A 56,501-nucleotide genomic window follows, 5' to 3' on the forward strand; every position below is an offset into this window, starting at 1 on the left:
TCCTTTTGCCGAGGTGGGTGGGAGTGGCCGGGGGCCCCTCATCTTCCCTTCTTCTTCTCTTTGTTTGTTGCCCTCCGGTCCGCACACCCGTCGGGGTGTGCGGAGTCCGGGGGCGCACCGTCCCTGGGCGCTCCCGGAGTCAGGGGTGGGCGTCAGAGCGGCCGGGCCGCCAGTTCGCGGGCGGCGCGGGCGCAGTCGCGCGCGATCCGGTCCTCGTCGACGGTGGCCAGGCGCCCCTTCTCGACCACCGCGTTGCCGTTGACGAACAGCACCGACAGCGGCGGGAGCGCCCCGAAGGTGAGCGCGGCGACCGGGTCGGCGATGGACGAGTGCATGATCCCGTCGATCTTCCACAGCGCCAGGTCGGCGAGCTTGCCGGCCTCGATCGAGCCGATCTCGTGCTGTCGGCCGAGCACCCGGGCGCCGCCCATGGTGCCCAGGCGCAGCGCCTGCCGCCCGGTCAGTGCGGTGGGGGAGCCGTGCAGGCGGTTGATCAGCAGCGCGTTGCGCAGCTCCGTGCCCAGCTCGCCGGATTCGTTGGAGGCGGTGCCGTCGACGCCGAGCCCGACCGGGACGCCGGCCCGGAGCATGTCGGGCACCCGGGCGATGCCGGCCGCCAGGCGGGCGTTGGAGGACGGGCAGTGGGCGACGCCGGTGCCGGTCTCGGCGAACTTGGCGATGTCGGAGTCGTTCATGTGCACGCAGTGCGCCATCCAGACGTCCTCGCCGAGCCAGCCCACCGACTCGAAGTAGTCGGTCGGCCCCATGCCGAACAGCTCCTTGCAGAACTGTTCCTCCTCGGCCGTCTCCGAGCCGTGGGTGTGCAGCCGGACGCCCTTGCGGCGGGCGAGTTCGGCGGACCGGCGGAGCAGGTCGGTGGAGACGGAGAAGGGGGAGCAGGGCGCGATGGCGATGTGCAGCATCGAGCCGAAGGAGGGGTCGTGGTACCGGTCCACGGCGGCCTCGGAGGCGGTCAGGATGTCGTCCAGCTCCTCGACCGCGTGGTCCGGCGGCAGCCCGCCGTCCTTCTGGGAGCGGTCCATCGAGCCGCGCAGCGCGGTGAAGCGCAGGCCGAGTTCCCGGACGGCCTCGATGGAGGCGCCGAGGACGTCGCCGCCACCCTTCGGGAAGACGTAGTGGTGGTCGGAGGCCGTGGTGCAGCCGGACTTGAGCAGTGCGGCGGCGGAGCCCTGGGCGGCGGCGTGCACGAGCTTCTCGTCGATCCGGGCCCAGGTCGGATAGAGGGCGACCAGCCAGTCGAACAGGATGTGGTCCTGGGCCAGGCCGCGGGTGATCCACTGGTAGAAGTGGTGGTGGGTGTTGACCAGGCCGGGGGTGATCAGGTGGCCCTCGCCGTTGATCCGGCGCACCACGTTGTCCAGCCACGCGGGGGCGGGGCCGTCGCCCACCGTCTCGATGGTGTTGCCGAGGACGACCACGTGGCCGCGGGCGTACTCGGTGTCGTTCGCGTCCACGGTGGCGATCGCGGCGTTCTCGATCACGATCCGCTGGTCGGCGGGCGGGGGCTGGACTGCCATGGTGTGACTCCTTGGGGGAGGGCCGGGGAAGGGCCGGGGGAGGGCGCGCACCGCACGGTGCACGCCCCGCCCGGGCCGGTCAGGACGGTGTCGCCGTCGGTGCCGTCGGTGCCGTCGGTACCGTCGCGCCGGGGGCCTGGCCGGACCCGGACCGGCGGGCGGCTCCGACGTGGTGGAAGAGCAGGTTGAGCAGGACGGCCATCACGCAGCCGGCCGAGATCCCCGAGTGCATCAGGGTCCGGACGGCCTCCGGGAAGGAGTCGTAGAACGTCGGTACGGCGATCGGGATGATGCCGACACCGAGCGAGACCGACACCAGGATGGTGTGCGAGCCGGACTCCATGCCGGCCTCCGCGAGGGTGCGGATGCCGCTGGCCGCGACCGTGCCGAAGAGCACGATCCCGGCGCCGCCGAGGACGGGCTGCGGAACCAGGGAGACGACCGAGCCCAGCACGGGGAACAGCCCCAGCAGGACCAGGATGCCTCCGCCGGCCGCGACCACGAAGCGGCTGCGGATCTTCGTCAGCGCCACCAGCCCGATGTTCTGGGCGAAGGCGCTGGCGGCGAAGCCGTTGAGGACGGGACTGAGCGCTGTGGCCAGCCCGTCGGCCCGCAGGCCGGCGGCGAGGGTGGGTTCGTCCGCCTCGCGGTCGACGATCCTGCCGAGGGCGAGCATGTCGGCGGTGGACTCGGTCATCGCGACCACCATGACGATGCACATCGAGACGATCGCGGCGGCGTCGAACACGGGCGCGCCGAAGTGGAACGGCGAGGGGAGCGCGAAGACCTTCGCGTCCCGGACCGCGCCGAAGTCGGCCAGCCCCAGCGGGAAGGCGATCAGGGTGCCGAGCGCCAGACCGATGAGCAGGGACAGCTGCTGCCAGAAACCGCGCAGCAGCCGGTTGCAGAGCACCACCGCGACGAGGGTGATCGCGGCGAGGCCGACGGCCCGCGTGGAGCCGTACCCGGGGGCGCCCGGCGAGCCGCCGCGCGCCCAGTTGACCGCCACCGGAAGCAGGGACACCCCGATGAGGGTGATCACGGTGCCCTGGACGACCGGGGGGAAGAACCGGATGAGCTTGCAGAAGTACGGTGCCGCGAGGAAGCACAGCAGCCCCGCGACGATCACCGCTCCGAAGATCACCGGGAGGGCGTCCTTCGGTCCCCCCGTCTTCTCGATGGAGCCCTTCGCTATGGCGATCATGGGCGCGACCCCGGCGAAGGAGACGCCGTTCACGAACGGCAGCCGCGCGCCGATCCGCCAGATGCCGAGCGTCTGGAGGAGGGTGGCCAGTCCGGCGGTGAACAGGCTGGCCGAGATGAGCAGGGCGAGTTCGGCGGGGGAGAGCCCGACGCCGGCGCCGACGATGAGCGGGGGTGCGACGACTCCCGCGTACATCGCGGCGACGTGCTGCAGTCCGGTGGAGAACAGCTTCACCGGGGGCAGCAACTCGTCCACGGGGTGGGTCCCGGGTCGGGGCGGCCCGCCGGGGAGGTGGTCCGCCGCGCCGTCCGGGCCGTGCGTTCCCGCCGAGGTGGAACCGCCGTCTGTACTGCTGGTGCTGCTGGGTGCCATGTCGAGCCCCTCTTGTGCCCGTGGCTCCCGGCGCGCCCGTGGCGCTGGAGTGCGGCTGGTGCTGATGTGACCGAGGACGGGACGGCGGTGCGAGGATCCCTCGGCCGGCCTCTCCAGTGCCCCGGGCCGGCCGCCGCGAGGCAGGCACGAACTCCGGTGGGTGGGGGGTGGGGGTGGAGAAACCGCTGGTGCGGACGGAACCGCTGGAGCGGATGGAACGGCTGGTGCGGGTCGAACGGCTGGTGCGGGTGGCACCGCGGGAGCGGTTGCCGTGGATGGAGCGGTCCGCCCGCACCCGACCGGTCCGTGGGGGCCGGAGGGTGCGGCGATTTCCGGGCGGCGTCCACCGGGTGGGGGAGGTCAGGCGACCGGGATGACCGGGACGACGCCCTCGCGGTGCACGGTGCCCTCGATCAGGCCGTACATGCGGTCCGCGGCGAAGTAGACCTCGTTGTCGTTCTTGAGGCCGAACGGTTCCAGGTCGACCAGGAAGTGGTGCTTGTTCGGCAGTTCGAGGCGGACCTCGTCCACCTCGGCGCGGTTGTCGAGGACCCGGGTGCCCATCGCGTGCAGGGTCTGCTGCAGCGAGTAGGAGTAGGTCTCGGCGAAAGCCTCCAGCAGGTGCCGCCTCACCCGGGTGTAGGAGCGGTTCCAGTGGGGCTGGGCCTCGCCGTCCTTCCCGCTGTAGCCGAACTTCCAGCGGGCGGTGACCTGGGTGGCGAGGATGCGGTCGTACGCCTCCTGGAGGGTGGTGTAGCCGTCCTTGATGTAGCCCCAGAACTCCGAGTTGGTGGAGTTCATGACGACGAGGTCCTTCAGGCCGGAGACGACCTGGACGGACTCCCCGTCGTAGACGATCTCGCTGGTGCGGACCTCCTGGCCGCTGCGGACGAAGGAGTGGCCCACCTCCTCCGAGCCGATGAAGCGGGCCGAGCTGTCCGGCGTCCTGATCCGGTCCCAGGCGTACTCCTCGATCCGGATCCGGGCGCTGTGCACGACGCCGCGCTCGGTGTCGTCGACGAAGTGGCGTGCCAGGAGGATGCCGAACGCCTCGGCCGACTCGATGCCGTGCTCCTTGGCGAAGGCGTAGACGGTGTTCTTGGTGGTGTCGGTGGGGAGGCAGTTGGCGTTGGACCCGGTGAGGTGGACGTCCTCGAACTCGCCGCGGAGCGAGACCGAGACGTTCAGGTCCTTGATCTCGTGCCGGGAGGAGTCGCGGTGGATCCGGACGATGCGGTTCTCCGCCTTGCCGTACTGGTTCTGACCGAGCACGTGGGCCATGACGTGGCTCCTAAGCTTTTCAAGGTCGGTCCACTAGCTTCCGCGGTAGACCGAGTATCCGAACGGGTTGAGCAGCAGCGGCACGTGGTAGTGGTGCTGTTCGGGCGCGACCGTGAAGACGATCGAGACCTCGGGGAAGAACGGCGGTTCGGCGGACTTGAGCGCGTGGTACGCGCCGGTGCCGAAGAGCAGCCGGACGACCGAGCCCGCCTCCACGGCCGGCAGGTCCGCGACCCGGCCGTCGGAGTCCGTGGCGGAGGTGCCGAGCACCTGCCAGCCACCCTCGGTGTGCAGTGCGAGCTCGACCGGGACGCCTTCGGCCGGTCGGCCGAGGCTGGTGTCGAGCACGTGGGTGGAGATGCCAGTCATGGGTGAAGTGGCCTTACTGATGGCAGAGGTGATGATGTGTCAGATTTTCGGTGGGATTCCCGGGAGGGTTCGGTGTGACGGCGTGTGACGGTACGTCAGAAAGTGTCGAGCAGACGGTCGAGCCGGATGTCGTTGATCTTGCGCAGCTCCTCGCGGACGGTCTCCGCCTCGGCGGCGGCGTCGTTGGGGAGGCGCTCGCGCAGGGCGGCGAGCATGCCGACCGCGGTGCGGCCGGTCGCGCAGACCAGGAACACGTGGCCGAACTCGGCCTCGTAGGCGGCGTTGGCCTCGCGCAGTTCGTCGAGGACCGCTTGGTCCGCGCCCCGGATCCCGGCCTGTTCGCGCTCGGAGGTGGCGTCGCCCGCCACGGGCGTGCCGATCCGGGCGTGTCCGGCCATCGCGTCGCGCAGGTCCTCGGTCGTCAGCGACGCCATGGCCGCCGCGTTGGCGGCGAGCAGGGCCTCGCGGTCGGACCACGGCCCGGCCGCGGCGACCGCGGCGGCCCAGCGGGGGCTGGAGCACACCTCCAGCAGGATCTCTTCCAGCTCCGCGGCGTCGGCCGCGGCCAGGGCGTCAAGGGCGTGGGGGTGGTTGGTCACGGGTGGACCTCCTGAAGAGTGGTGCCACCCGGAAAAGCTAGATCGGCCCCACCCGGCCGTCAACACTTTGTTGAACTGTTGGTGGTTACGTTTTGAACCGGGCCGCGATGCCGGGCCCTTTCGTGTGCGATTCGCCAAGTGTGCCCCGCCGCAGGCCGATCCACTCCTGCCGTGCCGGCGGGGTCACCCGTTCGGAAGCCCCCGGGGCGGGGGCCCGCACGTGCCCCGGAGGGCGTCGAACCGGGGCGTCAGGACGGCTTCGCGCCGTCCTGGCGGTTCAGGTAGTTGTACACGGTGAAGCGGCTGACGCCCAGGGCGGAGGCGACGGTCTCCACGCCGTGGCGGACGGTGAAGGCGCCGCGCTCCTCCAGCAGGGCGACGACCCGCTGCTTCTCCAGCCGGTCGAGCTCGGCCAGCGGGCGGCCGTCGAACTGGCGGGTCATCTCGGTGAGCAGCCGGTCCAGTGCGCTGCCCAGGTGGGGCAGTCGGACGGCCAGGGCCGGGACGCCCTCCCACTCCAGGACCACGTCGTCGGGCTTCGCCTCGTCCAGGGGGACGGGCGTCGCGCCGACCGCGGCCAGCAGCGGCTTCACCGCCGCGGCGAGCGGGTGTTCCACGTTCTCGGTCACGGCGTACCGTCCTCCTCGCCCAGCACGCTGACCTGGACCGAGATCCGGGTCGCCCCGGCGTCCAGGGTCTCCCTGAGCAGCTTGGTCACCGCCGCGAGGACCTGCTCGGCCCCGCCCTCGGCGCCGGTGCCGAAGGGGCCGACCGACACGGCCAGGCCGGCCTCGTCGACGACCTTGCGGGCCGCCGCGGCGTGCTCCGGGAACGTGTCCAGTTCGAACGGTTCTGTCGTGAACTCCACCATCAATCGCACGGGGTCACTGTAGCGAGCGGGGGTGCGGGCGGGCAGGGCCCGGGTGATCGAACAGTCCGGCCCCGGGGGCGGCATGGCCATGAGGCGGCTTCAACAAATTGTTGCGACTCTCTTGACACTCGCTCGGCGGGCCGGAGATGCTTCCACCACACAGAATCCCTCTTCCGGATCGTGGAAGTTTCGGATGAAGGAAGAGAGAAGAGAGGTGAGCGACGTGACGGCGGCAGCCCAGCACGGCTTCACGGTCAACCTGTCGATCCTGTTCGGCGAACTGCCGCTCCTGGAGCGCCCCGCCGCGGCCGCCGCGGCCGGCTTCACGGCCGCCGAACTGTGGTGGCCCTTCGGGGCGGAACACGACCCCTCGCAGGCCGAACTGGACGCGCTGCGCAAGGCGTTCACCGACGCCGGCGTACGGCTCACCGGCCTGAACCTCCTGGACGACCTGAGCCTGGGCGCCCGCGGCACCGTCTCGGTGCCGTCCGAGCGGGACCGCTTCCGCGCCAACCTCCCGGTCGCCGCGGAGCTCGCCGCCTCGCTCGGCGCCACCGCGCTCAACGCGCTGTACGGCAACCGGGCCGAGGGCGTCGACCCGGCCGAGCAGGACGCGCTCGCGCTGGAGCACCTGGTGCTCGCCGCGCGGGCCGCGCACGGGATCGGCGCGATCCTGCTCGTCGAGGCCCTGAACAAGGACGAGTCGCCGCACTACCCGCTGGTCTCGGCCGCCGCCGCCGTCGAGGTCGTCGACAAGGTCAACGCCGCCACCGGCCTCGGGAACGCCAGGTTCCTCTGCGACCTGTACCACCTGGCCAGGAACGGCGAGGACCTGCCGGCGGTCATCGACGCGTACGCCGACCGGATCGGCCACGTGCAGATCGCCGACCATCCGGGCCGCAACGAGCCCGGCACCGGCGACCTGGACTTCGAGGACCTCTTCGCCAGGCTCACGGCCGCGGGCTACAGCGGTTCGATCGGCCTGGAGTACCGCCCCTCCACCGGCGTCAGCGCCGACGGCTTCGGGTGGCTGCCGCGCGAGCTGCGCGCCGTCAGGTAGCCGGCCGCGCGGCGGAGCCGATGAGCGCCGCCGAGCCGCATGCCGCCGACGTGCGCGTCACCGAGCCGTGTGCCGCCGACTCGCGCGGCGCCGCCGGGCCTCGCCGCCGACCCACCCGACCTCCCACCCGCACACGTAAGGAACTCGACGCGATGAGCCGCAAGATCGCCTTCATCGGCCTCGGCATCATGGGCAGCCCGATGGCCGCCAACCTGGTCGGGGCCGGCCACCACGTCACCGGCTTCAACCTCACCCGGCCGCCGATCGACGCCCTGGTCGCGGCCGGCGGCCACGGTGCCACCAGCATCGCGGAGGCGGTGAAGGACGCCGAGGTGGTCATCACCATGGTCCCGGCCGACCCGCAGGTCGAGCAGGTCGTCCTGGGCGAGGGCGGGGTGCTGGAGATCGCCGCGCCCGGCACCCTGGTGATCGACATGTCCTCGATCACCCCGCAGACCTCGATCAAGGTCGAGGCCGCCGCCAGGGAGAAGGGCGTCCGCACCCTGGACGCCCCCGTCTCCGGCGGCGAGGCCGGTGCCGTCGAGGCCGTCCTGTCGATCATGGTCGGCGGTGCCGCCGAGGACTTCGCCGAGGCCCGGCCGCTGTTCGACGCGCTGGGCACCACGGTCGTCCACGTCGGCCCGGCCGGCGCCGGCCAGACCGTCAAGGCCGCCAACCAGCTGATCGTCGCGGTCAACATCCAGGTGCTCGCCGAGGCCGTCGTGTTCCTGGAGAACGCCGGCGTCGACCTGGCGGCCGCGCTGGACGTGCTCGGCGGCGGCCTGGCCGGCTCCACGGTGCTCAACCGCAAGAAGGCGAACATGCTGAACCGCGAGTTCGCCCCCGGTTTCCGGATCGACCTGCACCACAAGGACATGGGCATCGTCACCGACGCCGCCCGCGCCGTGGGCGCCGCGCTGCCGGTCGGCGCCGTGGTGGCCCAGCTGGTCGCCTCCGCCCGGGCCAACGGCGACGGCTCGCTCGACCACTCGGCGCTCCTGCGCGGCGTCGAGCGGCTCTCCGGGCGCGGGGCCGCACGGGGCGGGTCCGACCGGCCCTGATCCCCGGGGGCTCCCGCGCGGAGCCCCCGGTCCGAGCTCCTCCTGGCGGCGTGTACCCATTCCGGTCGTGCCCGCGCCGCCAGGAGGCCAGGCCCGGCCGGCGTGCGGGCCGGGGCTCATCCGCCCGCCCGCCGGTCGCTCCGAGCCGGTGACGCGTACGTCCCCCCTGGGGGCACTTCGGTCGTGCCCGGTACGCGTCGCCGGGCCTCCTCCCCGCCGAGGGGAGCCCCCCGAGCGTCGGAAGCGGGACGGGGGAGACGGCGGGGAGGGGGCGCACCCCTCCGACCGGTCCCCTCCGGACGGCCCCCTCCGACCGGTCCCCTCCGGACGGCCCCCTCCGACCGGTCCCCTCCGACCGGTCCCCTCCGGACCGCCCCTCCGGACGGCCTCTCCGGGCCGATGCCCCCGGATCGCCCCGGCCGGACCCCCGCCGAGCGGCCCGCCGGCCGCCCCGGCCCGGGCACTGGCCCCCCGGGACACCCGGGCCCATGCTGGACGCACACCGCAGAGCCACCGCCAGACCCGTACGGAAGCGAGGACCGCGCCATGCCCGCCATCCCCCACCAGGGCCATGTGGTCGTCGCCCCCGACAAGTTCAAGGGCAGCCTGGAGGGCGCCGAGGCGGCGGCCCGGATCGCCGCCGGCATCCGGCGTGCCGCGCCCGGCACCGAGGTGCGCGAACTGCCCGTCGCCGACGGCGGCGAGGGCACCCTGGCCGCCGCGCTCGCGGCCGGGTTCAGCCGGGTCCCGGCCAAGGTGGCCGGCCCGACCGGCCTGCCGGTGGACGCCGCGCTGGCCGTCCGGGACGACACCGCCGTGGTCGAGCTGGCGCAGGCCTCCGGCCTCGCCCGGCTGCCCGGCGGCCGCGCCGCCCCGCTCGCGGCCGGGTCCTACGGGGTCGGCCAGCTGATCGCCAGGGCGGTCTCGCTCGGCGTGAAGCGGATCGTGCTGGGCCTGGGCGGCAGCGCCGGTACGGACGGCGGCGCCGGCATGGTGCAGGCGCTCGGGGTACGGCTGCTCGACGCCGCCGGCGTCGAACTGCCGCCCGGCGGCGCCGCGTTGCGCCGGCTCGCGGAGATCGACCTCGGCCCGCTGGCCGAGGCCCTGGGCGGGGTCGAGGTCGTGGTGGCCTGCGACGTGGACAACCCGCTGCTCGGCCCGCGCGGCGCCCCGGCCGTCTACGGCCCGCAGAAGGGCGCCGACGGCGAGGACCTGGTGGTGCTGGAGGAGGGGCTGACCCGGTTCGCCGACCTGGTGGCCGAGGCCACCGGGCGGGACCTCCGGGAGGCGCCCGGCGCCGGCGCCGCGGGCGGGGTGGGCTTCGCGGCCCTGGCCCTGCTCGGCGCCACCATGCGCCCGGGCATCGAGCTGCTGCTCGACCTGCTGGGCTTCGACGGGGCCGTGCGTGGGGCACGCCTCGTCGTGACCGGCGAGGGCTGCCTGGACGCGCAGACGCTCCACGGCAAGGCCCCCGCCGGAGTCGCCGCCGCGGCCGCCCGGGCGGGGGTTCGGGTGGCCGCCGTGGCGGGCCGGCTGGAGCTCTCCGAGCCTGAGTGGCGGGCCGCCGGTTTCACCGCCGCGATCGCCCTGACCGACCTGGCCGAGCGGCCGGGGGAGAGCATGACCAGGGCCGGTGAGCTGGCCGAACTCGCGGGGGAGAGGCTGGCCGGCGAGCTGCTGCCGGGCTGAACCCCGGCGCGTACCGGACCGTCCCGCGGGCCCGGGCCCCGCGCGTCCAACCATTGACGTTTTGTTGAAGGCGGGCCTAGGCTCCCGGCAATCCTTCGCCTCCACCCTGCTCCACCACCCTCGACTCCCAGGTTTCGGAGGTCCCCCATGCCTTTCGGCCAGCCCACGGTGATCCGCTCCCGCCGGGCGGTCCTGCCCGACGGCGAGCGCCCCGCGGACGTGCTGATCCAGGGCGGGACGATCGCCCGCACGGCCCCGCACGGCTCGCTGGCGGTCGCCGGGGGCGAGCTCGTCGACCTCGGTGACACCGCCCTGCTGCCCGGCCTGGTCGACACCCACGTGCACGTCAACGAGCCCGGCCGCACCGAGTGGGAGGGCTTCGCCACCGCCACCCGGGCCGCCGCGGCCGGCGGCGTCACCACGATCATCGACATGCCGCTCAACTCGATCCCGCCCACCACCACGGTGGCGGGGCTGGCGCTCAAGCGGAAGGCAGCCGAGGGCCAGGCCTGGGTCGACCTCGGCTTCTGGGGCGGCGCCGTCCCCGGCAACGTCGCCGACCTCGAACCGCTGTACCGGGAGGGCGTGTTCGGCTTCAAGAGCTTCCTCGCCCCCTCCGGGGTGGACGAGTTCCCGCACGTCGAGGCCGCGGACCTGGAGGCGGCGCTGGCGGAGCAGGCCCGGATCGGGGCGCTGGCGATCATCCACGCCGAGGACCCGGCCGTGCTCGCCGCCGCCCCGCAGCAACCCGGTGTCCACTACCGGGACTTCCTGGCCTCCCGGCCCGCCGACGCGGAGACCGCGGCGGTCGCCCGGCTGCTCGACGCGGCCCGGCGCACCGGCGCCCGGGTGCACGTCCTGCACGTCTCCTCCGCCGCCGTCCTGCCGCTGCTGCGGCAGGCCCGCGAGGACGGCGTACGGGTGACCGCCGAGACCTGTCCGCACTACCTGACGCTCGCGGCCGAGCAGGTGCCGGACGGCGACACCGCCTTCAAGTGCTGTCCGCCGATCCGCGACGAGTCCAACCGGGACGCGCTCTGGGAGGCCCTGGCGAACGGCGAGTTCATCGCCGTCGTGTCCGACCACTCGCCGTCCACCCCCGACCTCAAGCTGCTGCCCGAGTACGGCGGCAGCGGCGACTTCGCGGCCGCCTGGGGCGGCATCGCCTCGCTCCAGCTCGGCCTGCCGGCCGTCTGGACCGAGGCCCGCCGCCGCGGCCGCACCCTGTCCGACGTGGTGCGCTGGATGTCCGCCGGACCGGCCGAACTGGTCGGCCTCACCGGCACCAAGGGCGCCATCGCCGCCGGTCACGACGCGGACCTGGTCGCCTTCGACCCCGAGGGCGGCTTCGCCGTCCGGGCGAGCGGGCTGCACCACCGCAACCCCGTGACCCCCTACGCCGGCCGGACCCTCACCGGCGCGGTGCGCACCACCTGGCTGCGCGGCCGCGAGGTGGACCCCGCGGCCCGCCCCTTCGGCCGGCAGCTCGCCCGGTCCCGATCCCGTCCCGCCACCACCCCGCCCGTACGCGCCTAAAGGAGAGTCAGTGACCACTGCCGACACCCCGAGTGCTCCCTTCACCGAGCTGGTCAACCTGGCCTCCCGACTGCTCGGCGCGGGCGTCGTCGCCACCAACGAGGACACCTTCGCGGACGCCGAGAACCTGCTGGTCGCCAAGCCGGCCGAGTTCCGCCCGCACACCTTCGGCCACAAGGGCCAGATCATGGACGGCTGGGAGTCCAAGCGCCGTCGCGGGGTCTCCGCCGAGCAGCCGCACCCCACCGACGAGGACCACGACTGGACGATCGTGCGGCTCGGCGTCGCCGGGGTGGTCCACGGCGTGATCGTGGACACCGCCCACTTCACCGGCAACTACCCGGAGTCCGCCTCGGTCGAGGCCGCGTCCGTCCCCGGCCACCCCTCGCCCGAGGAGCTCCGGGGCGCCGAGTGGACCACGATCGTGCCGCGCACCGCGCTGAGCGGCGACACCGCCCACGAGTTCGCCGTCGCGGACGGCACCCGCTGCACCCATGTGCGGCTGAACATCTTCCCGGACGGCGGCGTCGCCCGGCTGCGGGTGCACGGCGAGGTGCTGCCCGACCCGCGCGAACTGGACGGCCTCACCTTCGACCTGGCCGCGCAGGAGTACGGCGGCGTGGCCGAGGCGGCGTCCGACCGCTACTTCTCCTCCCCGCACAACCTGAACGCTCCCGGCCGTGCCTCCGTCATGGGCGACGGCTGGGAGACCCGGCGTCGGCGCGACAAGGCCAACGACTGGGTGCAGATCGCCCTGGCCGGGGGCGGTGAGGTCCTGGCCGCCGAAGTGGACACCTCCTGCTTCGTCGCCAATGCCCCCGGCTGGGCCGACCTGATCGGCTTCGACGCCTCGACCGGGGCGGACCCGGCCGACGGCGAGTGGTTCGAACTCCTGCCCCGCACTAGGCTCCAGCCCGACACCCGGCACCGCTTCCGGCTCGACGCCGGCCGCCCGGTGACCCACGTGCGCATCAACGTCCACCCGGACGGCGGCCTGGCCCGCCTCCGGCTCACCGGCCGCCTCACCGGGGCCGGCCGCGCGGCCCTCGCGCTGCGCTGGTTCAACGCCCTCCCGGCCGCGGAGGCCGTCGCGGCCCTCACCGGGGCCGGTGTCGCCGCGCAGGAGGCCGCCGCGCTGACCGCCGCCCGTCCCGCGGCCGACCCGGTGACGGCCGCGGCCGTCGTCCGGAGCCTGTTCGGCGGCTGACGATCCGTCGGATCCCTCGCCCGGAGCCCGTGGAACCCGTCCGGGCGGGGATCTGACGATGCGTCACCCATTTCTCCGCGCACCGCCCTTATCGACACCCGAAGGACCCTCCATGCCCAAGATCCTGACCACGGAGTCCGGTGCCCCGGTCGCCGACAACCAGAACTCGGCCTCGGCCGGCGCGTACGGCCCGCTGCTGGTCCAGGACCAGCAACTGCTGGAGAAGCTGGCCCGGTTCAACCGCGAGCGGATCCCGGAGCGCGTCGTGCACGCCCGAGGCTCCGGCGCGTACGGCTACTTCGAGGTCACCGACGAGGTCGCGCGGTACACCCGGGCGGGCTTCCTCTCCGAGGTCGGCAGGCGCACCGAGGTCTTCCTGCGCTTCTCCACCGTGGCCGGCAACCTGGGCTCCGGCGACGCGGTGCGCGACCCGCGCGGCTTCGCCGTGAAGTTCTACACCGAGGACGGCAATTACGACCTCGTCGGCAACAACACGCCGGTGTTCTTCATCAAGGACCCGGTCAAGTTCCCGGACTTCATCCACTCGCAGAAGCGCGACCCGTACACCGGCGTGCAGGAGGCGGACAACGTCTGGGACTTCTGGGCCCACTCGCCGGCCTCGACCCACCAGATCACCTGGCTGTTCGGCGACCGCGGCATCCCGGCCTCGTACCGCCACATGAACGGCTACGGCTCCCACACCTACCAGTGGGTCAACGCCGACGGCGACGCCTACTGGGTGAAGTACCACTTCAGGACCAACCAGGGCATCCGCTGCCTGGACGGCGGCCAGGCAGCCGAGGTCGTCGGCGGCGACGCCGACTCGCACCAGCGCGACCTCCACCAGGCCATCGAGCGCGGGGTGTTCCCGTCCTGGACCCTCCACGTCCAGCTGATGCCGGTCGCCGACGCCGCGGACTACCGCTTCAACCCCTTCGACCTCACCAAGGTCTGGCCGCACGCCGACTACCCGCTGGTCAAGGTCGGCCGTCTGGTCCTCAACAGGAACCCGGAGAACGTCTTCGCCGAGGTCGAGCAGGCCGCGTTCTCGCCGAACAACTTCGTGCCCGGCATCGGCCCGTCCCCGGACAAGATGCTCCAGGGGCGCCTGTTCGCCTACGCGGACGCCCAGCGCTACCGCCTCGGCGTCAACCACACCCAACTGCCGGTGAACGCCCCGCGCGCCACCGAGGCCGCCAACTACGGCCGGGACGGCCTGATGGCGGTCAACGGCGCCGGCCGCGGCAGGAACTACGAGCCCAACTCGTACGGCGGGCCGGCCCAGACCGGCGAAGCGCTGTCCGCGCCGGTCGAGGTGGCGGGCCGCACCGGCACGTACACCACCCCGGCGCACACCAAGGACGACGACTTCTTCCAGGCCGGCGAGCTGTACCGGCTGATGTCGGCCGGCGAGAGGTCCCGTCTGATCGACAACCTCGCGGGCTCCCTGGCGCAGGTCTCGCGGGACGACGTGGTGGAGCGCAACCTCGCCCACTTCCGCGCCGCGGACGAGGAGTTCGGCGCCCGGCTGGCCGCCGCCGTCACCACCCTGCGGGCGGGCGACGAGGGCTGAGCGCCGACGGCGGGCCGGCCCACCATCCGCACCACCGTCCCCACGGCCGCCGGGCCCGCACCCGGCGGCCCCGCGGGCGGGCCCCTCCCCCCTGGGCAGTGGGGGAGGGGCCCGTCGCGTCGTCCCAGGTCGGGCGGTGGGGCGCCACGGATTGTCCACGGATATGCACGGACGGCAGCCGTCGGAGCCGCCGGGTCGATAGGCTGGTGGGTGCCCGCGGTCGCTCCGTGGGGGGACATCGGAAGGGGACGACATGTCGACACCAGCCCCGGGTCGTCACGCCGCTTTGGACCAGGGCCCGACGGGCTCGTTCACCTCCCTCCAGCACGCCCTCAGACTGCTGGAGGCGGTCGACCGCCACCCCGACGGTGCCACCCTGGTGGCCCTCGCCCGGGAGACCTCGCTCGGGCTGCCCACCGTGCGCCGGCTCGCCGAGATCCTGGAGGTCGAGGGCTATCTCCAGTGCCAGGACGGCGGTTGGCTGCTGGGCGGCACCTTCGCCCTGCTCGGCCAGCACAACCGGGAGCAGCTGGTGAAGGCCCGGCTCAACCGCAAGCTCGCCGAACTCCGGGACGAGCTCGGCGCCGCCGTGTACTTCAGCCGGTACCACGACGGCGAGTTGTCGGTGGAGGCGGTCTCGGCCGCCGACTACGCGCCGGCCGTGCAGGAGTGGGTGGACTTCCGGGCCACCGCGCACGCCAGCGCGATCGGCAAGTGCCTGCTCGGTCAGCTGGACGCGGACGCCCGGCGGGACCACCTCTCCCGGCACCCGGTCGCCCGGCTCACCTCCCGCACCGTCACCGACGCCGACCAGCTGATGCACCGGTTGGAGCGGCAGCCGGCCACGGTGCCGGTGCTGGACATCCAGGAGTACGCGCTGGGCACGGTGTGCGCGGCGGTGCCGATCACGGCGGGCAGTACGGTCGGCTGCCTGGCCACCTCGATGCCGGCGGACAGCGTGCACAGGCTGAAGGCGGCCGCCGAGCTGCTGGCGGCCCGGGCGGCGCCGCTGATGCTGGCGATGGCGGTCTGACGCCAAGCCGGCGGTCGCGCAGACGAGTTCGAGGAGGCCCTGCCGGGAGACCGGTGGGGCCTCCCGCGTTTCCCGTGGTGGCCGCCGGTGCGCGTCACTTATTAGACTCGATGTCGATAAGGGTCGCCGAACCCCTTGTCCTGACGGCTACCCGCGAGTACGTTTCCCTGGAGCCGAGCCGCCGCCCCCAGGTCAGGAGGGCCTGCCATGCCCCGTTCCACCCCCGTCCCCGCCCTCGCCGCCCCCGCCGCGCGCGTGCACGACAGCCTCGTGCTGGAACCCCGGGACGTCCGCTTCGACTGGGCCCAGCTGCCGCTGCACTGGATCCCGGACGAGCCGATGGCCACCCACGTCATCAACGTGCTGCACCTGCTGCTGCCCGAAGGGGAGCGGTGGTTCGTCAAGGTGTTCAAGGAGGCGCTGCCGCTCGTCCGGGACGAGCAACTGCGCGAGGAGGTCCTCGGGTTCATCGGACAGGAGGCCATCCACGCCGAGGCGCACCAGGAGGTCCTGGACCACCTGCTCGGCCAGGGGCTCGACCCGCGGCCGTACGTCCGGCAGATCTCCTGGCTGTTCCGGCGCGTCCTCGGCGACAAGCCGGGCCTGACGCCGGACCGGCAGCGGGAGAACGTCATCGAGCGGGTCGCCTTCATCGCGGCGATCGAGCACTTCACCGCCTTCCTCGGCAACTGGGCGCTCAACTCCCCGGGCCTGGACCGGGCCAAGGCCGACCCGACGATGCTCGACCTGCTGCGCTGGCACGGCGCGGAGGAGGTCGAGCACCGCAGCGTCGCCTACGACCTGATGGTCCACCTGGACCCGGGCTACCTGCGCCGGGTGCGCGGAATGGCGGTCTCCGGGCCGCTGCTCGTCCACCTCTGGGTGCGCGGCGCCCGCTTCCTGCTCGCCGCCGACCCCTCCCTCGAAGGCCGGCTCAAGCCCACCTGGCGGGAGGCGGGCCGGATCGCCAGGCGCGGACTGCTGCCGGACCCGGTCAAGTCGATCCGCTCCGGACTGCGCTACCTGCGACCGGGCTACCACCCCACCCAGGAGGGCTCGTCCAGCCAGGCGCTGGGCTACCTCGCCACCTCCCCGGCCGCCCGCGCGGCCGCCGGGCGCTGAGCCCGGTCCCTCTCCCACCCACCCCGAGGACCCCGCCGGATGGACCAGCTCACCCCGCCCCCCGACCTCTACGGCCGCCCCCGCCCCGACGGCTTCATGCGCCGGCTCACCGCCTTCGGCGACCGCTACTCCCCGGCCCTCGGCGGCCCGCTGCTGCGCCGCAACCCCCGCCGGCCGCTCAGCCGCCCCACCCCGCCGCTCCAACTGGTCGTCGCCGAGCGCCGCCGACCGGCCGCCGACGTCGTGGAGCTGCTCCTCGCCGACCCCTCCGGCGGCCCGCTGCCCGGCTGGCAGCCCGGCGCCCACCTGCGCCTCGTCCTGCCCTCCGGCCGCGAACGCCACTACTCCCTCAGCGGCGACCCGGCCGACCGCACCCACTACCGCGTCGCCGTCCGGCGGCTGCCCGAGGGCGGCGGCGGATCCGTCGAGGTCCACGACGCCCTGCACCCCGGCACCCGGCTCACCGCCCGCCGCCCGCGCAACGGCTTCGCCTTCTGCGCCGAGCCCGCCGTCCTCCTGCTGGCCGGCGGCATCGGCATCACCCCGCTGCTCCCGATGGCCCGCGAGGCGCGGCGGCACGGCCTGGACTGGCGCCTGGTGCACGTCGGCCGCAGCGCCGACACCCTCCCGTACACGGACGAGCTGCGCGCCCTCGACCCGCGCCGGGTGGTGCTGCGCACCGACGACGAGCACGGCGGCGTCCCCACCGGAGCCGAACTGCTCGCCCACGCCCCGCGCGGCGCCGCCGTCTACTGCTGCGGCCCGGCGCCGATGCTCACCGCCGTGCAGCGCGCCCTGGACGCCTCCCCGGCCGCCTCCCTGCACTTCGAGCTCTTCGGCGCCGCCCCGGTCACCGACGGCGAGCCGTTCGCCGTCCGCCTCGGCACCGACGGTCCGGACCTCGACGTCCCCGCCGACCGCTCCGCCCTCGACGTGCTGCGCGAGGCCCGCCCGGACCTCCCGTACTCCTGCCACCAGGGCTTCTGCGGCACCTGCGAGGTCCGGGTGCTGGCCGGCACGCCCGACCACCGGGACCGCCGCCTCACCCCCGAGCAGCGTGCCGCCGGCGCCCTGCTGCCCTGCGTCTCCCGGGCCGCCGAGGGCGAAACCCTCGTGCTCGACCTCTAGCTCGACCTCGAGAAGGAGCACCGCCATGGCGAAAGCGACCCCCGCCTTCCGCTACACCGAGCGCGACCTCGCCCGCTTCCGCGAGACCCAGCAACTCGCCTACGCCTGCGCCGAACAGGTCGCCGCCTGGATCGAGCCCGGCGTCACCGAGCGGCAGGCCACCGCCGAGCTGCGCCGCCGTCTGGTCGCCGCCGGGGTGCAGGACTTCTTCCACGTCCCCTTCGCCTGGTTCGGCGACCGGACGGCGTTCCGGCACTTCCGCACCCCACTGCAGTTCTTCGCCGGCAACCGCCGTCTGGAGGAGGGCATGCCGTACGTGCTGGACTGCGCGCCCGTGGTGGACGGCTACACCGCCGACATCGGCTACGGCGGCAAGGTCGGCGAGAACCGGGTCTGGGACCGCCTGGCCGCCGACCTGAAGGTGTACCGCGAGCTGATCCTCGACGAGGTGCGGGCCCGCAGGCCGCTCGCCGAGGTGTACGCGGCGGTGGACGCCCAGATCGCCGCGCACGGCTACGACAACCGCCACCAGGTCTACCCGGGCCGGGTGATCGGTCACCAGGTCACCCGCAACACCGCGCGCGGCCCGGCCGGGGTGAACGTCCTCGGCTTCGGCGTGCGCACCCTCCAGACCCTCGGCCGCGAGCTGATCTCCGAGCGGCTGCACGGCCGTTCACCGCTCTGGGCGGACGGCCGGTCGTCCCGGCACGCGCCCACCCCGGGCCTGTGGGCGGTGGAGCCGCACATCGGCTTCCGGGGCGTGGGCATCAAGTTCGAGGAACTGCTGGTGGTCACCGAGGACGACGCCTACTGGCTCGACGACGACCTGCCGCACGTCCGACGCTGGACCGCCGGGACCGGGCAGACTGCCACCGGGCAGGCGTCCCTCCCGGCCGCCGAGCCGACCACGGCCGCCCCGACCGCCGCCGCCCCGACCACCCTGGAGGCCACCCGATGACGAGCCCGACGAAGCGTCCGGCGCAGCCCCCGGCGGCGCCCCCGGTCCGCCGCCGGACCGTCCGCTCCGGCGGCCTCCCGCTCGCCGTCTTCGAGCAGGGCGACCCGGACGCCCCCACCGTCCTGCTCGTGCACGGCTACCCCGACACCCACGCCGTCTGGGACGACATCGCCGCCGACCTCGCCCGCGACCACCACGTGGTCCGCTACGACGTGCGCGGCGCTGGGGAGTCCGCCGCCCCCGCCGACCGGTCCGGCTACCGCCTGGAGCACCTCGCCGAGGACCTGCTCGCCGTCGCCGACGCCGTCAGCCCGGACCGCCCGGTGCACCTGGTCGCCCACGACTGGGGCTCGATCCAGTCCTGGGAGGCCGTCACCGAACCCGGCGCCGGGCGCCGGATCGCCTCGTACACCACCCTGTCCGGCCCCAGCCTGGACCACATGGGCCACTGGCTGCGCCACCGGGTGCGCCGCCCCACCCCCCGCCACCTCGGGCAACTGCTGCACCAGGGCCTGCACTCCTGGTACATCACCGCCTTCCACCTGCCCTACCTCGCCCCCGGCATCTGGCGGCTCGGCCTGGCCCGGGCCTGGCCGCGGGTGCTGCGCGACCTGGAGCACGTCACCCCGCGCGCCGACCACCCGCAGCCCACCCTGCGCCGCGACGCGGTCCGCGGCATCGAGCTGTACCGGGCCAACTTCCGCCCCACCCTGGGCAGTCCGCGCGAGCGGCCGACCGAGGTGCCGGTCCAGCTGATCACCCTCACCCGGGACCGGTACGTCGGCACCTACCTCTCCGAGGGGCTGGAGCGCTGGGTGCCCGACCTGACCCGCAGGACGCTGCACGCCGGCCACTGGTCGGCGCTGCTGGAGAAGGGAGCCGTCGTGGCCGGAATGGTCCGCGAGTTCACCGCCCGCATCGACGCGGGGCAGGCCCGACCGGCCGGGGACGACGGCCGGCTGGTCGTGGTGACCGGCGGCGGCAGCGGCATCGGCCGGGCCACCGCGCTCGCCTTCGCCGAGGACGGCGCCCGGGTGGTGGTCTGCGACCTCGACCTCGCGGCCGCCGAGCGCACCGCCGAACTCGCCTCGCTGATCGGCCCGAAGGCGCACGCCTACCGGGTGGACGTCTCCGACGGCGCCGCGATGGACGCCTTCGCGCAGACCGTCGCCGCCGAGCACGGGGTGCCCGACGTCATGGTCAACAACGCCGGCATCGGCCACTCCGGGACGTTCCTGCAGACCACCGAGAAGGAGTGGCAGCGGGTCCTGGACGTCAACCTCTGGGGCGTGATCCACGGCTGCCGCGCCTTCGGCACCCTGATGGCCGACCGCGGCCAGGGCGGCCACATCGTCAACGTCTCCTCCGCCGCCGCCTACCTGCCGTCCAAGGCGCTCACCGCCTACGCCACCAGCAAGGCCGCGGTGTTCATGCTCTCCGACTGCCTGCGCGCCGAGTTCGTCGGCCACGGCATCGGCGTCTCTACCATCTGCCCGGGCATCGTCAACACCAACATCACCCGCACCTCCACCTTCTCCGCGACCACCTCCACCGAGCAGGCCGCCAAGCAGGCCCGCGCCGCGAAGCTCTACGCCCGCCGCGGCTTCCCCCCGGAGAAGGTCGCGAGCGCCATCCTCACCGCCGTCCGCACCGGCAGGCCCGTCGTCCCCGTCACCCCGGAGGCCAAGGCCGCCCGTTTCCTCTCCCGCCTCAGCCCCGGCCTGCTGCGCCTCGCCGCCCGCCTCAACATCACCTGAGCGGGTGAACATCGGCTGATCAGGGCATATGGGTTTGCGATATCAAGTATCTTCGATATTGATATCGCAGGCCCGCTCCGCTTGGGAGGCCGACCATGGCCCGTACCGTGATAGACGTCAACGACCAACTGCTGGCCGAGGCTGCCGAGATCCTTGGTACGACGACCAAGGTGGCCACCGTCAACGCCGCCCTTGAAGATCTCGTGAAGCGCCGCAAGCGTGAGACTTTCATGGACTGGCTCGCCGAGGGCGGACTGCCTGACCTCACCGGACCGGTGGAAAAGGGATGAGTGAGCGCTTCCTGATCGACAAGTCGGCTTTCGCTCGCTTCTCCAAGCCGACCGTCAGGTCGGTCCTCAGGCCGAGGATCGTCAGAGGGCTCGTCGCCATCTGCGGCGCTGTCGAACTGGAGATCATGCACAGCGCCCGTTCCAAGGCCGACGCCCTTCGGATCCGGGAGGGCCTGAGCGGCTTCGACTGGTTGCCCACGCCCGACGAGGTGTGGGACCGGGCCATCGAGGTGCAGGCCCTCCTGACCTCGTCGGGCAACTGGCGGGCGCTGTCGGTGCCGGACCTCGTCGTCGCGGCCACCGCCGAGCGTCACGGGGCCACGGTGCTCCACTACGACGGTGACTTCGACATGATCGCCGCCGTCACCGGCCAGCCCACCGAGTGGGTCGTGCCCCCGGGGTCGGCGGACTGACGGATCGGGCGGCCCGGTGGCCCCCGCCCCGGCGGGCGGCGGCCGGCCGGGGCTGTGAGAGCATCGAGGTCCATGGAGATGACAACGGCTCTGTGGTCCTTCGCCCTCGTCGTGGGGCTGCTCACCCTCACCCCCGGTCTCGACACCGCGCTGATCCTGCGGACCTCCGCCCTGGGGCGGCGCCGGCAGGCGTGGGGGGTCGTGCTGGGGATCCAGACCGGGACGCTGCTCTGGGGGACGCTGACCTCGGCCGGGGTGACGGCGCTGCTGACCGCCTCGCAGGTCGGGTACGAGATCCTGCGCTGGGCGGGCGCGGCGTACCTGGTGTGGATGGGCATCGGGATGCTGCGCAACCGGGGCGGCGAGGCGGCGGCCGAGGAGGAGCCGGAGGACGGCGGGTTCGCGCACGGCTGGCGGCGGGGCACGCTGACCAATCTGCTGAACCCCAAGGTCGGGGTCTTCTACGTGGCCGTGCTGCCGCAGTTCATCCCGGCCGGGGCCCCGCACTTCGCCGCCGGTGTGGCGCTGACCTGCGTGCACGTCGTGGAGGGCCTGCTCTGGTCGACGGTCCTGGTGGGCTTCGCCCAGGTGCTGCGCGGCTGGCTGCGCCGCCCGGCCGCCCGGCGGCTGATGGACCGGGTGACCGGCGCGGTCGTGGTGGGCTTCGGCGTGAAGCTGGCGCTGAGCGACTGACCTCCGTCCGTGCCCTGCCGCTCAGCCGCCGAGCCGCTTGAGCCCCTCCATGAGTTCCTCGGCGTTCATGCAGGGGCGGATGTCGACGGTGGCGTTGAGCTGCAGCCAGAACGGCTCGGCGAGGGACGGGATCGAGGCCTCGTCCGCGATGTCGACGACGAAGATCATGGCCCGGTGCCCGTTGCGGCTGAGGAAGTAGGCCGCCTCCGGCTTGAGTTGGGCGAGGGTCTGCTGGATTCCCTCGCCGATCGTTCCATCGGTGATGAGCTTGTTCGAGGTCGCGGTGTCGAGTTCGACCTCCAGCAGGGCACGCATGATCCCTGCTCCTTCCCCGGGCTCGGGGTGAGTCCGCAACTCCAGCCTCCCGCCGTGCCGGTGGCCACGCAACGTGAGTGGTACCGGAGTCGATCCCGGTTCAGGCCGCGTGGGGGCGGGGTGCCGGGCCGTCGGCCGTGCGACCCTCGTCACCCTCCGTTCCCGTCCGCGACAGGTCGTGGTGGATCGGCCCGTCCGAGGCGCTCAGCGGCAGGCAGCTGCCGCCGCGCCGGTGGGCGACGATCTCGGCGGCGACCGAGACGGCCGTCTCCTCCGGGGTGCGCGAGCCGAGGTCGAGGCCGATCGGGGAGCGCAGCCGGGCGAGTTCGGCCTCGGTGATCCCGGTCTCGCGCAGCTTGGCCACGCGGTCCCGGTGGGTACGGCGCGAGCCCATCGCGCCGACGTAGCCGACCGGCAGTCGCAGGGCGCGCTCCAGCAGCGGGATGTCGAACTTGGCGTCGTGGGTGAGTACGCAGAGCACGGTGCGCCCGTCGATCCGGCCGAGCTGGGAGTCCAGGTAGCGGTGCGGCCAGTCGACCACCACCTCGTCGGCGTCGGGGAAGCGACGGGCGGTGGCGAAGACCGGCCGGGCGTCGCAGACGGTCACGTGGTAGCCGAGGAACTTGCCGATCCGCACGACCGCGGCCGCGAAGTCGATCGCCCCGAACACCAGCATCCGCGGCGCCGGTACGTACGACTCGACGAAGCAGGTGACGGTGCCCCGCCCGTGTTCGTCGCAGGGGCGTCCGTCGAGGCCGAGCACGAGCCGGCCGGTGCGCCCGGCCTCCAGCATCGCCCGGGCCCGGGCGACGATCGCCCGCTCCAGCCCGCCGACCGTGGAGGGCGTCGGGGAGAGCGCGCCGGTGACGCCGTCGGCGGTGACCGCCAGGGTGGCCCCGACCAGGCCGCCCGGTCCGGCGATCACCCGGACCAGCGCCACCGGGGTGCCGGCCACGATGCGGGCGATCCCGGCGTCCAGCCCGGCGTCGGCCCCCGGCACCACCGGCTGGACGAACACGTCCAGGACGCCGCCGCAGGTCAGACCCACCGCGAAGGCGTCCTCGTCGCTGTACCCGAAGCGTTCCAGCACCGGCTCGCCGCTCGCGATCGCGGCCTGGCACAGCTCGTACACCGCGCCCTCGACGCATCCGCCGGAGACGCTGCCGACCGCCTCGCCGTCCGCGTCCACGGCCAGCGCCGCCCCGGGGTCGCGCGGTGCGCTGCCGGAGACGCCGACGACGGTGGCCACGGCGAAGGAGCGGCCGGCCGCGTGCCAGGCCCGCAACTGCTCGGCGATGTCCTGCATGGGGGCTCCTTACACGGTTTCGACAGTAGCGGGAGACGCCGCCGTACGGGAAACGATCCCGGACGGCGGCGGTGGTGCCCAAGGGGGTGGGCGCCCGAGCAGCGGCGGGATGCGGCCGACTAGTGCACGCCCAGCCAGGACTTGACCGGGGTGATCGCGAAGTACACCACGAACACCGCGGTGAGGATCCACATCAGCGGCCCGGGCTCGCGCCACCGTCCCAGCCCGGCCTTGATGACGGTGTACGAGATGACGCCGGCCGCGACGCCCGCGGTGATGCTGTACGTGAACGGCATCAGCACGCAGGTGAGGAAGGCCGGGATCGCCACCTCGCGGTCGGACCAGTCGATGTGCCGGGCCTGGCTCATCATCATCGAGCCGATCACGACCAGGGCGGCCGAGGCCACCTCGACCGGGACGATCCCGGCGATCGGCGAGAAGAACAGCATCAGCGCGAACAGGGCGCCGGTGACGGTGGAGGCGAGTCCGGTGCGGGCGCCGTCGCCGACGCCGGTGGCGGACTCGACGAAGACGGTCTGCCCGGAGGCGCCCGCCAGGCCGCCGACCGCGCCGCCCGCGCCGTCGATGAACAGCGCCTTGGACAGCCCGGGCATCCGGCCCTGCCGGTCGGCCAGTCCGGCCTCGGTGCCGACGCCGATGATGGTGGCCATCGCGTCGAAGAAGCCGGCCAGCACCAGGGTGAACACCGCGACCGAGGCGCTGATGGCGCCCATGCCGTGACCGCCGAAGGCGCCGAACAGGTCGACGTGGCCGAACAGGCCGAAGTCGGGTGCCGAGACCGGGCTGCCGGGCCAGACCGGCACCGAGTTCTTCCAGGCCTCGGCCGGTACGTGCGCGGCCCGGTTGACGATCATCGCGAGCACGGTGCCGCCGGCGACGCCGATCAGGATCGCGCCGCGGACGCCGCGCGCCATCAGCACGAAGATCGCCAGCAGGGTGACGCAGAAGACGAGCACCGGCCAGCCGGCCAGCTCGCCGGTGGGGCCGAGCGAGAGCGGAGTGGGGCCGCCGGTGTGCATGAACCCGGCCTTGTAGAGGCCGATCACGGTGACGAACAGGCCGATGCCGATGGTGATGGCGTGCTTGAGCGGCAGCGGGATGCCGTTCATGATCCTCTCGCGCAGCCCGGAGACGACCAGCAGCACGATCAGCAGGCCGTAGATCACGCACAGGCCCATGGCCTGGGCCCAGGTGGTGTGCGGGACGACCAGCGCGGAGACCGCGCCGGAGACGGAGAGGCCCGCGGCGAGGGCGAGCGGGACGTTGCCGACCAGGCCCATCAGGACGGTGGTGACGGCGGCGGCCAGCGCGGTGGCGGTGGTCAGCGCGGCGTGGTCCAGCTTGACGCCGGTGGCGTCCGCGCCGCTCAGGATGAGCGGGTTGAGGAGGATGATGTAGGCCATCGCCATGAAGGTGGTGAGTCCACCGCGCAGTTCGTTGGCGAGGGTCGATCCCCGGGCCGAGATCTTGAAGTAGGCGTCCAGCGCGCCGGTGGGGCGCGGTGCCGGGGACGACGGGTGGGGGCCGTCCGCGGCGGGTCCGCCGTCGGCGGGTCTGTCTTCGGTGGTGCCGGGTTCCGTGGGGATCCTGGTCATGTCCACTCCCAAGTGTCAAAGGGGGTTGGGGTGGGCGAGCCGACCTGACTGCCGGTCAACGAGGCGGCACAGGGGGACGTATCGACTCACGGGGGCACTCGCGGGCAGGGTGGAGTGCTGGCGGTGCGGGCAGGGGTGGTGCTGGTGCGCACCGCTGCGGACCCCGGCGTGGGCAGGGCAGCGGGTGTGGGGGCGTCCCCGGGGCCCCGGGGCGGCGGGGATGACGGTCACCGCCCCGGGGACGGGCGTCAGCCGGGCTGTTCGGTGGTCAGGTGCTCCGGCCGGACCGGGATCCGGTTGAGCGCGAGCCCGGTGGCGTTGCGGATGGCGGCCACGATGGACGGCGTCGCGGAGACGGTCGGCGCCTCGCCGACCCCGCGCAGCCCGTACGGCGCGTTGGGGTCGGGCAGTTCGAGCATCTCCACCGGGATCGGCGGGGTGTCCAGGATGGTCGGGATCAGGTAGTCGGTGAAGGAGGCGTTGCGCACCTTGCCGTCCCGCACGATGATCTCCTCCATCACCGCGAGGCCCAGCGCCTGGGTGCAGCCGCCCTGGATCTGGCCGACCACGGAGAGCGGGTTGAGCGCCTTGCCGACGTCCTGGACGGCGGTGAGCTCGACCACCTTGACCAGGCCCAGTTCCACGTCCACGTCCACCACCGCGCGGTTGGCGCAGAAGGTGTACTGGACGTGGCCGAAGCCCTGGCCGGTCTCCTTGTCGAAGGGCTGGGTGGGCCGGTGGTGGTGCTCGCGGGTCTGCTCGATGACGTCGTCGCCGAGCAGGTCGACGATGGAGACCAGCGTGCCGGCCCCGGCCGAGACCACCTTGCCGCCGGTCAGCACCAGGTCGTCGTGGGTCCAGCCGTAACGCCGGCGTCCCCGGTCGAGCAGTTCCCGGCGCACCGCCTCGGCGGCCAGCTTCACCGCGCCGCCCGTCATGTACGTCTGGCGCGAGGCGGAGGTCGAACCGGCCGACCCCACCTCGGTGTTGGCCGGGTGGATGGTGACCTGCTCGACGCCCAGCTCGGTGCGGGCGATCTGGGCGTGCACGGTGACGCCGCCCTGGCCGACCTCGGCCATCGCGGTGTGCACCATGGCGACCGGCTCGCCGCCGATCACCTCCAGCCGCACCCGGGCGGTGGAGTAGTCGTCGAAGCCCTCGGAGAAGCCGACGTTCTTGATGCCGACCGAGTAGCCGACGCCGCGCACGATCCCCTCGCCGTGCGAGGTGTTGGACAGGGCCCCGGGCAGCCGGCGGATGTCCGGGTGCTCGGTGTCCAGCGGCGGCGGCAGCGGCATCTCCTTGGCCCGCCGGAGCAGCTCGGCCACCGGCGCGGGCGCGTCGATCTCCTGCCCGGTGGGCATGACGTCGCCCTGCGAGACGGCGTTGAGCTGCCGCAACTCCACCGGGTCCATGCCCAGTTCGACGGCCAGCTTGTCCATCTGCGACTCGTAGCCGAACGCCGCCTGCACCGCGCCGAAGCCGCGCATCGCCCCGCAGGACGGGTTGTTGCTGTACAGGGCGATGGCGTGCATCCGCACGTTCGGGATGACGTACGGGCCGTGCCCGAGCGAGGCCGCGTTGCCGACCACGGCGGGGGAGGCGGAGGCGTAGGCGCCGCCGTCCAGCACGATCCGGCAGTCGGCGAAGACCAGCCTGCCGTCCCGGGTGGCGCCGTGCTCGTAGTGCATCCGCGCCGGGTGGCGGTGGACGTGGCCGAAGAAGGACTCGTCCCGCGAGTAGACGATCTTGACCGGCTTGCCGGTGTGCTGGGCCAGCAGACAGGCGTGGATCTGCATCGACAGGTCCTCGCGGCCGCCGAACGCGCCGCCGACGCCGGCCAGCGTGAGCCGGACCTTCTCCTCCGGGAGGTCGAGCACCGGGGCCATCTGCTGGCGGTCGACGTGCAGCCACTGGGTGGCGATGTAGAGGTCGATGCCGCCGTCCTCGGCGGGCACCGCGAGGCCGGACTCCGGGCCGAGGAAGGCCTGGTCCTGCATGCCGACCTCGTAGTCGCCGCTGACGATCACGTCCGCCAGCGCCCGCACCTCGTCGGTCACGCCGCGGCCGGAGACCAGCCGCTGCTCGTGGCAGATGTTGCCGTACGCATGGGACTTGTACTCGTGCGGCTCGTGCACGTACCCGTGGGTCTCCGGGTCGAGGCACTGCTCCTCGGTGACGATCGGGGTGAGCACCTCGTACTCGACCGCGATCCTCTTCACCGCGCGGCGGGCCGTCTCCGGGTGGTCGGCGGCGACCAGGGCGATCGCCTCGCCGTGGTACCGGATCCTGTCGATGGCCAGGGCCGGCTGGTCCTGGATCTCCAGGCCGTAGTACTTCGAGCCGGGGATGTCCTCGTGCGTCAGCACCGCGTACACCCCGGGCACCTTGAGCGCCTCGGAGATGTCCACCGAGAGGATGTTCGCCCGGGGGTGCGGCGAGCGCAGCGCCGTGCCCCAGAGCATGTCCTCGTGCCACAGGTCGGAGGAGTAGGCGAACTCGCCCCGGACCTTCAGGTTGCCGTCCGGGCGCAGCGGGGAGCCGCCGATGCCGTCCTTGGAGGCCTGGTTGATGTTCTGGAGGTTCTTCTGTCCCCGGATCGTCCGCCGGACCGTCCGCCCGCTCATTCCGAGGCCCCCGCTCCCGCGCAGGTGCGGGCCGAGGCCAGCCGCACCGCGTCCATGATCTTCTCGTAGCCGGTGCAGCGGCACAGGTTGCCGGACAGCGCCTCGCGGATGTCGTCGTCGCTCGGCTGCGGATCGGCGGCCAGCAGCGCGTCGGTCTGCACCAGCAGGCCGGGCGTGCAGAAGCCGCACTGGACGGCGCCGGCGTCGACGAACGCCTGCTGGACCAGGCCCAGTTCGCCGTCCTCCCCGCCCAGGCCCTCGACCGTGCGCACCTCGCGGTCCTGCACCTGGCCGGCCGCGACCAGGCAGGAGCAGACCGGGACGCCGTCCAGGTAGACCGTGCAGGAGCCGCACTCGCCCTGCTCGCAGGCGTTCTTCGAGCCCGGCAGGCCGACCCGCTCGCGCAGCACGTACAGCAGGCTCTCGCCCTCCCACACGTCGTCGGCCTCGACCGGCTTGCCGTTGGCGGTGAAAGTGACCCTCATGCCGCGCTCCTGATCTGCTTGCCGTAGTCGTTCCAGGTCCAGGTGAGGGTGCGGCGGGCCATCACGGCGAGCGCGTGCCGGCGGTAGTCGGCGGTGCCCCGCACGTCGTCGATCGGCGAGGCCGCGGCCTTGACCAGCTCGCCGAAGCGCTGGACCACCTCGGTGCCCAGCAGTTCCCCGGACTCCCACAGGCCGCGCTCGGCGAGCACGCCCCGGAGGTACTCCTCGGCCTCGACGGCGCGCCGCGGCGTGGGGGCGGCCGAACCGATGCCGGTGCCGACGGTTCCGTTCCTCGGGTGCAGGGCGAAGCCGAACGCGCAGACCGCGATCACCATGGCGTTGCGGGTGCCGATCTTCGAGAACTGCTGCGGCCCGTCCGCCACCGGGATCCGCACGGCCCGGATCAGCTCGTCGGCCTCCAGGCAGTTGCGCTTCACCCCGACGTAGAAGTCGTCGATCGGGATCAGCCGGGTGCCGCGCACCGAGGCCGCCTCGACGAACACGTCCCGTCCGGCCGCCAGCAGCGCCGGGTGCGCGTCGCCGGCCGGGGAGGCCGCGCCGAGGTTGCCGCCGACGCTGCCCCGGTTGCGGATCTGGGGGGATCCGACGGTGCGGGCCGCCAGCGCCAGCCCGGGCAGCGGACCGGACAGCTCCGCGATGATCCGGGCGTACGGGACCGCGGCGCCGAGCCGCACGACGCCGTCGTCGTTCGACCATTCGGTGAGCTCGGTGATGCGGTTCAGGTCGAGAATCGCGGATGGCCGGTGCACGTCGAAGTTCAGCTCGACCATGACGTCCGTGCCGCCCGAAAGGGGCAGCGCGGTCGGGTACTCGGCCTTCGCCGCGAGTGCCTCGTCCCAGGTGGCGGGCCGAAGGAACTCCATGCGGGTGTCTCCTCAAGTCTTCGCCCGCCGGGTGTCCGGCGGCGTGTCGCCCAGTGAACCGCTGTGACGCGGCCCACTGGCAGTCACCGATGGCATGAAGCCCCGGCTGTGAGCCCGCCCGGCATCCTGTACGTTCCTCTAAGGAGGGGAATCTCGCAGCCCGGGTGTTCGCCGGGTGCTACCTACGACCGTAGTCCGGCCGGGATGCGCGGGCTACGGACCCGCGCGCACGCCCGCTCGGTCAGGCCCTATCGTTACCCCTTCGCCCCTCCCCCCAAGCCCCGTTAAGGAGTCCGCGGATGCGCGTCCGTGACCTGCTCGCCCCCGGCGCCCCGCGACTGCGCCTGCTCGCGGCCGAGGAAGAGCTGGACCGGCAGGTCAGCGGCGTGATGACGACGGACCTCCAGGACCCGGGCCGCTACCTGCACGGCGGCGAACTGGTGCTCACCGGCATGCTCTGGCGCACCGTCCCGGCCGACTCCGAGCGTTTCGTCCGCACCCTGGCGGCCGGCGGCGCGGTGGCCCTGGCGGCCGGCGAGGCCGAGGTCGGCCCGGTGCCCGAGGACCTGGTCGAGGCCTGCCGGCGGCACCGGATGCCGCTGCTCGCCGTCCCCGACGACATCGCCTTCGGCACCGTCACCGAGTTCATCGGCCGCCAGGTCTCCGCGGACCGCGCGGCCGACCTCGCCGCCCTGGTCGACCGGCACCGCCTGCTGGTCTCGGCGGCCGGCGGCGGCGGACTGGACGCGGTGCTGGACCTGCTCGGCGGTGACCTCGACCTGGACTGCTGGGTGCTCACCCCGACCGGCGCGGTGATCGCCGGCCCCGCCGAACGGCTCTCCGCCCAGGACCGCGACCAGCTGGTCCGCGCCCACCTCGCCGCCCAGCGCCAGCGCCGCCGCCCCCCGCACCGGGCCCGGCTGGCGGCCGGTTCCTACTCGCTGCTGCCCGCCCCGGTCTCCGCCGAGCACGACGCGCCGCTGGTGGACTGGGTGCTCGCGGTGGCCGGCGACGTCACCGAGTGGACCCCCAAGCGCCAGCAGCTCGCCGAGAACCTGGCCCGGCTGGTGGCCGCCGAGCGCCACCGCCGCGACGAGGGCCGCCGGCTGCGCCGCCGCCTCGCCGACGAGGTGCTCGCCCTGCTGCGCCGCGACGCCGACCCGGCCGAGATCAGCCGCACCCTGTACGCCTCCTCGGCGATGGCCGTCGGCTACGAGATCCCCGATCCCAAGTCCCGGGCGCAGGAAGGCTCCTGGCTGGTGCTCAGTGCCGAGGGCACCGGCCTGCCGGAGGGCACCGTACGGGCGGTGCTGGAGGAGGCGCTCGGCGGCGGCGCCGACCGGGCCCTGGTCGCCGGGACGGGCACCGGCGCCGTGGTGGTGCTGCCCGCCCCGGAGGGCCCGGTGCCCGCCGACGCCCTGCGCGAGCTGCTCGCCCCGCTGGAGGCCGGGCTCGGCTCGGAGGGCCGGATCACCCTCGGGGTCTCCGCCCCCGCCTCCGGGGCCGGCGGTCTGCGCGGCGCCCTGGAGGAGGCCCGGCACGCCCGCCGGATCGCCGCCTCCCGGGTCGGCCGGGTCTGCGTCGCGGGCCCCGAGGAGCTCGCCTCGCACGTGCTGCTGCTGGCCGCCGTCCCGGACGAGGTGCGTCGCGCCTTCCGCGGCCGGCTGCTGGACAAGGTGATCGCGTACGACATCGAGCACCAGGCGGACCTGGTCCGCACCCTGGAGGCCTTCCTGCGCTCGGACGGTTCCTGGACCCGTTGCGCCGCGCAGCTGCACGTCCACGTGAACACCCTGCGGTACCGGATCGGCCGGATCGAGGAGCTGACGGGGCGTGACCTCTCCCGGCTGGAGGACCGGGTGGACTTCTACCTGGCGCTGGAGCTGGCCTGACGCCGCGCCCTGCCCGTACGGTTCGCTGCTGCCGGCCGGCCTACTGGACCGGGATGACCGAGGTCAGCCACTGGAAGGCGGCCGGGACCATCTTCTTCCACTGCTCGGTGGTGTGCGGGCCGGTGCCCTCCTCGACCTGGACGGTGGTCGGGGCCTTGGCGGCGGCGCGGATCGCCTCGCCGTCCTCGTAGCCGTCGCCCTTGGAACCGCTGACCAGCAGGGCGACCTTCGGCGGCTGCGGGGCGGTCTTCAGGATGTTGACCGGGTTGTTGGCCTCGCGCAGCTTGGCGTCCTTGCCGACCAGGGAGTCCGGCTCCTGGGCCGGGTCGTTGTAGCCGGACATCGCGATGGCGGCCCGGTACCGGTTGGGGTGGGACAGCGACAGCTTGGCGGCGCAGTGCGCGCCGGCCGAGTAGCCGGCGATCGCCCAGCGGTCCGCGGACGGGTCCGCCCGGAAGTTGTCCAGCACCATCTGCGGGACGTCGCGGGTGACCCAGGCGTCGGCGTTGATCTTGCCGGGGATGTCGGTGCAGCCCGCGTCCTGGTTGTTCAGCAGCTTCGTGCGGGGCGAGACCAGGATGAACGGGGCGACCTTGCCCTGCTGCATCAGCGGCTTGAGCTGCTCGGAGACCTTGAGGGTGCCGTACCAGGTGGAGGAGGAGCCGGGGTAGCCCGGGATCAGCTCGACCACGGGGAACTTCTTGTCCTTGAACGCCGGGTCGTTGTACTGCGGCGGCAGCCAGACCAGCACCTCGCCGTCGACCCCGGACACCTGGCCCTTGAGCTCGGTCCGCTGCACGTCGTTCGGGACGAGCGGGTCGTTCACGCCGCCGAAGCTCTGCTTGACCTTCGGCGGCTCCTTGGCGGCCTCACCGCCCTGGCCCGCCGTGGCGGCCGGGTCGACCGGCGCCAGGACGGGCACCGCGCGGACGTGGTTCCCGGTGCCGAGCAGGTCGTCCCAGTTGCCGTAGATCAGGTTGGCGTTGTTGACCATCACGAAGACCATCAGGACGGCCGTGACCTGGCAGAACATGATCATGACGATCCGGGTGAGGTAGCGCACCGGCTGCGGGCCGCCGACCTTCCCCCAGAACAGCAGCGCCACTGTGATGGACACCGGCACCAGGATGACGGTGAGGAGGAAGAATGGCGTACCTGTCAGTTCCATCGAGTTCTCGTATCGGGTCGCACGCCGCCCGGGCCCCACTCGCCCGAACGCACGTCAATGGCATCAGACGGTGATGGACCGATGATCGGTTGCCGTCCGAATCTGTGCGGAACCTGAGAGGAACATCACGTTCTCGCGATGAACCCGTTCGGATCGGCGCCTAAGTCTGCCACCCGGACAGACGTCGTCCGGACCAGATGTTCAGCGAACTACCAGGAAAGGTCCCCCGGGGCACCTTACCTCCCAGGCCATTGGGCCTGCCGGGCGAGGCGGTGCGATCCCGCGCGACCAGGGAAGGGAGACTATGGGGATGAGCATCACCCGCTTTCGCCCGTCCCGCCGCTTCTGGCCCGTGTGCGCCGTCCTGGCACTCGCGGTCACCGCGGCCGGTTGCAGCAGTACCGGAGGCAGACGCGCCGAGGAGGCCCGCGCCAAGGCCGCGGCCACCGGCGGCAGCGCCGTCACCACCCCGCGTTGGAAGGTCGCCATGGTGACCCACGCCGGAGCCGGCGACGCCTTCTGGGACACTGTGCGCAAGGGCGCCGAGCAGGCCGCCGCCAAGGACAACATCACCTTCCTGTACTCCAACGACGCGCAGACCCAGAACCAGGTCCAGCTCGTCCAGGCCGCCATCGACCAGAAGGTCGACGGCCTGCTGGTCACCCTCGCCAAGGGCGACGCCATGGCCGACGTCCTCGGCAAGGCCGAGGCCGCGGGCATCCCCGTGATCACCATCAACTCCGGCCAGGAGTTCTCGCAGAAGTTCGGCGCGCTGACCCACATCGGCCAGGACGAGTCCACCGCCGGCCAGGCGGCCGGTGCCGAGCTGGCCTCGCGCGGCCGCAAGAACGTGCTCTGCGTGATCCACGAGCAGGGCAACGTCGGTCAGGAGCAGCGCTGCTCCGGAGCCCGGTCCAAGGCCGGCGGCGCCTTCCAGGTGCTCTACGTCAACGGCGTCGACATGCCCGACGCCCGCGCCGCGATCTCCGCCAAGCTCCAGGCCGACCCGGCCATCGACACCGTGCTCACCCTCTCCGGCCCGATGGCCGCCACCGGTCTCCAGGCCGTCCAGGACGCCCGCCGCAGCGTCGAGCTGGACACCTTCGACCTGGGCACCCAGGTGGTGTCCGGGCTCAAGTCCGGCAGCGTCGGCTTCGCCGTCGACCAGCAGCCCTACCTCCAGGGCTACACGGGCGTCGACCTGATCTGGCTGTACAAGTACAACCTGAACATGCTCGGGGGCGGCAAGCCCGTCGAGACCGGTCCGCAGATCCTGACCAAGGACAACGCCGACGCGCTCGCCGAGTACGTCGCGAGGGGGACCAGGTGAGCAGCCCCGACCTCCTCGCCCACGACGGCCTGGTCGACGGCCGCCCGGCGGCCCTGCGGCGGCTCCTCGCCCGCCCCGAGCTGGGCGCGCTGATCGCCGCCGTCGCGGTCTTCGCGGTCTTCGCCGCCGTCGCCGAACCCTTCCTGCGGGTCTCCTCGCTGGGCACCGTGCTGTACGCGGCCTCCACCATCGGGATCATGGCGGTGCCGGTCTCGCTGCTGATGATCGGCGGCGAGTTCGACCTCTCGGCCGGCGTACTGGTCACCACCGCGGCGCTGACCTCCTCGATGGTCTCGTACCAGTTCACCGCGGTGACCTGGGTCGGCGTGCTGGTCTCGCTGGCGACCACGCTGGCCGTCGGCTGGTTCAACGGGTGGATGCTCGGCCGCACCAGGCTGCCCAGCTTCATCGTCACGCTCGGCACCTTCCTGATGCTGACCGGCGCCAACCTGGGCGTCACCAAGGCGATCTCCGGCACCGTCTCCACCAAGTCGATCTCCGACATGGAGGGCTTCGCCTCCTGCCGCTGGCTGTTCGCCTCCGAGGTGACCGTCGGCGGGCTGACGATCAAGGCCACCGTCTGGTGGTGGCTCGGCCTGCTCGCGGTCGGCAGCTGGGTGCTGCTGCGCACCCGCTTCGGCAACTGGATCTTCGCGGTCGGCGGCGACGCGGAGGCGGCCCGCGCGGTCGGCGTGCCGGTCGCCCGGACGAAGACCCTGCTCTACCTGGGCGTCGGCTTCGGCGCCTGGGTGCTCGGCCAGCACCTGCTGTTCTCCTTCGACACCGTGCAGTCCGGCGAGGGCGTCGGCAACGAGCTGATCTACATCGTCGCGGCCGTCATCGGCGGCTGCCTGATCACCGGCGGCTACGGCTCGGTGGTCGGCTCCGCGCTCGGCGCGCTGATCTTCGGCATGGTCAGCAAGGGGATCATCTACGCCCAGTGGAACCCGGACTGGTTCAAGTTCTTCCTCGGTGCGATGCTGCTGCTGGCCGCGCTGCTGAACGCCTACGTCAAGCGCCGGGCCGAGCGGGGGCCGCGATGAGCACGGACATGACGAGCGCGGCCGCGGCGGGCACCGAACTGCTCTCCCTGGAGGGCGTCGGCAAGAGCTACGGCACCGTCCGCGCGCTGCAGGACGTCTCGCTGACCCTGCGGGCCGGCGAGATCAGCTGCGTGCTCGGCGACAACGGGGCCGGCAAGTCCACCCTGATCAAGATCATCGCGGGGCTGCACCAGCACGACGAGGGCACCTTCACCGTCGGCGGCGAGGAGGTCCGCCTGGACTCCCCGCGCCAGGCCCTGGAGCGCGGCATCGCCACCGTCTACCAGGACCTCGCGGTCGTCCCGCTGATGCCGGTCTGGCGCAACTTCTTCCTCGGCTCCGAGCGGGGCACGCGCCGCTGGGGCGGCCTGCGGCTGGACGCCGACGGGATGCGCGCCACCACCCGCGAGGCGCTCGCCAGGATGGGCATCGACCTGTACGACGTCGACCGGCCGATCGGCACCCTCTCCGGCGGGCAGCGCCAGTGCGTGGCCATCGCCCGCGCGGTGCACTTCGGCGCCAGGGTGCTGATCCTGGACGAGCCCACCGCCGCGCTCGGCGTCAAGCAGTCCGGAGTGGTGCTCAAGTACGTCACCGCCGCCCGCGACGCCGGGCTCGGGGTCGTGCTGATCACCCACAACCCGCACCACGCGTACCTGGTCGGCGACCACTTCACCCTGCTCAAGCGGGGCCGGATGGCGGGCAGCCACCCGCGGGCCGAGATCGGCCTCGAACAGCTCACCACCGAGATGGCCGGGGGCTCCGACCTCGCCGAGCTCTCGCACGAGCTGGCCCGGCCCTCCGTTTCCGACCCCCGCGACCCCGACCCCCGTGACCCCGACCCAGGCGAGGAGCGTCCGCAGCCGTGACCGGCTCCCAAGGCAGCACCCGGCCACCCGTCCTGCCCACCCTGCTCGGCCTCGGCCCGCGCGCCGAGCGCCGCCGCCGCGCCCTGCCCGCCGGGATACTGCGGCTGCCCACCATCGGCGTCGACATCGGCGGCACCAAGGTGGTCGCCGGGGTGGTGGACGGCGAGGGCAAGGTGCTGGAGAAGCTGCGCACGGACACGCCGCACAAGAGCAAGAGCCCCAAGGTGGTCGAGGACGTCATCGTCGAGCTGGTGCTCCAGCTCGCCGACCGGCACGACGTCCACGCCGTCGGCATCGGCGCGGCCGGCTGGGTCGACGCCGACCGCTCCAAGGTGCTGTTCGCCCCGCACCTCAACTGGCGCAACGAGCCGCTCCGGGAGGCGCTCAGCGAGCGGCTGCGCTTCCCGGTGATCGTGGAGAACGACGCCAACGCGGCCGCCTGGGCCGAGTGGCGCTTCGGCGCCGGGCGCGGCGAGGACCACATGGTGATGCTCACCCTGGGCACCGGCATCGGCGGCGCGGTGGTCCGGGACGGCTACGTGGACCGCGGCAAGTACGGCCTGGCGGGCGAGTTCGGGCACATGCAGGTGCTGCCCGGCGGCCACCGCTGCCCGTGCGGCAACCGGGGCTGCTGGGAGCAGTACTCCTCCGGCAACGCGCTGGTGCGCGACGCGCGCGAGCTGGTCGCCGAGGAGTCGCCGGTGGTGCAGCCGCTGCTGGCCCGGGCGGGCGGCACGGTCGAGGGCATCACCGGCCCGCTGGTCACCGAGGCCGCCCAGGACGGCGACCCGACCGCGACCGAGCTGCTCTACGAGGTCGGCACCTGGCTCGGCGTCGGCATCGCCAACCTGGCCGCCGCGCTGGACCCCGGTCGCTTCGTCATCGGCGGCGGGGTCTCCGAGGCGGGCGACCTGCTGCTCGGCCCGGCCCGGGACACCTTCCGCCGCACCCTCACCGGGCGCGGGTTCCGCCCGGAGGCCGCCATCGTGCACGCCGCCCTCGGCAACGAGGCGGGCCTGGTCGGCGCGGCCGACCTGGCCCGGCAGGTGGCGCGGCGCTTCCGCACGATCAAGCGGCGGCGGGTGGAGCGCAGCGCGCTGTAGGCGGGGGCGGGGCGGTGCGGTTGTCGGATCATTCCTCCTGTGGAACAACTGATGAGTTGACGTCGACTCAGGAGGACTCGTATGAGAGCTCTGCCCCGCCTCGCGCCGTCTCTGTTACTCACCACCGCACTGGTCTGGTCCGGCGTCGGGCCGGCCGGCGCCGCGGCCCCGCCGTCGAAGGCGCCGGAGGCGGTGGGCTGGGGCGGTGCGGTGGCCACCGTCGACGCCGACGCCACCGCCGCCGGCATCGAGGTGCTGCGCAAGGGCGGCAACGCGGTCGACGCGGCCGTCGCCGCCGCCGCGGCCCTCGGGGTCACCGAGCCGTACTCCTCCGGCGTCGGCGGCGGCGGGTACTTCGTCTACTACGACCACGCCACCGGACGGGTGCACACCATCGACGGCCGCGAGACGGCCGGCCGCACCGCCGACAGCGGCCTGTTCCTGGAGGACGGCAAACCGCTGGCCTTCGCCGACGCCGTCACCAGCGGACTGTCCGTCGGAGTGCCCGGCACCCCCGCCACCTGGGACGCCGCGCTGCGCCACTGGGGCACCCGCTCGCTCGCCCAGAACCTCGAACCGGCCGAGCGGATCGCCGACAACGGCTTCGTCGTCGACGACACCTTCCGCAGCCAGACCGCCGACAACTACGCCCGGTTCAAGGACTTCCCGGCCACCGCCAAGCTCTACCTGCCGAACGGCAAACCCCCCGAGACCGGCAGCCTGCTGCGCAACCCCGACCTCGCCGCCACCTACCGGCTGCTCGCCAAGGACGGCGTCAAGGCCTTCTACCAGGGTGAGTTGGCCGGGGACATCGTCAACACCGTGCAGCACCCGCCGGTCGACCCGGCCTCCGGCCGCAACGCCCGCCCCGGCCGGGTCGACACCACCGACCTCGCCGACTACCGGGTCCGCGACCAGGCGCCCACCCACGTCTCCCACGGCGCCTACGACGTCTACGCGATGGCCCCCTCCAGCTCCGGCGGCACCACCGTCGGCGAGGCGCTCAACATCCTGGAGGACGGCGGCGACGTCTCCGCGTACAGCAGCACCCAGTACTACCACCACTTCCTGGAGGCCTCCCGGATCGCCTTCGCCGACCGCAACCGCTGGGTCGGCGACCCGGCCTTCAACGACGTCCCCACCAAGCAGCTGCTCTCCGAGCGCTACGCCGCCTCCCGGGCCTGCCTGATCAGCCCGGACCACGCGCTCACCAGCCCGCTCGCCCCCGGCGACCCGCGCCACCCGGCCCCCTGCGCCGACACCGGCCAGGCCGTCGCCGAGCCGTACGAGGGCCCCAACACCACCCACCTGACGGTCGCCGACCGCTGGGGCGACATCGTCTCCTACACGCTCACCATCGAGCAGACCGGCGGCAGCGGCATCACCGTCCCCGGCCGGGGCTTCCTGCTCAACAACGAGCTGACCGACTTCGACTTCACCCCGCTCGCGCCCGGCGTCCCCGACCCCAACCTGCCGGGCCCGGGCAAGCGGCCGCGCTCCTCGATGTCCCCGACGATCGTGCTGCGCGACGGCGAGCCGGTGCTCGCGACCGGCAGCCCCGGCGGCGCGACCATCATCACCACCACCCTCCAGGTGCTGCTCGGGCGGCTCGACCGCGGCCTGAGCCTGGAGCAGGCCATCGCCGCGCCGCGCGCCAGCCAGCGCAACGGCGCCACGACCCAGGCCGAGCCCGGCTTCCTGGCGCTGCCCGAGCGGGCAGCGCTGGAGGGCCTCGGACAGAGCTTCGTCAACGGCGGCGAGATCGGCGCCGCCACCGGCGTGGAACGGCTGCCGGACGGCCGCTGGGTGGCCGCCGCCGAACCCGTGCGGCGCGGCGGCGGCTCGGCCGCGGTGGTCCGGCCCGCGCGCTGATCGGGCCGGACTGTCGGTGCCGGACGGTATGTTCGGGGTGGGCCTCCCGCGCGAGGGCGGCCCACCCCGTCCGCATGCCCGTCCGCACCGAACCACCGGGAAGGCCGCCCGCCGTGACCGTCCGCATCGCCACCTGGAACATCAACTCCGTCACCGCGCGGCTGCCCAAGCTCCTGGAGTGGCTGGAGAGCGCCAAGCCCGACGTGCTCTGCCTCCAGGAGCTCAAGTGCGCGGCCGACGCCTTCCCGTACGAGGCGGTCCGCGAGCTCGGCTACGAGACGGCCGCGCACGGCAACGGCCGCTGGAACGGCGTCGCGATCGTCTCCCGGATCGGCCTGGACGACGTCGTGCGCGGCCTGCCCGACCAGCCCGGCTACCTCGCCGACGGCGCCCTGCTGCCCGAGGTCGAGCCGCGCGCCGTCGCCGCCACCTGCGGCCCGGTCCGGGTCTGGTCGGTCTACGTGCCCAACGGCCGCGAGGTCGGCCACCCGCACTACGAGTACAAGCTGGAGTGGCTGGAGGCGCTGCGCAAGGCCGCCACCGAGGACGCCGCGGGCTCCCGCCCGTTCGCCGTCCTCGGGGACTTCAACATCGCCCCCACCGACGAGGACGTCTTCGACGCCGCCGCCTTCGAGGGCCTCACCCACGTCACCCCGGTCGAGCGCGCCGCGCTGACGTCCCTCGGCGAGATCGGCCTCCAGGACGTGCTGCCCCGCCCGCTCAAGTACGACCGCCCCTACACCTACTGGGACTACCGCCAGCTGGCCTTCCCGAAGAACCGGGGCATGCGGATCGACCTCACCTACGCCAACAAGCCCTTCGCCGACGCCGTCACCGACAGCTACGTGGACCGCGAGGCCCGCAAGGGCAAGGGAACCTCGGACCACGCGCCGGTCGTGGTGGACCTGGACCTCGACGTCTGAGCCGCGCCGCGGACGTCACGCCGGGTCACGGGCCGTAACCCGAACGGTCGTGAGCGCTGGCCGAGCGCGGGGCGGGTGCCTACCGTCGGTGAATGACCGGGTGCAGTCGCTCGACCAGGTGGACATGGGAGTCCCCGGCTGCGCCCGAGAATCCCGGAGGTTCCGGCATGCGCCCCACGTGTACGGCCGCCGCCGTCCTGATCGGCGCGACGGCGCTGACCGGCCTGACGGCCCCCCTCGCATCCGCCAGGGACGGCTCGGCCTCGGTCAGCCCGTCCCGGGCCGCACCGGGCCAGACCGTGACGGTCACGGTCTCCTGCGAGAAGTCGGACAAGCCCGACGCCAGGACCATCACCGCCCGCTCCGCCGCCTTCGAGGGCGGTCCCGCGACCCTCACCCTGGGCCCCGACGGCAAGCACAGCGGCTCCGCCCGACTGGCCGGCCAGCACGCCGGGGACAGCAAGGTCGACGGCACCTGCCCGGACGGCGGCGCCTTCGCGACCACCGTCACGGTCGCCACCGCGGCCTCCACCACCCCGGACAGGAGCACCGACAAGGACGCCCGGACGGACCCCGACAAGAGCCTCGGCGAATGGGGCGAGGCCGCGGGGGAGTGGGCCGGTTCGCTCGGGCAGTCCGGCGCCGGCAGCCAGCAGGTCGCCCCGCACGGCGCGGTGCAGACCGGCCTCGGCGGCTCGGTCGCGGCGAACCCGGCGGAGCTGGCCGGCGGCCTCGCGGTGCAGCCGGTCCTGGTGCCGGAGGGTGCCGTCGGCCAGCAGGTACTGGGCCAGCACATAGGTCGCCATGATCCAGAACTGATGGCCCGGCAGCTCCCGCCACTTCGCCAGCTGGGTGGCGATCAACGTGTCGGAGAGCAGGAACAGCGCCCCGCCCAGCCCGGTCCGCCAGCCCAGCCCGGCCGAGGTGACGGCCGTCGAGGCGAGCAGCAGGCTGTAGCCCGCCACCGGGACGCGCAGGTCCCCGAGGTCCGGCCAGAGCTGCCCGACCAGGGTCACCCAGGCCGTCGCGTACGCGGCCGCGACCATCAGCGCCCGGCGGCGGTCGGTGAGCGCGCCGCGCTTGACGAACATCGTCACGTAGCAGACGTGCGCCGCCGCGAACGAGCCCATGCCCGCGAGGAACGCGGGATCGTTCTTCAGCTGGAGCAGCACGTCCCCGCCCGCGCTCAGCAGCAGGGCCGGCGCCAGCAGCTTCGGCGCCTCCTGCCCGGCCTTCCTGGCCGCCGCCACGCTCTGGGCCGCCAGCAGCGGCATCAGGGCCGGCTTGGTGGCGTTCTGGAGCACCGAGGCGCCGGAGACGATCGCGCCCAGGTGCGCCGCCGAGGTGGCCGCGAAGCCGCCCAGCAGGCCGGTGGCCGAGCGCAGGCGTGCCCCGAGGCCGGCGCGGTCGGTGGTACGGACAGTCATGCGTGCGCCTCTCGGTGATCCGCTGCTTCGGACCGACCCTAGAGGAGCCGGACCGGCGGCGGAAGGGCGGGTTACCGGTGCGTAACCCCGGTGGGCGGAGCCGGATGACGGGGCGGCCGGCAGGCGGAGCGCGGGCGACCGCTTCGAGGGCTCCTGCGGAGAGTTCCTCAGGAGGGCGGTTGCTGCCGACGGGTGGCCCGGGCACCGTCTAGTCTGGACCCCGACATGGATCAGCAGGACTACGCGGTCGGCGCCACCCGGGTGGCTGGCAGGCCGGACGGACGCGCGGGCGGGGCAGGACGGGGAACCGCCCACGCCGTCCTCGCCGTACGCGAAGCCGGTCCTGACGGTGGTCCCGCTGCCGGCTCCGCCACCGGTTCCGCCGGCGGACCTGGAACCGGCCCCGCCGACAGGGGACCTGGGACGGGCGCGGCGAGCGGTGCCGACGACGTGCGGGTGACCGACCCCCCGGCCGCCGACGTGACGCTCTCGCCCGATCCGGGGCTGCTGCGCCTGGCCCACTGGTTCGCCGCCGCCGCCCCCGGCACCGCCGACGACCTCTGCGCCGCCTCCTTCGGCCTCTATCCCGCCCGCCACCTCGGCGCCGCCGCCGAGCCCGCCGCCGATCCCGGCGTCAGCTGGTGGCACGGCCCCACCGCGCACTCGGCCGTGCCGGCGCGCCTCCGGGAGGACCGCACCGAGGGCGGCCTGCGCCGCGCCCGGCGCGACGACGCCGCGCTGCCCGTCGTCCGGTCAGGTGCCAAGCCGGGCAGGCCGGGCCGGCACCGCAGGCCCGAGCCCACGCGGGTGACGCCGCCCACCGTCGTGGCCCAGGACCGTTCCGGCGAGGAGCTCCCCTCGGCCGAACGCCGGATCGCCGCCCGGCTGTTGCTCGCCCATCCGCTGGTCACCGCCTCCGGTCCGCACGCCGACGGCTTCCCGCTGATCCGCCGTCACCGGGACTGGCTGGCCGAACGGTTCGACACCCTGCTCGGCTACCGCCTCGTCGTCGGCCCCTGGCACGCCCGGCTCTGCAAGGCCGGCCTCGGCCCCGACGCCGCCCGCCGCCTCGAACACCCCGTCACCGGGGCGCCGTTCACCCCGGCAGGGTACGCCCAACTCGCCCTCGCACTGGCCCTGTTGGTCGACGCCCCGGAGGAGCTGGACTACCGGCGGCTGCTCGACGCAATGGGCGCCGCCGCTCCCGAACTCACCGCCGAACCGGCCGACCTCGCGATGGCGCTGGCCGCGCTGGCCGGCTGGCAGGTGCTCGGCGAGCTGCCGCCCGACCCGGCCGACGGCTCCTTCGTGCTGACCGTGGACCGCGAACTCGCCCGTGCCGTCCCGGCCGGCCCGCCCGCCCTCGCCGACGACGCCGCCGACCTGATCCGCCGCGCCGCCGACGCCGAGCCCGCCACCGCCGTCCGCCGGCTGCTCGCCGAGACACCCGCCGTCCTGGCCGCCGACCTCCCCGAGGACCACCGGGCCTGGCTGCAGGACCACCGGCTCAGCGGCCCGGCGGCGCTCGCCGAGTTCCTCGGCCTGGAGGCCGAGCTGCGGGCCGAGGGCGTCGCCCTGCTCGACCCGGCCGCCGAACTCACCGACCTCGCCCTCCCCGGTGCCGACACCGTCGCCCAGGCCGCCCTGCTGCTGGTCGAGCGCCTGGTCGAGGAGGTCCGCCCGCTGCCCGGCGAGGCGGTGGCCGGAGACGTCCCGATCCCGGACGCGCTGATAGACGGCGTCCTCGGCGACATCGCCGACGAGTACGGGCTGCCCGCCCGCTACCTCGCCGACCGCACCGCCCTGCGGCGAGACGCCCTCGACCTGCTCCACCGCCTCGCCCTGATGGCCCCCACCCCCCACCCGACCCGGCCCCCGGCCTGGCGCCTGCGCCCCCCGGCCGCCCGCTACGCCCCGGCTCCCGACCTCCACCCCACCCCCGGCAACGGCCGCCACTCGCGCCCCGGCCCGCTGGTCCCGCCCCCGGCCGGCCCCCGCGCCGAGCAGCGGGCGTAGCGGGGGACGCCGCTCTCCGGCGGCGGGGCCCGGCTCGGGCGGAGGGCGCGACGGGCTCGGGCCGGGAAGCATGGTGGCTCCGGGCCGGGAAACGCGACGGGCTCGGGCCGGGGAGCGTGGTGGTTCCGGACCGGGAGAGCAAGAAGCACCGGGTCCGGGGCGGGACCGCGGTGCCGGGCGGGGCGGTTGCTACTTGCTGGCGGAGGCGCTGGCCAGGGGGCCGTGTTCGACGGTTTCCACGGTGGCGCCGACGCCCAGGGTGCCGAGGGCGATGGAGACGAGGACGGCGGTGGCGGCGAGCAGCCGGCGGTGCCGTTGGGGCAGGGGGAAGCGCGGTTCCTGGTGGGGCGCCTGAGGGTTGGCGTTCATGACAGGGAGGTTTCCAGGGCGGCGTGAACGGTCGGTACGCGCGGGTGAAGTCCCGAGGGGGGTTTGGCGTCGGTTGGCCGCACACGCCCCAACCGTCGCCGGCCGGGGCGTATGCGCAGGTCAGCGGCGTGTGCCGGACTCGCCGACGGCCTCCCGGACGGCGTCCCGCAGGCCGTGCGGCGGCCGGAAGCGGGAGGGTGCGGCGGCCGGGTCCTCGCGGAGCTCCTTCACCAGCGAGACGCACAGCAGCAGCATCACCACCACGAACGGCAGCGCGACCAGGATCGTCGCGTTCTGCAGCGCGGTCAGCCCGCCGGCCAGCAGCAGGGCCGCCGCGACCCCGCCCATCAGCACGCCCCAGACCACCACCAGCCAGGTCCGCGGATGCAGCGAGCCCCGGCTGGAGAGCGAGCCGAGCACCAGCGAGGCCGAGTCGGCGCTGGTGATGAAGAAGGTCATCACCAGCAGCACCGCGACCACGCTGGTCACCGAGCCGAGCGGCAGCGAGCGCAGCATTTCGAACAGTGAGGCCTCCGGGCCCTGCGGGATGGTCGCGACCAGGTCGGCCGCACCGGTGGTGACCAGCCGGATCGCGGTGCCGCCCATCACGCAGAACCAGATGACCGTCGCCCCGCTGGGCACCAGCAGCACGCCGAGCAGGAACTGCCGGACGGTGCGGCCGCGCGAGATCCGGGCGATGAAGGTGCCGACGAAGGGCGCCCAGGAGAGCCACCAGGCCCAGTAGAAGATCGTCCAGGAGCCGAGCCAGCCCTCGTCGGTGAAGGCACCGGTCTGGGTGGACATGGCGAGCAGGTCGGAGAGGTAGCCGCCGACCGAGGAGGGGATCGCGTCCAGCACGAACACGGTCGGACCGACCACGAAGACGAAGACCATGATCAGCGAGGCGAGCACGACGTTCGCGGTGGAGAGCCACTTCACGCCCTTGTGCACCCCGGAGAAAGCGGAGACCACGAACGCGGCGCTCAGCGAGGCGATGATGATCAGCTGGGCGTTCTGGGTGTTGCGGACGGACGAGATGTAGCCGAGCCCGTCGGCGACCTGGAGCGCGCCGAGGCCGAGGCTGGTCGCGGAGCCGAAGACGGTGGCGAACACGGCCAGCAGGTCGATCGTCCGCCCGGCCCAGCCGTCCGCGCCGCGCTGTCCGATCAGCGGGACGAAGGCGGCGGAGATCCGGTTGCCCCGGCCCTTGCGGAAGGTGGTGTAGGCGAGGGCCAGGCCGCCGACCGCGTAGATCGCCCACGGGTGCAGGGTCCAGTGGAAGAGCGAGAACTCCAGGGCCTGCTGGGCGGCGGCCGAGCTCTGCGGCTCCAGGCCGGAGCCGGGCTGCGGGGTGGCGAAGAGCTGGAGCGGCTCGCCGACGCCGTAGAACATCAGGCCGATGCCCATGCCGGCGCTGAACATCATGGCGATCCAGGCGACGGTGGAGAACTCGGGCTCGTCGTCGTCGCGGCCGAGCCGGATCCGGCCGAAGCGGCTGAACGCGAGCAGCAGGGCGACGACGAGGAAGACGTCGGCGGCCACCACGAACAGCCAGCCGAAGTTGTGCAGCACCCAGTCGAGCGCCGTGTCGGAGGTGCGGCCGAGCGAGTCCTCGGCGAAGACGCCCCACGCGACCACCGCCAGGACCAGGACGGCGCCGATGCCGAACACCGCCCGGTCGACCGGAAGGGTCGCGGCGGGTTCGTCGGGCTCCTTCGCGGGCGGGTCGGGCTGGGGCGGCTGGCTGCTCATCGGATGGACCTCTCGACATACTCGGCGCGTCCGGAGCGCTCGGACTGTCGGAACGCTCGGAACGCTCGGGATCAAGCTGTATGTCGCACTATGTCCAGTTCACTCCGCCGGTGGCGGGACGGCGCGCCGGGGGAGCGCCGGGTCGGGACCTACGTCCCGTCAGGCCGCCCGCCCCTCGCCGTAGTCGTGCTCGTGCCCGGAGTCGCGCGCGGTGGCGAGGCAGTGGGAGAGCGCCCGGCGGCTGCGGGAAAGGTCCTCGATCCGCGCGTCCAGGTCGGCGAGCTCGTCGTGCAGGGTGGCCAGCAGCTCCGGGCAGGCCTCCAGGACCGGGACGGGACCGGTGGCGCAGGGCAGCAGCTCGGCGATGATCCGGGTGCTCAGACCGGCCGCGAGCAGACTGCGGATCTGCCACACCCGGACGGTGTCCTGCTCGCCGTACTCGCGGTGGCCGGCCGCCGTACGGTCCGGCCTGAGCAGGCCCTGCTCCTCGTAGTAGCGGAGCAGGCGGGTGGACACCCCGGTCAGGCGGGCGAGTTCTCCGATGCGCATGACCCGGCGAACGACGCCGCTCGCCGGGGTGTTCCCCGGGGGGCGGTCAGCCCTTGAGGAACTCCAGTGCCACGTCGCGCAGTTCGCACGTCGGCGTGGGCGGCCGGCCAGGAGGTCCGGGAGAGCGGGGTGGCTGACATCGGGTGCTCCTTCGCGGGCCGGGGTTTCGCCGACAGCGGGAACGGTAGGTGTTCACACCAGTGAGAAGGTCGAGCCGGAGAGCGGGAGCCCGCCCGGGACAGCCTTCGGGTCCCGGCTCTGGTCGCGCGCACCGGCGAACCGTCCACGCCGACACGGAAGGAACGCCGTTCATGGACGACGAGGTCCGTACCCCGGACGAAGCAGCCCCGACGCAGGCCGCCGGGACCGCGGCCACCCCGACGCAGGACGCCCCGGCGCTGGATGCCCCGGACCAGGACGGCCCGGAGCAGGACGGCCCGGCGCAGCCCGTCCGGGACGACGGGGTGGACCGCCGGACGGTGCTGCGGATGGTCTCCGCCGCCGGGGTGCTCGTCGCGCCCGTCCCGGCCGCCCCGCTGCCCGCCGCGGGCCGGGCGGCCGCCGAGGAGGTGCCCGCGCCCGGCCCCCTGCCCGGGCCCGGTTCCCTGCCCGGGCCCGTGCCCGGGATCGTCAAACCGCTGCCCGCCGAGTGGTTCGTGCCGCGCGGCACCAACGCCGAGACGCGCTGGGACGCCTTCCGCGACGCCGACGGCCGTGCCGCCGTCCACCGGCACGTGCCGGTGGAGCGGTTCTTCGTCCGCAACCACACCAGCACCCCGCTGATCGACCCCGGCACCTGGCGCCTCAGGCTCTTCGGCAGCGGCCTGCGCGGTGCCCCGACGGCCGGGCGCCCGGTCGAGTTCGGCCTGGACGACCTGCGGGAGCTGCCGTCCACCCGGATCAGCGCGCTGATCGAGTGCGCCGGCAACGCCCGCAGCTACTACCCCGGCCAGCAGAACCAGCCCGTCCCGGGTACGCCGTGGACCCTCGGCGGCATCGGCTCGGCGAGCTGGCGCGGCGTCCGGCTGGCCGAGGTGCTGCGGGCCGCGGGGCTGACCGGGGCGGCGGTGGACGTGCTGCCCACCGGCCTGGACCCGGACTTCGTCGCCGGCGGCACCAACTACGGACCGGTGCGCCGCCCGCTGCCGATCGCCAAGGCGCTGGACGACGTGCTGCTCGCGTACGAGATGAACGGCGAGCCGCTGACCCCGGACCACGGCGCCCCGGCCCGGCTGGTGGTGCCCGGCTGGGTGGGCATCGCCTCGATCAAGTGGGTGGGCAGCGTGGAGGTCGCCGACCACCGGCTGTACTCGCCGTGGAACACCGACTTCTACCGGATGTTCGGCCCGGAGTACCCGCCGGGCGGCGGCGACCCGCTCACCGAGCAGGTGGTCAAGAGCGCCTTCGAGCTGGCCGCCGGTGCGCGGCTGGCGGCGGGGCGCGAGCACCGGCTGCACGGGCGCTCGTGGTCCGGGGCGGCGGCGGTGCGCCGGGTCGAGGTGAGTGCCGACGGCGGCCGGACCTGGCGGCGCGCCGAACTGCGCGACGAGCCGCGGGCCGACGGGTGGACGCGCTGGAGCTTCGACTGGCGCCCCGAACGGCCCGGTCGGTACGAGCTGCGCGCCCGCGCCACGGACCGCCGGGGCAACACCCAGCCCGAGCGGGCGGTGTTCAACCGGGAGGGCTACCTGTTCGGTGCGGTGGTGGCCCACCCGGTGACGGTGGTCTGAGCCGCGGCAGTGGTCCGCGACCAAGCGGTGGTCCGCGCCGCGCCGGTGGACTGGACCTCGTACGGGGCCGGGTACCGCGTCTCGTACGGGGTCAGCACCAGCCGCACCACGTCCTCCAGGCGCCGCCGGGCGTCCCCGAGGGTGGTGCGGCCGGTCACCCAGGCGGTCAGCTCGCCCTGCCAGGCGTGGGCGACGATGTGCCGCACCAGGTCGCTCGCGGCGGCCGGCACCTCGGTCGTCACGGCTTGCAGGGCGGTGCTGTCGGCCCGGGCCATGCCTTGCAGGGCCTCGCTGGCGAACGGATCGGTGGAGGCGGCCACGGCCACCCTCAGCCGGGCGAGTTCGGGCTGCCGCTGGTAGGCCCGCATCCCGCCCCGGACGAACCGGACCGCCCGGTCGGTGGCCCCCGGCCCGGCTCTCGGTCCGCGCAGCTCGGCCACCAGGTCGGCCAGCAGGAGGCGATGCCACTCGGCGATCGCCGCCGCCAGGAGGTGGTCCTTGGAGGAGAAGTAGCGGTACGCCGTCCCCAGGGCGACTCCGGACCGCTCGCAGACCTGCTTCATCTGCATCCGCTCGACGCCGATCTCGTTCACCAGGGCGAGCGCGGCCGCGATCAGGCTTTCGCGGCGTTCGAGCTGACGCGGAGACATCGCCTCCACCGGCCGTGGTGACAGGTCAACCTTGGTCACCCGCACCATGATACGGGCCGGGGCCGCTCAGGAGTATGACGCCGTCCGGCCGCCTTCCGTTCGTCCTGGGGTCACCGGGGTACCGGGAGTGCCGGGTGTCACGAGGGGTCGCGGATCAGCGCCTCCTGGACGGCGGAGGCGACCAGCCGGCCGTCCAGGTCGTAGAACTCGCCGAGCGCCAGGCCCCGGCCGTCCGAGGAGGACGGGCTGCGCTGGGCGAACAGCAGCCACTGGTCGGCCCGGAACGGGCGGTGGAACCACATCGCGTGGTCCAGCGAGGCCATCAGCAGCCGGGGCGGTTCGGTGCGCTGGAAGAAGTTCGGCTGCTTGTTCAGCCCGGCGGTGGAGGCCAGGGTGAGGTCGGACAGGTAGGTCAGCGCGCCGGCGTGCAGCAGCGGGTCCCCGTCCGGCAGCGGCGAGGCGGTGCGCATCCAGACGAACTGCTGGAGCAGTCCGGGGACGGCCGTCGGCAGCCCCGGGGTGTCCGCCGGGACGAAGCGCACGTCGAGGTCGCGGAAGCCGCCGTCCGCGGCGAGCGCCCGGCGGACCTGCTCGGGCAGCCCGGCGACGGAGTTCGGCAGCGACTCCGGGTGGGGCAGCGTCGGGATCTCGCGCTGGCGGTCGGCGGCCGGCTCGGGGTGCTTGAAGGAGACCGAGAGGGTGAAGACCTCGTGCTCCTGCTGGAGGGCCGTCACCCGGCGGGTGGTGTAGGACGTGCCCTCGCGGACCCGCTCGACCAGGTAGTCGATCGGCCGGGCGGGGGAGCCCGGCCGCAGGAAGTAGCCGTGCAGCGAGTGCACCGGGCGCCGGTCCGCGCAGGTGCGGCCGGCGGCGACGAGCGCCTGCGCGGCGACGTGGCCGCCGAAGGCGCGCATCGGGGCGCCGGCATGGCAGTAGCCCCGGAACGTGTTCTCGTTCAGCTGCTCGATCTCCAGCAGCCCGGCGAACGAGGTGGCCGGGCTGGGCTCCTGTTCGGCCGGGATGCGCTGTTCAGTCAGGTCTGTCACGGGCCAATAGTGGCAGAAGCCAACCGTATGGCGATATGACCCGGGTAACGTCCGGGTGCTCGGAAATCGGATAGAACACGTTTCACTTCAGCCGGTGGCCCACGGATCTGTCAGTGCCCTCACCTAGCGTGCTCGGCATGACGCAATCCGCACACGCGTACGCCTATCTGCGTCCTTCGGCCGTCCTGGACGGCGCCGACGGACGCAGCCTCGACCTGGCCACCTCCGGCGGCGCCACCCCGCTCGGATCCGCCGCCAACCCGCGCTTCTTCGCGGGCTTCCTGGCCGACCCGGCGCCGGCCGCCGCCGCGCTGCTCGCGGTCGCGGACGTCGCCGCCGCGCGCTACTACCAGCCGCAGCTGCGCGCCTCGCTCGACCCGGTGGTCACCGCCAACGGGGACCGGCTGCGCTTCGAGTCCTTCTCGGGCTGCTGCGGCGTCTACGCCCGGCTCGACGTGCTCCGGGCCGGGCTCGACGGGGACGAGATCGGCCACGGCACCACCAACGTGGACGTCAACAACCCGCTGCGGGAGGCGCTGACCAGGATCGGCCCCGCCGACCCGCTGCACCTCGCGGTCGGGCCGGACGCGCTGGAGGTCACCAGCTTCGACGGGCCGCTGGTCGAGAAGAAGGTCCCGCTGCCGGAGCGCTGGCTGCGCGGCTTCGCCGAGACCCAGGTCGTCGCCGCCGGCTTCGAGCCGCGCGCCGAACTGCCCGCCGCCGAGGCGGTCCGGTTCCTGCGCTCGCTGCCGCGCGCCGGGCGCGGCGGGCGGGCCGGCGCCGGCTGGGTCGTCCCGGCCGGGACGACGCTGCGGCCGACCACCCGGCCGGTGCCCGGCGCGGTCTGCCTGCCCGGGCCCGAGCGGCTGGTGGCGCTCCAGCGGGTGCTGCGGCACGCGCTCGCCCTGCGGGTGTACGGGCCGGTCGCGGCCGGAGAGCCGACCGCCTCCGCCTGGGAGGCGGTGCTGCCCGGCATGCGGCTGACCCTGACGCTCTCGCCCGACCCCTCCCGGGGCTTCTCCGGCGAGGGCGGGGTGCTCGACTCGCTCGCCACCGGGACGGCCGAGCGGGACGCCGAACTGATCGCGGTGCTGCTCGCCTGGGAGCCCCGGATCGAGGTCGGGGACCTCGCCGCCCAGTCCGGGCTGAGCACCGAGCGGGTCCGCGCCGCGCTCACCCGGCTGGGCACCGCCGGGCAGATCGGCTACGACACCGCCGAGGCCGCCTACTTCCACCGGCAGCTGCCGTACGCCGCCGGGCGGGCCGAGGCGGCCAACCCCCGGCTGCGGGCCGCCCGGGCCCTGGTCGAGGCGGGCGCGGTCCGGCTGGAGGAGGGCGGGGCGACGGCCGTCGTCACGGTGGACGACCACATCCAGCGGGTGCGGACGGACGCGTCGGGACGGCTGAGCTGCACCTGCCTGTGGTGGGGCAAGTACCGGGGCGGACGCGGGCCGTGCAAGCACGCACTGGCGGTCGGGATGGTGCGGGAGTCGGCCGCGGGGGCGAAGGGGGCCGGAGCGTGAGCACGACGACGGGTACCGACCGGCAGGGGCCGGTCGACGAACTGCTGACGGCCGTCCGGTCCGGACGGCTCGCGCGGATACCGGAGCTGCTGGCCGCCCTGGACCCGGCCCAGCGGCGGACCGGCCTGGCCGCCCTCAAGGAGCTGCGCAAGGAGTTGCGGCAGGACTGGTCGCGGGAGGCGGCCGAGACCAGGGGACGACTGCTGGTGGCCGGGGTCGGCTGCCACGCCGGCCCGGCCGGCGCCGCCGTCTGGCTGGCCGGCAGCGACTTCGCCGACCGCCCGTGGGCCCGCAACTCCGTGCTGCACCAGGTCATCGAGGCGCAGCCGGCGGAGTGGCAGGTCGAGGTGGTCACCCGGCTCGCCGCCCGGCCGGCGCGCAACCAGGGCTGGTCGATGTACCCGGTGATGGAGGCCGTGGTCCGGCGCACCGGCTGCGAGGTGCCGCGCGGCGAGACCTTCGTCCGGGGCTGGATGGACCGCGTGAACGACTTCGGCAGCGGCGGCGCGCGCCCGACGCTGGCCGAGAAGCTGCGCCAGGACGCCCTCACCCCGGCGCTGCTGCCCGAGCTGCTCGAACTCGCCGACATCAGCTGGCCGCTGACGTTCCGGCACAGCCCGCGCCCCGGCGACGTCTGGACCGAGGCGATCGGCGAACTGGCCGCGGCCGGCGCGGTCGACCGGACCGAACTGCTCGACCGCTGCCTGGCCCGGCTGCTGCGCGGCGGCAAACCGGGCGACCAGCGGGCCTTCCTGGAGGTGCTGCGGGCGCTCGACCCGACGCCTGCCGAGTACGCGGCCCGGGTGCGCGACCTGGTGGCGCTGCTGGACGGCCAGTCGGTACTCGCCGGGCACGCCCAGGAGGTGCTCGCCGGGCTGGACGAGGCCGGCCTGATCGAGCCCGAGGTGCTCCCCGAGGCCTCGGCGGTGGTGCTCTTCCGGACCGAGAAGAAGCTGGTCCGCGCCCAGCTGGCCTGGCTGGACAAGGCGGCCCGGCGCGCGCCCGACCGCTCCGGCCCGGTGGTGCTGGCCGCGGCCGAGGCCTTCGGGCACCCCGACGCGGCCCTCCAGGAACGGGCGCTGAACGTGGTGGCCCGGCACCTGAAGGCGGCGGGGGAGGCGGTGGTGGCGGAGCTGCGGACCGCCGCCGAGGCCCTGAACCCGGCCCACCACCGGCGCGCGGGCGACCTGCTCGGCGCGCCGGTCGGGGGTGACGAGGACGACCCGGACGCCGGGTGGAACGCCTTCCTCCCGCCCGCGCCCGAACCGCGCCCGCTCGGCGCGCCGATCGGCTCGGCGGTGGAACTCGCGGAGGAGCTGTCCGCCCTGCTTGCCGCGCGCGAGCCCGGCGTGGCGGACTTCGAACGGGTGCTGGACGGGCTGGTCCGGCTCACCCACCTGGACCGGAAGGCGCTGGCCGAGGCGGTGGAGCCGGTCCGCCGGGCGCACCCGTGGAACGGCACCAACAGTGGGGGCGACTGCATGCCCCGGGAGATCCTCTACGTGGTGGCCGCGGTGGCCGGAGAGACGCCGCCGTGGAAGGTCTGGGACTACCTCGGCCGCAAGGGCCGCTCCGTGCTGCGCGGAGCGCACACCACCGTGCACGGGGCCGTCCTCGCCGCCCGCTTGGAGGAGGCCGCCTGGCAGGTCGACCAGGCCCGGCTGCCGTACCTGCTCGCGACGCCGACCGACGCCACCGGCGCGATGGACGCGGCCGTGCTGGTCGAGCGGATCGCCGGGTACGAGGCGGCGGGCGTCACGCCGGGAAAGGCCGACCTGTCCCAGGCCCTGCTGCGGGTCGACGTGCGGGTGGAGGAGGCGGTGCTGAAGGCCGCCGGGGCGCTCACCTCCCCGGCCGGGCGGTGGCTGGCGCACTGGCTGCGCACCGGCGGCCTGCCCGGGCAGCCGTCCGAGCGGGTCCTGTTCGCGCCCGGCAAGGGGGTGCGGCGCACCAACGCGTACGGGGACCGCTGGTGGGAGGACGTCGAGCGGATCGCCGTCGCCCAGCCGGGCATCGGCGCCGGACCGAAGGGGCCGGGCGGCGAGCGGCTCACGGCCGAGCCGCGGGCCCTGCTGGACGGCACCGAGCCCAGCGTCGCCCGGGCCCGCAAGGTGCACGGCTGGACCTGGCGGCCCGTCGCGCACTGGTTCGCGATGCTCCCCTGGCACCGGGAGGAGCTGGCCGCGCGCTGGCTCGACCCCTTCGCCGAGGGCGCCGACCGGGACGAGCGCGGCGCCGCCCGCTACCTCCCGCTGCTCGCCGAGGCCGGCGGCCCGGCCGGGCTCGCGCTGCACCTCGCGCTGGCGTACGGCCTGGGCGCCCGGCACGCCGAGGACCGGACGGCGGCGGTGGACGCCCTGCTGGTGCTCGCCGCGCGCGGCGACCTGGACGGCGCGCTGCTCGGCCGTGAGCTGGGTGCCCTGGTGGCCTGCGGCACGGTGATGGCCGGCCGGCTCGGGGCGGCGCTCACCACGGCGGCGGAGACCGGCGCCCGGGCGCCGGTCTGGTCGGTGCTCGCGGCGGCCCTGCCGGGCCTGCTGGGGGAGGCCGACCCGTCGACGCGCGGGCTGGGCGACCTGATCGCGCTGGCCACCGACTGCGCCCGGCGCACCGGGGCCCGCGGGCCGGTCGCCGAGGTGACGGCGGCGGCCGAGCGCGGGGGATCGGGCCGGGTGGTCAAGGAGGCCCGGGCGCTGCGGGACGTGCTCGCGGGCTGAGGGGGTGGATGCCGGCCGGCGGCGGGCCGGTGTCGGTTGACGGCGGGCTGGTGTCGGCTGATGGCGGGCAGATGTCGGCTGACAACTTTCAGCGAACAGATTTTGAAATCTGTTCGCTGAAAGTCGTCGTCTGTTCGCGCGCCTCGGCCGCCCCCGCGGCCGCCTCCTCCTGCGGCCGTTCGCCGGCCAGGGGCGGGATGCCGCGCGGGGCGGCGACGGCGCGCCACCACAGGCGCAGGGCGGGCGGGGCGGCGGGCTCGAAGGGCTTGCCGGGACGGGGCACCGCGAGCCGGGCGCCGAGCGCCTGGGCCGCGGTGACCACCCGCTCGGCCGGCTCGTCCCAGGGGTGCAGCGCGAGGTTGAAGGTGCACCAGTGGATCGGCAGCAGCAGTTCGCCGCCCACGTCCAGGTGCGCCCGCACGCCCTCCTCGGGGGTCATGTGCACCTCGGGCCAGAACTCGCTGTACGCGCCGACCTGCATCATCGTCGCGTCGAACGGGCCGAACCGGCGGCCGATCTCGGCGAAGCCGGGGAAGTAGCCGGTGTCCCCGCTGTGGAAGATCCGCCGCCCGCCACCGGCGACCACCCAGGACGCCCACAGGAACAGCGTGCTGGTGCGCGGTCCCCGGCTGCAGTAGTGCCGGGCCGGCGTGGCGGTCAGCGTCAGCCCGGCGACCTCGGCCGACTCCCACCAGTCCAGTTCGACGATCCGCGCGGCCGGTACGCCCCAGTGCTCCAGGTGCGCCCCGACCCCGAGCGGGACGGCGAACACCGCGCCCGTGCCGATCAGCGCCCGGACGGTGCCCATGTCGAGGTGGTCGTAGTGGTCGTGGGAGACCACCACCACGTCCACCGGCCCGAGTTCGGACAGCGGCAGCGGAACCGGGTGCAGCCGCTTGGGGCCGGTCCAGGAGAAGGGGGAGCAGCGCTCGCCCCAGACCGGGTCGAGCAGGACCCGTCGTCCGCCGATCTCGGCCAGGACCGTGGCGTGCCCCAGCCAGGTCAGCCGCAGCCCGGACTCCGGCGGCGCGGCGAGGTCGCCCGGGAGCAGCCGGTGCACCGGCACGGCGGCGGTCGGCGCGCGGCGGGTCTTGTCCCCGGCCAGCTGGGCGCGGGTGATCTCCAGCGGGCTGCGCTCGTACACCAGGCGGCGGGTGGGCACCGGGTTGCGGAAGGCGCCGTCGGCGAACTGCGGGGAGCGGCGGATGCGGGCCAGCCGCTCGCCCCGGGGCTCGGCGCCGAAGGCGTCGGTCCGGATCCGGTGCCAGGCGGCCCGGGGCAGTCCGGCCAGCCCGGGTACGGCGCGCTCGGCGGCGGGGTCGGCGGAGGGCGGGGCGAACAGCGCGGACAGACCGGCGAGGCGGGAGAACCACGGGGCGGGGCGGGGCACGGCTCCTCCAGGGACGGTCACGGCTACCGGGCGGGCCGGGGCGCGCAGCGCAGTGGCGGGTGGGCTGCTGCGATACGACAACCATCTCGTCGGAGATTACTCGCCATGGGCCGTCCGGACCTGGTGGAGAGCCCGGCGCGGTCCAATCGGCGTACCCGGCAGGGCGGCGTGGGCCGGTGCCCGGGCGCCGCCCCGCTCCCTCCCCCGGGGGGACTTCCCCGGCCCCGGCCCCGACCCGGCGGCCCCGGCACGGGCCCCGGCCCGGGTCAGGCGTAGAAGCGGGTGATCGTCTCCGCGACGCAGTGCGGCTTGGCGCTCCGCTCGCTGGTCACGGTGAACCGCACCACCGCCTGGATCCCGCCCGGCACCTCGGTGGCCGAGAGCAGCTCGGCGGTGGCCCGGATCGCCGTGCCCACCGGCACCGGCGCCGGGAACCGCACCTTGTCGGAGCCGTAGTTCAGTGCCATCCGCACGCCCTCGACGGCGTAGCACTCCTTCGCCAGCACCGGGATCATCGACTGGGTCAGGTAGCCGTGCGCGATGGTCGAGCCGAACTGGCTCTCCTTGGCCCGCTCCGGGTCCACGTGGATCCACTGGTGGTCACCGGTCGCCTCGGCGAACAGGTCGATCCGCCGCTGCTCGATGGTGTGCCACTGACTGGTGCCCAGCTCGGTGCCGACGGCGGCGGTCAGCTCGGCGAGGGAGGCGAAGGTCGTCACGGTGCGCTCCTGGTGGGGACGGGCCCGGGGAGGGGTCAGGACGCCGGAAGCGTATGCCTACCCACCGGTATCTGTCAGGAGCCGAACGGAAAACCGGTGTTCACGGGCCCGGCGCCCACCGGCCCGGTGCTCGGCTGCCGGCGCGTCCGGCGGCCCGGGACGCCCGGCCCGGTCGGGAACAGCCGGCGGCCGCTGACCAGCTCCGGGACCAGCGCGACGAACAGCGGCTCCGGATCGCCCACCCACGGCCGCAGACCGGACCGCAGCACCCGTCTGACCTGCTCGGGGTCGCTCACCACGTCGGCCCGCCCGTGCACCAGCACGCTCCACCCGGTGCGGGTGACCGGGTCCAGCAGATCCGCCTGGAAGGCCACCACCGTGCCGTCAAGCCCGCGCGCGGTGGCACTTCCCCGGCGTACGGCGAGCACCAGCCGCCCGTCCAGGACCTCGAAGGAGACCGGCAGGACGGCCGGCAGCGCGTGCTCGGTGTACACCACGCGCCCGACGGGCACGGTGCTGAGCAGCCGCAGGCACTCGGCCTCGCTCAGGGTCTCCACACGGTCCTCACGCTCCATGCGTCCGATCGTCCTCGGTCGGTGCGCGCACGGATAGGGCCCATGGTCCCTGAGCGGACGGGCCGGGAGCCCCGTCGGCGACCGTTCGGGGCGGTAGCCTGCCCGGCGGGTGGAGAAATGGTGCAGGAGGGGGACGGCCGGATGGCGGGCGGGGTCGATCTGGTGGTGATCGGGGCGGACGGCGGGCCCGACCGGGCCTTCGGGGGTGCGGCGCTCGCGGCGGACGGCGCCCGGCTGCTCGCCGACGTGCTGCCCGGGATGTGCTTCGACACCGGCGCGGCCGGCTGCCGGGTCACCACGGTGCCGCCGGACGCGGACGCCAACGCGATGCTCACCGCCGTCCGGGACGCCGCCCAGCACCCCGGCCGCTGGCTGCTGGTCTGCCTGGTCGGCCAACTGGTGGTCGATCCGCGCGGACGCCGGCTGGCCCTGGTCACCGCCGGCAGCACCGCCGACAACGCCTACCGCCGGGGCCTGGCCTGGGACTGGGTGGTCAGCGCGATGGTGCACGGGGACCAGGAGGAGGCGCTGCTGCTGGTCGACGCGGTGGTCGACCGCGACGCCTGGGCGGCGCTGGAGCGCGGCGAGGACGGTGCGGGCGAACTGCTGAGCTACTCAAGGGTTCCGCTGTGGGGCCGGATCGGCCGCCACTCCCCGGGCAGCCGCTACGCCCCGGGCAGACGCGGCCGGGACGCCGTCCTGCCGGGCGGGGAGGGCTCGTTCAGCCGGGCCCTGACCGCCGTCCTGCGCCAGGGCGTCCCGGGTGCCCCCGCGGCCGTCGCCCCGCTCGATCTCCAGCCGGCCGTGGCCGCGCTGACGGACGGTGGGGAAGTGTCCGGTAGTTCGGGTGC

General features: G+C 74.0%; 49 protein-coding genes (1 of these 49 only partly in view). 26 read left to right on the forward strand and 23 right to left on the reverse strand.

The features are described from left to right. Positions 1 to 152: 152 nt before the first annotated feature. The 7 genes from ACFVGO_RS16660 to ACFVGO_RS16690 form a co-directional block, all read right to left on the reverse strand. Positions 153 to 1,538: an 8-oxoguanine deaminase gene (locus ACFVGO_RS16660; protein WP_380632358.1), complete on the reverse strand. Its 1,386-nt coding sequence runs from the start codon at positions 1,536 to 1,538 to the stop codon at positions 153 to 155. A 79-nt stretch (positions 1,539 to 1,617) separates the two neighbouring features. Continuing rightward, a complete protein-coding gene (locus ACFVGO_RS16665) occupies positions 1,618 to 3,114 on the reverse strand; it encodes a nucleobase:cation symporter-2 family protein (protein ID WP_380632361.1) in 1,497 nt (498 codons plus the stop codon). A gap of 360 nt (positions 3,115 to 3,474) precedes the next feature. Continuing rightward, a complete protein-coding gene (gene pucL, locus ACFVGO_RS16670; protein ID WP_359911801.1) occupies positions 3,475 to 4,395 on the reverse strand; it encodes a factor-independent urate hydroxylase in 921 nt (306 codons plus the stop codon). Between the two features lie 33 nt (positions 4,396 to 4,428). Then, positions 4,429 to 4,764: a hydroxyisourate hydrolase gene (gene uraH / locus ACFVGO_RS16675; protein ID WP_359911797.1), complete on the reverse strand. Its 336-nt coding sequence runs from the start codon at positions 4,762 to 4,764 to the stop codon at positions 4,429 to 4,431. A 95-nt stretch (positions 4,765 to 4,859) separates the two neighbouring features. Then, positions 4,860 to 5,363: a 2-oxo-4-hydroxy-4-carboxy-5-ureidoimidazoline decarboxylase gene (uraD, locus tag ACFVGO_RS16680; RefSeq protein ID WP_380354688.1), complete on the reverse strand. Its 504-nt coding sequence runs from the start codon at positions 5,361 to 5,363 to the stop codon at positions 4,860 to 4,862. A gap of 248 nt (positions 5,364 to 5,611) precedes the next feature. Continuing rightward, positions 5,612 to 5,992: a helix-turn-helix domain-containing protein gene (locus ACFVGO_RS16685; RefSeq protein WP_359911791.1), complete on the reverse strand. Its 381-nt coding sequence runs from the start codon at positions 5,990 to 5,992 to the stop codon at positions 5,612 to 5,614. Beyond that, a complete protein-coding gene (locus ACFVGO_RS16690; protein WP_359911788.1) occupies positions 5,989 to 6,243 on the reverse strand; it encodes a thiamine-binding protein in 255 nt (84 codons plus the stop codon). Before ACFVGO_RS16690 ends, ACFVGO_RS16685 begins: the two co-directional genes overlap by 4 nt. Positions 6,244 to 6,448: 205 nt before the next feature. Here ACFVGO_RS16690 and ACFVGO_RS16695 point away from each other — a divergent pair, with 205 nt between their 5' ends. The 14 genes from ACFVGO_RS16695 (at position 6,449) to ACFVGO_RS16760 (ending at position 21,754) form a co-directional block, all read left to right on the forward strand. Then, positions 6,449 to 7,294, forward strand: coding sequence for a TIM barrel protein (locus ACFVGO_RS16695; protein ID WP_359911785.1), 846 nt, complete (start codon positions 6,449 to 6,451; stop codon positions 7,292 to 7,294). A gap of 152 nt (positions 7,295 to 7,446) precedes the next feature. Beyond that, on the forward strand, positions 7,447 to 8,355 hold the full coding sequence (locus ACFVGO_RS16700; RefSeq protein WP_380632372.1) for a 2-hydroxy-3-oxopropionate reductase: 909 nt from the start codon (positions 7,447 to 7,449) through the stop codon (positions 8,353 to 8,355). Between the two features lie 546 nt (positions 8,356 to 8,901). Continuing rightward, positions 8,902 to 10,044: a glycerate kinase gene (locus tag ACFVGO_RS16705; RefSeq protein ID WP_359911779.1), complete on the forward strand. Its 1,143-nt coding sequence runs from the start codon at positions 8,902 to 8,904 to the stop codon at positions 10,042 to 10,044. 147 nt (positions 10,045 to 10,191) lie between these two features. Next, positions 10,192 to 11,580, forward strand: coding sequence for an allantoinase AllB (gene allB / locus ACFVGO_RS16710; protein WP_380632375.1), 1,389 nt, complete (start codon positions 10,192 to 10,194; stop codon positions 11,578 to 11,580). Between the two features lie 10 nt (positions 11,581 to 11,590). Continuing rightward, a complete protein-coding gene (gene alc / locus ACFVGO_RS16715; RefSeq protein WP_380632377.1) occupies positions 11,591 to 12,787 on the forward strand; it encodes an allantoicase in 1,197 nt (398 codons plus the stop codon). A gap of 112 nt (positions 12,788 to 12,899) precedes the next feature. Next, entirely contained in the window at positions 12,900 to 14,360 is a 1,461-nt protein-coding gene (locus ACFVGO_RS16720) for a catalase (protein WP_359911770.1), read from the forward strand. Positions 14,361 to 14,613: 253 nt separating this feature from the next. After that, positions 14,614 to 15,393: an IclR family transcriptional regulator C-terminal domain-containing protein gene (locus tag ACFVGO_RS16725; RefSeq protein ID WP_359911767.1), complete on the forward strand. Its 780-nt coding sequence runs from the start codon at positions 14,614 to 14,616 to the stop codon at positions 15,391 to 15,393. Between the two features lie 207 nt (positions 15,394 to 15,600). Beyond that, positions 15,601 to 16,515 (forward strand): metal-dependent hydrolase, encoded by a 915-nt coding sequence (locus ACFVGO_RS16730; RefSeq protein ID WP_359911764.1) that lies wholly within the window; start codon positions 15,601 to 15,603, stop codon positions 16,513 to 16,515. Positions 16,516 to 16,554: 39 nt separating this feature from the next. Next, positions 16,555 to 17,643: a PDR/VanB family oxidoreductase gene (locus ACFVGO_RS16735; protein WP_380632381.1), complete on the forward strand. Its 1,089-nt coding sequence runs from the start codon at positions 16,555 to 16,557 to the stop codon at positions 17,641 to 17,643. Between the two features lie 25 nt (positions 17,644 to 17,668). After that, the gene (locus ACFVGO_RS16740; protein WP_380354674.1) at positions 17,669 to 18,601 is read left to right on the forward strand and encodes a M24 family metallopeptidase; all 933 of its coding nucleotides are present in this window, start codon (positions 17,669 to 17,671) and stop codon (positions 18,599 to 18,601) included. Further along, positions 18,598 to 20,358, forward strand: a complete 1,761-nt coding sequence (locus tag ACFVGO_RS16745) for an SDR family oxidoreductase (protein ID WP_380632384.1) — start codon at positions 18,598 to 18,600, stop codon at positions 20,356 to 20,358. The genes ACFVGO_RS16740 and ACFVGO_RS16745 overlap by 4 nt, the downstream gene beginning before the upstream one ends. 95 nt (positions 20,359 to 20,453) lie before the next feature. Next, positions 20,454 to 20,648 carry a type II toxin-antitoxin system VapB family antitoxin gene (locus ACFVGO_RS16750; protein WP_359911752.1) on the forward strand — a complete coding sequence of 65 codons (195 nt, stop codon included), beginning with the start codon at positions 20,454 to 20,456 and terminating at the stop codon, positions 20,646 to 20,648. After that, positions 20,645 to 21,061 (forward strand): PIN domain nuclease, encoded by a 417-nt coding sequence (locus tag ACFVGO_RS16755; protein ID WP_359911749.1) that lies wholly within the window; start codon positions 20,645 to 20,647, stop codon positions 21,059 to 21,061. Before ACFVGO_RS16750 ends, ACFVGO_RS16755 begins: the two co-directional genes overlap by 4 nt. Positions 21,062 to 21,133: 72 nt before the next feature. Continuing rightward, positions 21,134 to 21,754 carry a LysE family translocator gene (locus ACFVGO_RS16760; RefSeq protein WP_359911746.1) on the forward strand — a complete coding sequence of 207 codons (621 nt, stop codon included), beginning with the start codon at positions 21,134 to 21,136 and terminating at the stop codon, positions 21,752 to 21,754. 21 nt (positions 21,755 to 21,775) lie between these two features. Here the strand turns inward: ACFVGO_RS16760 and ACFVGO_RS16765 are convergent, their stop codons facing one another. From ACFVGO_RS16765 to ACFVGO_RS16790, 6 genes are all read right to left on the reverse strand, one after another. Further along, a complete protein-coding gene (locus ACFVGO_RS16765) occupies positions 21,776 to 22,069 on the reverse strand; it encodes a hypothetical protein (RefSeq protein ID WP_359911743.1) in 294 nt (97 codons plus the stop codon). Between the two features lie 100 nt (positions 22,070 to 22,169). Further along, complete coding sequence (locus ACFVGO_RS16770) at positions 22,170 to 23,375, reverse strand: XdhC family protein (protein WP_380632387.1); 1,206 nt, start codon at positions 23,373 to 23,375, stop codon at positions 22,170 to 22,172. Between the two features lie 119 nt (positions 23,376 to 23,494). Beyond that, positions 23,495 to 24,991 (reverse strand): NCS2 family permease, encoded by a 1,497-nt coding sequence (locus ACFVGO_RS16775; RefSeq protein WP_380632390.1) that lies wholly within the window; start codon positions 24,989 to 24,991, stop codon positions 23,495 to 23,497. 248 nt (positions 24,992 to 25,239) lie between these two features. Next, positions 25,240 to 27,618 (reverse strand): xanthine dehydrogenase subunit D, encoded by a 2,379-nt coding sequence (gene pucD, locus ACFVGO_RS16780; protein WP_380632393.1) that lies wholly within the window; start codon positions 27,616 to 27,618, stop codon positions 25,240 to 25,242. Beyond that, positions 27,615 to 28,103, reverse strand: coding sequence for a (2Fe-2S)-binding protein (locus ACFVGO_RS16785; RefSeq protein ID WP_359911731.1), 489 nt, complete (start codon positions 28,101 to 28,103; stop codon positions 27,615 to 27,617). The genes pucD and ACFVGO_RS16785 overlap by 4 nt, the downstream gene beginning before the upstream one ends. Then, positions 28,100 to 28,987 (reverse strand): FAD binding domain-containing protein, encoded by an 888-nt coding sequence (locus ACFVGO_RS16790; RefSeq protein ID WP_359911728.1) that lies wholly within the window; start codon positions 28,985 to 28,987, stop codon positions 28,100 to 28,102. The genes ACFVGO_RS16785 and ACFVGO_RS16790 overlap by 4 nt, the downstream gene beginning before the upstream one ends. Before the next feature lie 299 nt (positions 28,988 to 29,286). Between ACFVGO_RS16790 and ACFVGO_RS16795 the strand changes: the two genes are divergently transcribed. Beyond that, positions 29,287 to 30,879: a helix-turn-helix domain-containing protein gene (locus tag ACFVGO_RS16795; protein ID WP_359911725.1), complete on the forward strand. Its 1,593-nt coding sequence runs from the start codon at positions 29,287 to 29,289 to the stop codon at positions 30,877 to 30,879. 40 nt (positions 30,880 to 30,919) lie between these two features. Here the strand turns inward: ACFVGO_RS16795 and ACFVGO_RS16800 are convergent, their stop codons facing one another. Continuing rightward, positions 30,920 to 32,047, reverse strand: coding sequence for an alpha/beta hydrolase (locus tag ACFVGO_RS16800; protein WP_380547121.1), 1,128 nt, complete (start codon positions 32,045 to 32,047; stop codon positions 30,920 to 30,922). A gap of 310 nt (positions 32,048 to 32,357) precedes the next feature. Between ACFVGO_RS16800 and ACFVGO_RS16805 the strand changes: the two genes are divergently transcribed. The 6 genes from ACFVGO_RS16805 to ACFVGO_RS16830 all read left to right on the forward strand — a co-directional run bounded on the left by ACFVGO_RS16805 (position 32,358) and on the right by ACFVGO_RS16830 (position 39,187). Continuing rightward, positions 32,358 to 33,377: a substrate-binding domain-containing protein gene (locus tag ACFVGO_RS16805; RefSeq protein WP_359915496.1), complete on the forward strand. Its 1,020-nt coding sequence runs from the start codon at positions 32,358 to 32,360 to the stop codon at positions 33,375 to 33,377. Next, complete coding sequence (locus ACFVGO_RS16810; RefSeq protein ID WP_359915494.1) at positions 33,374 to 34,420, forward strand: ABC transporter permease; 1,047 nt, start codon at positions 33,374 to 33,376, stop codon at positions 34,418 to 34,420. The genes ACFVGO_RS16805 and ACFVGO_RS16810 overlap by 4 nt, the downstream gene beginning before the upstream one ends. 8 nt (positions 34,421 to 34,428) lie before the next feature. Next, positions 34,429 to 35,289 (forward strand): ATP-binding cassette domain-containing protein, encoded by an 861-nt coding sequence (locus ACFVGO_RS16815; protein WP_380632399.1) that lies wholly within the window; start codon positions 34,429 to 34,431, stop codon positions 35,287 to 35,289. Beyond that, positions 35,286 to 36,392, forward strand: a complete 1,107-nt coding sequence (locus ACFVGO_RS16820; RefSeq protein ID WP_380354654.1) for an ROK family glucokinase — start codon at positions 35,286 to 35,288, stop codon at positions 36,390 to 36,392. Before ACFVGO_RS16815 ends, ACFVGO_RS16820 begins: the two co-directional genes overlap by 4 nt. An 81-nt stretch (positions 36,393 to 36,473) precedes the next feature. Continuing rightward, positions 36,474 to 38,264: a gamma-glutamyltransferase gene (ggt, locus tag ACFVGO_RS16825; protein WP_359913308.1), complete on the forward strand. Its 1,791-nt coding sequence runs from the start codon at positions 36,474 to 36,476 to the stop codon at positions 38,262 to 38,264. A gap of 74 nt (positions 38,265 to 38,338) precedes the next feature. Continuing rightward, positions 38,339 to 39,187, forward strand: coding sequence for an exodeoxyribonuclease III (locus ACFVGO_RS16830; RefSeq protein ID WP_359913305.1), 849 nt, complete (start codon positions 38,339 to 38,341; stop codon positions 39,185 to 39,187). On the opposite strand, the gene ACFVGO_RS16835 is transcribed toward ACFVGO_RS16830, so the two are convergent. Continuing rightward, positions 39,106 to 40,614 (reverse strand): lysoplasmalogenase, encoded by a 1,509-nt coding sequence (locus ACFVGO_RS16835; protein WP_380632404.1) that lies wholly within the window; start codon positions 40,612 to 40,614, stop codon positions 39,106 to 39,108. The two genes, ACFVGO_RS16830 and ACFVGO_RS16835, sit on opposite strands and share 82 nt — an antisense overlap. Positions 40,615 to 41,070: 456 nt before the next feature. Here ACFVGO_RS16835 and ACFVGO_RS16840 point away from each other — a divergent pair, with 456 nt between their 5' ends. Then, positions 41,071 to 42,630 carry a DUF2398 family protein gene (locus tag ACFVGO_RS16840; protein WP_359913297.1) on the forward strand — a complete coding sequence of 520 codons (1,560 nt, stop codon included), beginning with the start codon at positions 41,071 to 41,073 and terminating at the stop codon, positions 42,628 to 42,630. Between the two features lie 189 nt (positions 42,631 to 42,819). Here ACFVGO_RS16840 and ACFVGO_RS16845 read toward each other — a convergent pair whose 3' ends face one another. From ACFVGO_RS16845 to ACFVGO_RS16855, 3 genes are all read right to left on the reverse strand, one after another. Next, positions 42,820 to 42,999 (reverse strand): hypothetical protein, encoded by a 180-nt coding sequence (locus tag ACFVGO_RS16845; RefSeq protein ID WP_359913294.1) that lies wholly within the window; start codon positions 42,997 to 42,999, stop codon positions 42,820 to 42,822. A gap of 120 nt (positions 43,000 to 43,119) precedes the next feature. Then, entirely contained in the window at positions 43,120 to 44,751 is a 1,632-nt protein-coding gene (locus ACFVGO_RS16850; protein WP_359913291.1) for a BCCT family transporter, read from the reverse strand. Positions 44,752 to 44,910: 159 nt separating this feature from the next. Further along, the gene (locus ACFVGO_RS16855) at positions 44,911 to 45,300 is read right to left on the reverse strand and encodes a MerR family transcriptional regulator (RefSeq protein ID WP_380632408.1); all 390 of its coding nucleotides are present in this window, start codon (positions 45,298 to 45,300) and stop codon (positions 44,911 to 44,913) included. Between the two features lie 488 nt (positions 45,301 to 45,788). Here ACFVGO_RS16855 and ACFVGO_RS16860 point away from each other — a divergent pair, with 488 nt between their 5' ends. Beyond that, positions 45,789 to 47,030, forward strand: a complete 1,242-nt coding sequence (locus ACFVGO_RS16860) for a sulfite oxidase (protein ID WP_380632436.1) — start codon at positions 45,789 to 45,791, stop codon at positions 47,028 to 47,030. On the opposite strand, the gene ACFVGO_RS16865 is transcribed toward ACFVGO_RS16860, so the two are convergent. Together ACFVGO_RS16865 and ACFVGO_RS16870 are read right to left on the reverse strand one after the other, a co-directional pair. After that, positions 46,985 to 47,719, reverse strand: a complete 735-nt coding sequence (locus ACFVGO_RS16865; protein ID WP_380632411.1) for a TetR/AcrR family transcriptional regulator — start codon at positions 47,717 to 47,719, stop codon at positions 46,985 to 46,987. The genes ACFVGO_RS16860 and ACFVGO_RS16865 overlap by 46 nt on opposite strands. Positions 47,720 to 47,817: 98 nt before the next feature. Next, the gene (locus tag ACFVGO_RS16870; RefSeq protein WP_380632413.1) at positions 47,818 to 48,726 is read right to left on the reverse strand and encodes an acyl-CoA thioesterase; all 909 of its coding nucleotides are present in this window, start codon (positions 48,724 to 48,726) and stop codon (positions 47,818 to 47,820) included. Positions 48,727 to 48,863: 137 nt separating this feature from the next. On the opposite strand from ACFVGO_RS16870, the gene ACFVGO_RS16875 reads away from it, so the two are divergent. Next, on the forward strand, positions 48,864 to 50,249 hold the full coding sequence (locus ACFVGO_RS16875; RefSeq protein ID WP_359913284.1) for an SWIM zinc finger family protein: 1,386 nt from the start codon (positions 48,864 to 48,866) through the stop codon (positions 50,247 to 50,249). Then, positions 50,246 to 52,966: a DUF6493 family protein gene (locus ACFVGO_RS16880; RefSeq protein WP_380632417.1), complete on the forward strand. Its 2,721-nt coding sequence runs from the start codon at positions 50,246 to 50,248 to the stop codon at positions 52,964 to 52,966. Before ACFVGO_RS16875 ends, ACFVGO_RS16880 begins: the two co-directional genes overlap by 4 nt. 88 nt (positions 52,967 to 53,054) lie before the next feature. Here the strand turns inward: ACFVGO_RS16880 and ACFVGO_RS16885 are convergent, their stop codons facing one another. The 3 genes from ACFVGO_RS16885 to ACFVGO_RS16895 all read right to left on the reverse strand — a co-directional run bounded on the left by ACFVGO_RS16885 (position 53,055) and on the right by ACFVGO_RS16895 (position 55,650). Next, on the reverse strand, positions 53,055 to 54,257 hold the full coding sequence (locus ACFVGO_RS16885) for an MBL fold metallo-hydrolase (protein WP_359913311.1): 1,203 nt from the start codon (positions 54,255 to 54,257) through the stop codon (positions 53,055 to 53,057). 365 nt (positions 54,258 to 54,622) lie between these two features. Beyond that, positions 54,623 to 55,075 (reverse strand): MaoC family dehydratase, encoded by a 453-nt coding sequence (locus ACFVGO_RS16890; RefSeq protein ID WP_359913279.1) that lies wholly within the window; start codon positions 55,073 to 55,075, stop codon positions 54,623 to 54,625. Between the two features lie 74 nt (positions 55,076 to 55,149). Continuing rightward, positions 55,150 to 55,650: a pyridoxamine 5'-phosphate oxidase family protein gene (locus tag ACFVGO_RS16895; protein ID WP_359913276.1), complete on the reverse strand. Its 501-nt coding sequence runs from the start codon at positions 55,648 to 55,650 to the stop codon at positions 55,150 to 55,152. 117 nt (positions 55,651 to 55,767) lie between these two features. Between ACFVGO_RS16895 and ACFVGO_RS16900 the strand changes: the two genes are divergently transcribed. Beyond that, positions 55,768 to 56,501, forward strand: partial view of a hypothetical protein gene (locus ACFVGO_RS16900; RefSeq protein ID WP_359913273.1) — the 5' portion only. It continues 157 nt past the right edge of the window; the window shows 734 of its 891 coding nt (coding positions 1–734); its start codon is at positions 55,768 to 55,770; the stop codon falls past the right edge of the window.

It is taken from the genome of Kitasatospora sp. NPDC057738, assembly GCF_042798815.1.
Classification (GTDB): domain Bacteria; phylum Actinomycetota; class Actinomycetes; order Streptomycetales; family Streptomycetaceae; genus Kitasatospora; species Kitasatospora lactacystinica.

Excerpts from the sequence above, each read along its gene's own strand:
- ggt (WP_359913308.1), top strand. The coding sequence starts at position 36,474 with ATGAGAGCTCTGCCCCGCCTCGCGCCGTCTCTGTTACTCACCACCGCA.
- allB (WP_380632375.1), top strand. The coding sequence starts at position 10,192 with ATGCCTTTCGGCCAGCCCACGGTGATCCGCTCCCGCCGGGCGGTCCTG.
- ACFVGO_RS16660 (WP_380632358.1), bottom strand. The coding sequence starts at position 1,538 with ATGGCAGTCCAGCCCCCGCCCGCCGACCAGCGGATCGTGATCGAGAAC.
- ACFVGO_RS16760 (WP_359911746.1), top strand. The coding sequence starts at position 21,134 with ATGGAGATGACAACGGCTCTGTGGTCCTTCGCCCTCGTCGTGGGGCTG.
- ACFVGO_RS16755 (WP_359911749.1), top strand. The coding sequence starts at position 20,645 with ATGAGTGAGCGCTTCCTGATCGACAAGTCGGCTTTCGCTCGCTTCTCC.
- ACFVGO_RS16800 (WP_380547121.1), bottom strand. The coding sequence starts at position 32,047 with ATGGAACTGACAGGTACGCCATTCTTCCTCCTCACCGTCATCCTGGTG.
- ACFVGO_RS16750 (WP_359911752.1), top strand. The coding sequence starts at position 20,454 with ATGGCCCGTACCGTGATAGACGTCAACGACCAACTGCTGGCCGAGGCT.
- ACFVGO_RS16795 (WP_359911725.1), top strand. The coding sequence starts at position 29,287 with ATGCGCGTCCGTGACCTGCTCGCCCCCGGCGCCCCGCGACTGCGCCTG.
- ACFVGO_RS16875 (WP_359913284.1), top strand. The coding sequence starts at position 48,864 with ATGACGCAATCCGCACACGCGTACGCCTATCTGCGTCCTTCGGCCGTC.
- ACFVGO_RS16895 (WP_359913276.1), bottom strand. The coding sequence starts at position 55,650 with ATGGAGCGTGAGGACCGTGTGGAGACCCTGAGCGAGGCCGAGTGCCTG.
- ACFVGO_RS16700 (WP_380632372.1), top strand. The coding sequence starts at position 7,447 with ATGAGCCGCAAGATCGCCTTCATCGGCCTCGGCATCATGGGCAGCCCG.
- ACFVGO_RS16740 (WP_380354674.1), top strand. The coding sequence starts at position 17,669 with ATGGCGAAAGCGACCCCCGCCTTCCGCTACACCGAGCGCGACCTCGCC.
- ACFVGO_RS16835 (WP_380632404.1), bottom strand. The coding sequence starts at position 40,614 with ATGACTGTCCGTACCACCGACCGCGCCGGCCTCGGGGCACGCCTGCGC.
- ACFVGO_RS16725 (WP_359911767.1), top strand. The coding sequence starts at position 14,614 with ATGTCGACACCAGCCCCGGGTCGTCACGCCGCTTTGGACCAGGGCCCG.
- ACFVGO_RS16860 (WP_380632436.1), top strand. The coding sequence starts at position 45,789 with ATGGTCTCCGCCGCCGGGGTGCTCGTCGCGCCCGTCCCGGCCGCCCCG.
- ACFVGO_RS16735 (WP_380632381.1), top strand. The coding sequence starts at position 16,555 with ATGGACCAGCTCACCCCGCCCCCCGACCTCTACGGCCGCCCCCGCCCC.
- ACFVGO_RS16720 (WP_359911770.1), top strand. The coding sequence starts at position 12,900 with ATGCCCAAGATCCTGACCACGGAGTCCGGTGCCCCGGTCGCCGACAAC.
- ACFVGO_RS16815 (WP_380632399.1), top strand. The coding sequence starts at position 34,429 with ATGACGAGCGCGGCCGCGGCGGGCACCGAACTGCTCTCCCTGGAGGGC.
- ACFVGO_RS16830 (WP_359913305.1), top strand. The coding sequence starts at position 38,339 with ATGCCCGTCCGCACCGAACCACCGGGAAGGCCGCCCGCCGTGACCGTC.
- ACFVGO_RS16730 (WP_359911764.1), top strand. The coding sequence starts at position 15,601 with ATGCCCCGTTCCACCCCCGTCCCCGCCCTCGCCGCCCCCGCCGCGCGC.
- ACFVGO_RS16765 (WP_359911743.1), bottom strand. The coding sequence starts at position 22,069 with ATGCGTGCCCTGCTGGAGGTCGAACTCGACACCGCGACCTCGAACAAG.
- ACFVGO_RS16845 (WP_359913294.1), bottom strand. The coding sequence starts at position 42,999 with ATGAACGCCAACCCTCAGGCGCCCCACCAGGAACCGCGCTTCCCCCTG.
- ACFVGO_RS16705 (WP_359911779.1), top strand. The coding sequence starts at position 8,902 with ATGCCCGCCATCCCCCACCAGGGCCATGTGGTCGTCGCCCCCGACAAG.
- ACFVGO_RS16775 (WP_380632390.1), bottom strand. The coding sequence starts at position 24,991 with ATGACCAGGATCCCCACGGAACCCGGCACCACCGAAGACAGACCCGCC.
- ACFVGO_RS16855 (WP_380632408.1), bottom strand. The coding sequence starts at position 45,300 with ATGCGCATCGGAGAACTCGCCCGCCTGACCGGGGTGTCCACCCGCCTG.
- uraH (WP_359911797.1), bottom strand. The coding sequence starts at position 4,764 with ATGACTGGCATCTCCACCCACGTGCTCGACACCAGCCTCGGCCGACCG.
- ACFVGO_RS16785 (WP_359911731.1), bottom strand. The coding sequence starts at position 28,103 with ATGAGGGTCACTTTCACCGCCAACGGCAAGCCGGTCGAGGCCGACGAC.
- pucD (WP_380632393.1), bottom strand. The coding sequence starts at position 27,618 with ATGAGCGGGCGGACGGTCCGGCGGACGATCCGGGGACAGAAGAACCTC.
- ACFVGO_RS16770 (WP_380632387.1), bottom strand. The coding sequence starts at position 23,375 with ATGCAGGACATCGCCGAGCAGTTGCGGGCCTGGCACGCGGCCGGCCGC.
- ACFVGO_RS16850 (WP_359913291.1), bottom strand. The coding sequence starts at position 44,751 with ATGAGCAGCCAGCCGCCCCAGCCCGACCCGCCCGCGAAGGAGCCCGAC.
- ACFVGO_RS16745 (WP_380632384.1), top strand. The coding sequence starts at position 18,598 with ATGACGAGCCCGACGAAGCGTCCGGCGCAGCCCCCGGCGGCGCCCCCG.
- pucL (WP_359911801.1), bottom strand. The coding sequence starts at position 4,395 with ATGGCCCACGTGCTCGGTCAGAACCAGTACGGCAAGGCGGAGAACCGC.
- ACFVGO_RS16790 (WP_359911728.1), bottom strand. The coding sequence starts at position 28,987 with ATGGAGTTCCTTCGGCCCGCCACCTGGGACGAGGCACTCGCGGCGAAG.
- ACFVGO_RS16805 (WP_359915496.1), top strand. The coding sequence starts at position 32,358 with ATGAGCATCACCCGCTTTCGCCCGTCCCGCCGCTTCTGGCCCGTGTGC.
- ACFVGO_RS16665 (WP_380632361.1), bottom strand. The coding sequence starts at position 3,114 with ATGGCACCCAGCAGCACCAGCAGTACAGACGGCGGTTCCACCTCGGCG.